54 protein-coding genes and 1 tRNA gene (1 of these 55 running past the window's edge) are annotated in these 56540 nt (G+C 67.2%); 32 read left to right on the top strand and 23 right to left on the bottom strand.

What is annotated here, in order from left to right:
- Both AC3WJI_RS03400 and AC3WJI_RS03395 read left to right on the top strand, forming a co-directional pair.
- Positions 1-159 carry the 3' end of a hypothetical protein gene (locus AC3WJI_RS03400; protein WP_492755835.1) on the top strand. 204 nt of this gene lie to the left of the window's left edge, so only the last 159 of its 363 coding nucleotides appear in the window; its start codon lies beyond the left edge, outside the window; the stop codon is at positions 157-159.
- Positions 156-1688, top strand: coding sequence for a methyl-accepting chemotaxis protein (locus AC3WJI_RS03395; protein WP_492755834.1), 1533 nt, complete (start codon positions 156-158; stop codon positions 1686-1688). Before AC3WJI_RS03400 ends, AC3WJI_RS03395 begins: the two co-directional genes overlap by 4 nt.
- A gap of 24 nt (positions 1689-1712) precedes the next feature.
- Here AC3WJI_RS03395 and AC3WJI_RS03390 read toward each other — a convergent pair whose 3' ends face one another.
- Both AC3WJI_RS03390 and pnuC read right to left on the bottom strand, forming a co-directional pair.
- A complete protein-coding gene (locus AC3WJI_RS03390; RefSeq protein ID WP_492755833.1) occupies positions 1713-2246 on the bottom strand; it encodes an AAA family ATPase in 534 nt (177 codons plus the stop codon).
- Entirely contained in the window at positions 2243-2797 is a 555-nt protein-coding gene (pnuC, locus tag AC3WJI_RS03385) for a nicotinamide riboside transporter PnuC (protein ID WP_492755832.1), read from the bottom strand. Before pnuC ends, AC3WJI_RS03390 begins: the two co-directional genes overlap by 4 nt.
- A 95-nt stretch (positions 2798-2892) precedes the next feature.
- On the opposite strand from pnuC, the gene AC3WJI_RS03380 reads away from it, so the two are divergent.
- On the top strand, positions 2893-4191 hold the full coding sequence (locus tag AC3WJI_RS03380; RefSeq protein WP_492755831.1) for an FAD-dependent oxidoreductase: 1299 nt from the start codon (positions 2893-2895) through the stop codon (positions 4189-4191).
- A 65-nt stretch (positions 4192-4256) separates the two neighbouring features.
- On the opposite strand, the gene AC3WJI_RS03375 is transcribed toward AC3WJI_RS03380, so the two are convergent.
- The 6 genes from AC3WJI_RS03375 to AC3WJI_RS03350 form a co-directional block, all read right to left on the bottom strand.
- A tRNA-Pro gene (locus tag AC3WJI_RS03375) sits at positions 4257-4333 on the bottom strand.
- Positions 4334-4517: 184 nt separating this feature from the next.
- Positions 4518-7028 (bottom strand): ABC transporter permease, encoded by a 2511-nt coding sequence (locus tag AC3WJI_RS03370; RefSeq protein ID WP_492755830.1) that lies wholly within the window; start codon positions 7026-7028, stop codon positions 4518-4520.
- Positions 7029-7038: 10 nt separating this feature from the next.
- Positions 7039-9537, bottom strand: coding sequence for an ABC transporter permease (locus AC3WJI_RS03365; RefSeq protein ID WP_492755829.1), 2499 nt, complete (start codon positions 9535-9537; stop codon positions 7039-7041).
- A 26-nt stretch (positions 9538-9563) separates the two neighbouring features.
- Positions 9564-10244 (bottom strand): ABC transporter ATP-binding protein, encoded by a 681-nt coding sequence (locus AC3WJI_RS03360; RefSeq protein WP_492755828.1) that lies wholly within the window; start codon positions 10242-10244, stop codon positions 9564-9566.
- Positions 10245-10264: 20 nt separating this feature from the next.
- Positions 10265-11578, bottom strand: a complete 1314-nt coding sequence (locus tag AC3WJI_RS03355; RefSeq protein WP_492755827.1) for an efflux RND transporter periplasmic adaptor subunit — start codon at positions 11576-11578, stop codon at positions 10265-10267.
- 40 nt (positions 11579-11618) lie between these two features.
- A complete protein-coding gene (locus AC3WJI_RS03350) occupies positions 11619-11807 on the bottom strand; it encodes a hypothetical protein (protein WP_492755826.1) in 189 nt (62 codons plus the stop codon).
- Positions 11808-12176: 369 nt separating this feature from the next.
- Between AC3WJI_RS03350 and AC3WJI_RS03345 the strand changes: the two genes are divergently transcribed.
- Together AC3WJI_RS03345 and AC3WJI_RS03340 are read left to right on the top strand one after the other, a co-directional pair.
- A complete protein-coding gene (locus AC3WJI_RS03345) occupies positions 12177-13571 on the top strand; it encodes a sigma-54-dependent transcriptional regulator (protein ID WP_492755825.1) in 1395 nt (464 codons plus the stop codon).
- Positions 13561-14886 carry a sensor histidine kinase gene (locus AC3WJI_RS03340; RefSeq protein ID WP_492755824.1) on the top strand — a complete coding sequence of 442 codons (1326 nt, stop codon included), beginning with the start codon at positions 13561-13563 and terminating at the stop codon, positions 14884-14886. The genes AC3WJI_RS03345 and AC3WJI_RS03340 overlap by 11 nt, the downstream gene beginning before the upstream one ends.
- Before the next feature lie 139 nt (positions 14887-15025).
- Here the strand turns inward: AC3WJI_RS03340 and AC3WJI_RS03335 are convergent, their stop codons facing one another.
- From AC3WJI_RS03335 to AC3WJI_RS03325, 3 genes are read right to left on the bottom strand one after another with little or no spacing between them, the layout of a single operon-like run.
- A complete protein-coding gene (locus tag AC3WJI_RS03335; protein WP_492755823.1) occupies positions 15026-15898 on the bottom strand; it encodes a type II secretion system minor pseudopilin in 873 nt (290 codons plus the stop codon).
- Positions 15895-16443 (bottom strand): PulJ/GspJ family protein, encoded by a 549-nt coding sequence (locus tag AC3WJI_RS03330; RefSeq protein WP_492755822.1) that lies wholly within the window; start codon positions 16441-16443, stop codon positions 15895-15897. The genes AC3WJI_RS03335 and AC3WJI_RS03330 overlap by 4 nt, the downstream gene beginning before the upstream one ends.
- The gene (locus AC3WJI_RS03325) at positions 16440-17483 is read right to left on the bottom strand and encodes an ABC transporter substrate-binding protein (protein ID WP_492755821.1); all 1044 of its coding nucleotides are present in this window, start codon (positions 17481-17483) and stop codon (positions 16440-16442) included. Before AC3WJI_RS03325 ends, AC3WJI_RS03330 begins: the two co-directional genes overlap by 4 nt.
- 23 nt (positions 17484-17506) lie before the next feature.
- On the opposite strand from AC3WJI_RS03325, the gene AC3WJI_RS03320 reads away from it, so the two are divergent.
- Positions 17507-18199: a hypothetical protein gene (locus AC3WJI_RS03320; protein WP_492755820.1), complete on the top strand. Its 693-nt coding sequence runs from the start codon at positions 17507-17509 to the stop codon at positions 18197-18199.
- Between the two features lie 156 nt (positions 18200-18355).
- Here AC3WJI_RS03320 and AC3WJI_RS03315 read toward each other — a convergent pair whose 3' ends face one another.
- The 4 genes from AC3WJI_RS03315 to gspL all read right to left on the bottom strand — a co-directional run bounded on the left by AC3WJI_RS03315 (position 18356) and on the right by gspL (position 22776).
- Entirely contained in the window at positions 18356-19582 is a 1227-nt protein-coding gene (locus AC3WJI_RS03315; RefSeq protein WP_492755819.1) for a type II secretion system F family protein, read from the bottom strand.
- Between the two features lie 103 nt (positions 19583-19685).
- Positions 19686-21173: a type II secretion system ATPase GspE gene (gene gspE / locus AC3WJI_RS03310; RefSeq protein ID WP_492755818.1), complete on the bottom strand. Its 1488-nt coding sequence runs from the start codon at positions 21171-21173 to the stop codon at positions 19686-19688.
- Entirely contained in the window at positions 21170-21646 is a 477-nt protein-coding gene (locus AC3WJI_RS03305; protein ID WP_492755817.1) for a type II secretion system protein M, read from the bottom strand. The genes gspE and AC3WJI_RS03305 overlap by 4 nt, the downstream gene beginning before the upstream one ends.
- Before the next feature lie 17 nt (positions 21647-21663).
- Positions 21664-22776, bottom strand: a complete 1113-nt coding sequence (gene gspL, locus AC3WJI_RS03300; protein WP_492755816.1) for a type II secretion system protein GspL — start codon at positions 22774-22776, stop codon at positions 21664-21666.
- 99 nt (positions 22777-22875) lie between these two features.
- Here gspL and gspG point away from each other — a divergent pair, with 99 nt between their 5' ends.
- From gspG to AC3WJI_RS03270, 6 genes are read left to right on the top strand one after another with little or no spacing between them, the layout of a single operon-like run.
- Positions 22876-23292 (top strand): type II secretion system major pseudopilin GspG, encoded by a 417-nt coding sequence (gene gspG / locus AC3WJI_RS03295; RefSeq protein ID WP_492755815.1) that lies wholly within the window; start codon positions 22876-22878, stop codon positions 23290-23292.
- Between the two features lie 5 nt (positions 23293-23297).
- Entirely contained in the window at positions 23298-23780 is a 483-nt protein-coding gene (locus AC3WJI_RS03290; RefSeq protein WP_492755814.1) for a prepilin-type N-terminal cleavage/methylation domain-containing protein, read from the top strand.
- A 59-nt stretch (positions 23781-23839) separates the two neighbouring features.
- On the top strand, positions 23840-24232 hold the full coding sequence (gspI, locus tag AC3WJI_RS03285) for a type II secretion system minor pseudopilin GspI (protein ID WP_492755813.1): 393 nt from the start codon (positions 23840-23842) through the stop codon (positions 24230-24232).
- Positions 24229-25038: a type II secretion system protein N gene (locus tag AC3WJI_RS03280; RefSeq protein WP_492755812.1), complete on the top strand. Its 810-nt coding sequence runs from the start codon at positions 24229-24231 to the stop codon at positions 25036-25038. Before gspI ends, AC3WJI_RS03280 begins: the two co-directional genes overlap by 4 nt.
- 10 nt (positions 25039-25048) lie before the next feature.
- Positions 25049-27121, top strand: coding sequence for a type II secretion system secretin GspD (gspD, locus tag AC3WJI_RS03275; protein ID WP_492755811.1), 2073 nt, complete (start codon positions 25049-25051; stop codon positions 27119-27121).
- Positions 27122-27124: 3 nt separating this feature from the next.
- Positions 27125-27577: a hypothetical protein gene (locus tag AC3WJI_RS03270; protein WP_492755810.1), complete on the top strand. Its 453-nt coding sequence runs from the start codon at positions 27125-27127 to the stop codon at positions 27575-27577.
- Between the two features lie 163 nt (positions 27578-27740).
- On the opposite strand, the gene AC3WJI_RS03265 is transcribed toward AC3WJI_RS03270, so the two are convergent.
- The 4 genes from AC3WJI_RS03265 to AC3WJI_RS03250 form a co-directional block, all read right to left on the bottom strand.
- Positions 27741-28349, bottom strand: a complete 609-nt coding sequence (locus tag AC3WJI_RS03265) for a hypothetical protein (protein WP_492755809.1) — start codon at positions 28347-28349, stop codon at positions 27741-27743.
- 152 nt (positions 28350-28501) lie between these two features.
- Positions 28502-28912 carry a hypothetical protein gene (locus AC3WJI_RS03260; protein WP_492755808.1) on the bottom strand — a complete coding sequence of 137 codons (411 nt, stop codon included), beginning with the start codon at positions 28910-28912 and terminating at the stop codon, positions 28502-28504.
- Complete coding sequence (locus tag AC3WJI_RS03255; RefSeq protein ID WP_492755807.1) at positions 28909-29367, bottom strand: hypothetical protein; 459 nt, start codon at positions 29365-29367, stop codon at positions 28909-28911. Before AC3WJI_RS03255 ends, AC3WJI_RS03260 begins: the two co-directional genes overlap by 4 nt.
- Positions 29364-29915 carry a hypothetical protein gene (locus tag AC3WJI_RS03250; RefSeq protein WP_492755806.1) on the bottom strand — a complete coding sequence of 184 codons (552 nt, stop codon included), beginning with the start codon at positions 29913-29915 and terminating at the stop codon, positions 29364-29366. Before AC3WJI_RS03250 ends, AC3WJI_RS03255 begins: the two co-directional genes overlap by 4 nt.
- A 163-nt stretch (positions 29916-30078) precedes the next feature.
- On the opposite strand from AC3WJI_RS03250, the gene AC3WJI_RS03245 reads away from it, so the two are divergent.
- Positions 30079-32553: a PhoX family protein gene (locus AC3WJI_RS03245; protein WP_492755805.1), complete on the top strand. Its 2475-nt coding sequence runs from the start codon at positions 30079-30081 to the stop codon at positions 32551-32553.
- 225 nt (positions 32554-32778) lie between these two features.
- Here AC3WJI_RS03245 and AC3WJI_RS03240 read toward each other — a convergent pair whose 3' ends face one another.
- From AC3WJI_RS03240 to AC3WJI_RS03230, 3 genes are read right to left on the bottom strand one after another with little or no spacing between them, the layout of a single operon-like run.
- Positions 32779-33132: a hypothetical protein gene (locus AC3WJI_RS03240; RefSeq protein WP_492755804.1), complete on the bottom strand. Its 354-nt coding sequence runs from the start codon at positions 33130-33132 to the stop codon at positions 32779-32781.
- Between the two features lie 52 nt (positions 33133-33184).
- On the bottom strand, positions 33185-34492 hold the full coding sequence (locus tag AC3WJI_RS03235) for an amidohydrolase family protein (protein WP_492755890.1): 1308 nt from the start codon (positions 34490-34492) through the stop codon (positions 33185-33187).
- Positions 34492-35880 carry an amidohydrolase gene (locus AC3WJI_RS03230; protein WP_492755889.1) on the bottom strand — a complete coding sequence of 463 codons (1389 nt, stop codon included), beginning with the start codon at positions 35878-35880 and terminating at the stop codon, positions 34492-34494. The genes AC3WJI_RS03235 and AC3WJI_RS03230 overlap by 1 nt, the downstream gene beginning before the upstream one ends.
- Before the next feature lie 290 nt (positions 35881-36170).
- On the opposite strand from AC3WJI_RS03230, the gene AC3WJI_RS03225 reads away from it, so the two are divergent.
- From AC3WJI_RS03225 to AC3WJI_RS03210, 4 genes are all read left to right on the top strand, one after another.
- Positions 36171-38828, top strand: coding sequence for a PAS domain-containing sensor histidine kinase (locus tag AC3WJI_RS03225; protein WP_492755803.1), 2658 nt, complete (start codon positions 36171-36173; stop codon positions 38826-38828).
- A 1-nt stretch (position 38829) separates the two neighbouring features.
- Positions 38830-39444 (top strand): response regulator transcription factor, encoded by a 615-nt coding sequence (locus AC3WJI_RS03220; protein WP_492755802.1) that lies wholly within the window; start codon positions 38830-38832, stop codon positions 39442-39444.
- Between the two features lie 201 nt (positions 39445-39645).
- Positions 39646-41508 (top strand): methyl-accepting chemotaxis protein, encoded by a 1863-nt coding sequence (locus AC3WJI_RS03215; RefSeq protein ID WP_492755801.1) that lies wholly within the window; start codon positions 39646-39648, stop codon positions 41506-41508.
- A gap of 276 nt (positions 41509-41784) precedes the next feature.
- Positions 41785-43149: a methyl-accepting chemotaxis protein gene (locus AC3WJI_RS03210; RefSeq protein ID WP_492755800.1), complete on the top strand. Its 1365-nt coding sequence runs from the start codon at positions 41785-41787 to the stop codon at positions 43147-43149.
- Positions 43150-43586: 437 nt separating this feature from the next.
- On the opposite strand, the gene flaF is transcribed toward AC3WJI_RS03210, so the two are convergent.
- Positions 43587-43946: a flagellar biosynthesis regulator FlaF gene (gene flaF, locus AC3WJI_RS03205; RefSeq protein ID WP_492755799.1), complete on the bottom strand. Its 360-nt coding sequence runs from the start codon at positions 43944-43946 to the stop codon at positions 43587-43589.
- A 115-nt stretch (positions 43947-44061) separates the two neighbouring features.
- Between flaF and AC3WJI_RS03200 the strand changes: the two genes are divergently transcribed.
- The 15 genes from AC3WJI_RS03200 (at position 44062) to AC3WJI_RS03130 (ending at position 56488) form a co-directional block, all read left to right on the top strand.
- Entirely contained in the window at positions 44062-46476 is a 2415-nt protein-coding gene (locus tag AC3WJI_RS03200; protein ID WP_492755798.1) for an HAD family hydrolase, read from the top strand.
- 81 nt (positions 46477-46557) lie between these two features.
- Positions 46558-47442, top strand: coding sequence for a flagellar motor stator protein MotA (gene motA, locus AC3WJI_RS03195; protein WP_492755797.1), 885 nt, complete (start codon positions 46558-46560; stop codon positions 47440-47442).
- Positions 47417-47734 (top strand): STAS domain-containing protein, encoded by a 318-nt coding sequence (locus AC3WJI_RS03190; protein ID WP_492755796.1) that lies wholly within the window; start codon positions 47417-47419, stop codon positions 47732-47734. The genes motA and AC3WJI_RS03190 overlap by 26 nt, the downstream gene beginning before the upstream one ends.
- Positions 47731-48096, top strand: a complete 366-nt coding sequence (locus tag AC3WJI_RS03185) for a response regulator (protein WP_492755795.1) — start codon at positions 47731-47733, stop codon at positions 48094-48096. Before AC3WJI_RS03190 ends, AC3WJI_RS03185 begins: the two co-directional genes overlap by 4 nt.
- On the top strand, positions 48093-50309 hold the full coding sequence (locus AC3WJI_RS03180; RefSeq protein WP_492755794.1) for a chemotaxis protein CheA: 2217 nt from the start codon (positions 48093-48095) through the stop codon (positions 50307-50309). The genes AC3WJI_RS03185 and AC3WJI_RS03180 overlap by 4 nt, the downstream gene beginning before the upstream one ends.
- Positions 50306-50800, top strand: a complete 495-nt coding sequence (locus AC3WJI_RS03175) for a chemotaxis protein CheW (protein ID WP_492755793.1) — start codon at positions 50306-50308, stop codon at positions 50798-50800. Before AC3WJI_RS03180 ends, AC3WJI_RS03175 begins: the two co-directional genes overlap by 4 nt.
- Positions 50797-51675, top strand: a complete 879-nt coding sequence (locus tag AC3WJI_RS03170) for a CheR family methyltransferase (RefSeq protein ID WP_492755792.1) — start codon at positions 50797-50799, stop codon at positions 51673-51675. Before AC3WJI_RS03175 ends, AC3WJI_RS03170 begins: the two co-directional genes overlap by 4 nt.
- Complete coding sequence (locus AC3WJI_RS03165; RefSeq protein ID WP_492755791.1) at positions 51672-52709, top strand: protein-glutamate methylesterase/protein-glutamine glutaminase; 1038 nt, start codon at positions 51672-51674, stop codon at positions 52707-52709. Before AC3WJI_RS03170 ends, AC3WJI_RS03165 begins: the two co-directional genes overlap by 4 nt.
- On the top strand, positions 52709-53098 hold the full coding sequence (locus AC3WJI_RS03160) for a response regulator (protein ID WP_492755790.1): 390 nt from the start codon (positions 52709-52711) through the stop codon (positions 53096-53098). Before AC3WJI_RS03165 ends, AC3WJI_RS03160 begins: the two co-directional genes overlap by 1 nt.
- 1 nt (position 53099) lies before the next feature.
- The gene (locus tag AC3WJI_RS03155) at positions 53100-53624 is read left to right on the top strand and encodes a chemotaxis protein CheD (protein ID WP_492755789.1); all 525 of its coding nucleotides are present in this window, start codon (positions 53100-53102) and stop codon (positions 53622-53624) included.
- Complete coding sequence (locus AC3WJI_RS03150) at positions 53624-53983, top strand: hypothetical protein (RefSeq protein ID WP_492755788.1); 360 nt, start codon at positions 53624-53626, stop codon at positions 53981-53983. Before AC3WJI_RS03155 ends, AC3WJI_RS03150 begins: the two co-directional genes overlap by 1 nt.
- Positions 53973-54818: a flagellar motor protein MotB gene (locus AC3WJI_RS03145; RefSeq protein WP_492755787.1), complete on the top strand. Its 846-nt coding sequence runs from the start codon at positions 53973-53975 to the stop codon at positions 54816-54818. Before AC3WJI_RS03150 ends, AC3WJI_RS03145 begins: the two co-directional genes overlap by 11 nt.
- Before the next feature lie 10 nt (positions 54819-54828).
- Complete coding sequence (locus AC3WJI_RS03140; RefSeq protein ID WP_492755786.1) at positions 54829-55266, top strand: hypothetical protein; 438 nt, start codon at positions 54829-54831, stop codon at positions 55264-55266.
- A gap of 91 nt (positions 55267-55357) precedes the next feature.
- Positions 55358-55981 carry a PilZ domain-containing protein gene (locus tag AC3WJI_RS03135; protein WP_492755785.1) on the top strand — a complete coding sequence of 208 codons (624 nt, stop codon included), beginning with the start codon at positions 55358-55360 and terminating at the stop codon, positions 55979-55981.
- Between the two features lie 90 nt (positions 55982-56071).
- A complete protein-coding gene (locus AC3WJI_RS03130; RefSeq protein WP_492755784.1) occupies positions 56072-56488 on the top strand; it encodes an endonuclease domain-containing protein in 417 nt (138 codons plus the stop codon).
- Positions 56489-56540 lie beyond the last annotated feature (52 nt).

The raw sequence follows: 56540 nt of genomic DNA, 5'->3' as shown, positions 1-56540 counted from the left end.
GCATGGGCGACCCGCGCGGGCGCGCGGATCGTCGGCGCCGGCCCGCTTCGCGGCTCGCTGGCGGTCGAGGCGCGCACCGCCCTACTTCTCAATGAAGCGCTGCATCACGCCACCCTGATCACCGCAGCGCCTCCCACCGCGTGCGGCGCCCGGCGATGAACCACGACGCACTCTTCGCGCCGTTCCGGATCGCCGGCGCGCGCGTGCTGCTCGGCCTGCTCTGGCTCAATTGGCTGGTGCTGGCGCCCGCCGGCTGGTTGCTGCGCAGCGACGCACTGCCGATGACGCTGATCGCAGGCATCGCAGTCCTGCTCGTCCCGACTCTCAGCTTCGCGCGCGGCCGCCACGATGCGGCGGCGCGATGCGCGCTCGGCATCGCCGCGTCGGTCTTCCCTGCCCTGTTCGTCGCGCTCTCCGCCGGACGACCGTGGCAGATGGATCTGCACATGTATTTCTTCGTCAGCATGTCGATGCTGCTGCTGTTGTGCGACTGGCGCCCGATCGTGGCCTTCGCCGCGCTCACTGCCGGGCACCATCTGCTCTTTTCCTACGCATTGCCCGAATGGGTCTTTCCGGGGTCAGGATCGCTTGCACGGGTGGCCCTGCATGGCGGGCTGGTGATCGGCGAGGCGGCGATCCTGATCTTCACGACCGACCGCATCCGCCGTCTCATTCTGCGCAGCCAGCGCGCCCGAGAAACCGCTGACACCGCGCGTCGCGAAGCCGAAGCGGCACGGCAGGAAGCGCAAGCCGCCTTACTCGATTTGCGGTCGGCACAGGCTCTCAGCGATCAACGGCTTGCGGAACGTCAGGCGGCCGAGCAAGCGCTTGCAGAGTCGCTCGACGGCCGACGCGCCGCCATATCGACCGATATCGAGAACCGCATCCGCACGCTGGGCTCCGAGCTTCGCGCCGCCGCCGCGACGCTGTCGGAGCATGAGGGAACGCTCGACGGGATCGCGCGCCGGCTCTCGGATGAATATGCGCAATTGCGCGCGGCGAGCGACACCTCGCTGACCAATGCATCGCTGGTCGCCGCCGGCGCGACCCAATTGAGCCAGGCGGCGCATGCCGCTGGCGACAATGCCGAGCGTGCAAACGCATTGGTCAACGAGACCAGCGAGACCGTCGGGGCGCTAGAGCCGCAGATGATCGAGCTCACGCGCCAGATCGACGGCGCGCGCAGCATTCTCGATCTCGTCTCGGAAATCGCCGCGCACAGCAATCTGCTCGCGCTCAACGCCACGATCGAGGCGGCGCGCAGCGGCGAGGCCGGCCGCGGCTTTGGCGTGGTCGCTCATGAAATGAAACAGATGGCGGCACGCACCGCCGCGGCGACCAATCAGATCGCCGAAAAGCTCGATCTCGTCGGTGTCGCCGCGCGCACCTTTGGCGACATCGTCTCGGGGACCACCTCGCGCATGAGCGCCGCGAGCGGATCTGCGCGTGCCGTTTCCGCGGCGGTCGACGAGCAGCGACTCGCGATCGAAGCGATCTCCGAGGCAATTGATGCAGTGATGGCGGATGTCAGCACCACCGACGCGCGCAGCCGGATCATCGGCGACGCAGTCGACCAGAATCGCGACCTCGCCTCGCGTGCATCCGAACTGGCCCGCCTGCTCGACGACCGCGCTCGCGCGCTCGGCGAGAATATGGAGCGGCTACTAGGCGACCTGCGCGCCGCCTAAGCGAATGCCAGCCAGGGAAGCGAGCTAGTGCTCGTCCCCGTTAACGTCCGACTCCGCGATCGCGGCGAGCGCCGCTTCGTAGCGCGCCTCGCCTTGTCCCGAGATCAAGGCCCAGCGCACGCCGCGCCGCTCGAGTTCGGCCTTGGAGAGATCGAAGAAGCGCTGGCGCATCGGCGGCGTGCCGAAGATGCGCGTGCCGTCGGCGACCCAGGGCAGGTCGATGTCGAACAACAGATAGAAGTCGGCGGTGCCCTGCCACGCGTCGAACCACGGATCGCGCTGGCCGAACAGCATGTCGGCCCATACCGCGGTCATCAGCGGGTCGGTATCGAGGATCAGCGGATCGGCGCCCTGGGCGAGCAGCATCCGCGCGCCGGCATCGTGATTCTGCGCGATCTCGACCAGGTCGCGCATCGTGAACATGATCCCATGAGTCTCGGCATAGTCGCGGCCATATTCGTCGAGCAGCTCGCCGCCGAAATGCTCGGCCAGCCGGCGCGCAATCGTGGTCTTGCCGACGCTCTCGGGACCATGAAGGCAGATGGTACGCGGAATCATGCTTTGACTTTGGTCCAGTGGATCAGGCCCCAGACGGACAGGGCAAGGAAGACGAGATAGAGCCCGGCGGTGAGCCAGAGCCCCTTGAGGGCGAATAACGGTACGGCGGCGATATCAATCGCGATCCACAGAAGCCAGCTTTCCCAATTGCGCCGCGACTGGATAATCTGCGCCGCAATGCTCGCCATTGCGATACTGCCGTCCCACCACGGGAAAGCGGCGTCGGTATGACGGTGCATCAGCGTGCCCCAAGCCGCCGCGGCGGCAAGGATCCCGACCAGCCAGCCGAGCCGCGCCGCCGTGCCAAGCTGCTCGACCCGCACTTCGCCGATGTCCGCCCGCGCGCGTGCCCAATTCCACCAGCCATATAGATTGACCGCGAAGAAGAAGAGTTGGAGCAGCGCGTCGCTGTAGAGCCGCTGGTGGTAGAAAATCCACGCGTAGAGCGACACCATGGCGAGCGCGAACGGGTAGTTCCACATGCTCCGCCGGACCACCAACGTCACGTTGATCAGCCCGAACAGGGTGGCGGCGGCTTCGATCGGGCTCACGCTTCGTTTCGTAGCAGCAACATTGCCGAAGGGTCGAGTGGGTTGCCCTGTCGAATTGTCACGCTACCCTGTCCCAAAACGCGAGAGGACAGCAGATGCGGCATATCGCGGTGATCGGTTCGGGACCTGCGGGCTATTATACCGCCGAGGCCTGCCAGAAGACCTTCGGCGACGCGGTGCGGGTCGATATCATCGATCGCCTGCCGGTGCCGTTCGGGCTGATCCGCTCCGGCGTCGCGCCCGACCACCAGTCGATCAAGGGCGTCTCGCGCCGCTACGAGGCAGTCGCGCTGACCGACAATGTCCGCTTCGTCGGCCATGTGACGATCGGTCAGGACGTGTCGATCGACGAACTTCGCACGCTTTACGACGCGGTCGTCCTCGCCACCGGCGCGCCGCATGATCGCGCTCTGGAAATCCCGGGCGCGGACCTGCCGGGCGTGGTCGGATCGGCGGCATTCGTCGGCTGGTATAACGGTCATCCCGATTATGTAGGACTCGCACCGCCGCTCGAGGGGCAGGCAGTGGTGATCGGAAACGGCAACGTCGCCCTGGACGTTGCGCGTATCCTCGCGAAATGCGCGGAAGAGTTCGCCGGCTCGGACATTGTCGACCACGCCTTGGCGGCGCTCACGGCCTCGCGCATCGACACGATCACGCTGCTGGGGCGTCGCGGACCGCACCAGATCGCTATGACTCCCAAGGAGCTCGGCGAGCTCGCCGACCTTGCCTGCGCGACACCGGTGATCGATCCCGACGACCTTCCGCCGATCGAAGCCGATGCGGCGCTCGACCCGGGCCAGCGCAAGTCGATCGGCCATCTGCGCAAGTTCGCCGCCGCCGAAAGCAGCGACAAGCCGATCCGCATCCTGTTCGACTTCTTCGCGATGCCGGTGGCGATCGAAGGCGATGGCAAGGTCGAGCGCGTCGTGGTCGAGCGCACCGCGCTGGGGATCGACGGCAACGCGCACGGGACCGGCGAGCGCTACACCATCCCAGCTAGGCTGGTGGTGAGTTGCATCGGTTACCGCACCCCGCCCATCCACGGCGTTCCCTATGACGAGCGTTCCGGCCGCTTCGCCAACGAGGACGGGCGTGTGCTCCCCGGTCTCTATGCGGTGGGCTGGGCTCGGCGCGGCCCGACGGGAACGATCGGGACCAATCGGCCCGACGGCTTCGCGATCGCCGAGAAGATCGCGGCCGACCTCGGCGAAGGATCGGGCAAGCAGGGCCGCGCGGGTCTAGACGCGCTGCTCGCCGGGCGCGGCGTCGACGTCGTCACGTTCCGCGACTGGCAGAAGATCGACACGGCGGAGATCGCCGCGGCGCGCGAAGGCTCCCCGCGCGAGAAGTTCACCAGCGTGGAGGCGATGCTCGACGCCCGCGAAGGCTGACCCGGCCGCTTGCGCGACTCGTCGGTTCCACCGGCGGGATCGTTCGAACTGAGGGATTTCTGCAATGGTCGGGAAGACAGGATTCGAACCTGCGACCCCTGGACCCCGAGACCAGTGCGCTACCAGACTGCGCCACTTCCCGCCGACACATTGCAGGGGGAGGCGCCTAGCCGCGTGGCCCGCCGCTTGCAATAGGGAAAGCGATAAAACAAGAACGGGCGAGAGGTTGAGCAGGTCGCCATGTGCCCCGCACATGGCTGAGATTGCCCGGGGCAATCTCACCTGCTCAACCCTCGCCCGCCCGGCCGTGCCCTGAACTGACGCGCCTACTCGTAGCGCAAGGCATGGACCGGATTGGTGCGCGCGACGCGGAAAGCGTGCGCGCCGATCGTCGCCACGGCGATCAGCAGCGCCAGCAATCCCGCCAGCACGAATGGAAACGGCGTCAGGGCGACGCGCAGGTCGAACTGGTTGAGCCAGTCGCGCATCACCCACCATGCCATCGGCCAGGCGATCAGGTTGGCGATCAGCACCGGCCGGCTGAACTGCCAGACGAGCAGGCGGACGATGTCGCGGGTGCGCGCGCCGAGCACCTTGCGGATGCCGATCTCCTTGGTCCGGCGCTCGGCGGTGAACGCGGCGAGGCCGAACAGCCCCAGGCAGCCGATCACCGCCGACAGGATCGCGAACATCCCGAACAGCTGCGCGCGGGTTTCGTCGCGGCTGTACAGCGTCTGGAGGATCTCGGTCACCGAGCGTGCCTCGAATGGGATTTCGGGAACGAGGCGCTTCCACACCGCCTCGACTCGGTCGCGTACCGGCTTCGCGGCGCCGGTGTGGCGCACGAGCAAGGTGAAGTAGCCGCGGGTCTGGTAGAAATAGATGATCGGCTGGAGCGGCTGGCGGACGCTGCGATAGCGCACGTCACTCACCACCCCGACGATGGTGGCGGGCACCCAATTGCCGGCCTCGGGAACGGTGAAGCCAACTTCGATCGACTTGCCGATCGCGGCTTGCGGGCTGGCGAAGCCGAGCCGCTTCACCGCCGTTTCGGAGAGAACCAAGTTGGTGCCGCGCGCGACGAGCGCGCGTTCCGCGGCGATATCGGTCGGCGAAGGCGTGGTCGAATCGTCCATCGCGATCGCTTCGGAGAAGTTGCGGCCGGCGAGCAGACGCATGCCGAGGGTATCCTTGACGTCGGGATCGATGCCGTAGACGCCGAGCTGCACCGACTGGGTCTGCCCGGGCAGGCGCGCGCTCGTCATCGAATTGTTGCCGGGATTGACCGCGATCCCGCTGCGCGCGACGCCGGTCACTCCGGGGATGCGGCGGATCTCCTCGACCAGTGTCTTGGCCACTGCCTCCGCCTGCGGCGCGTTGATCCCGGCGACCTGGAGCAGGCCCTCGCGCTGGTAGCCGGCGTCCATGGTCCGCGCGTAGATCGTCTGCGAATAGACGATGGCGGTGCAGATGATCAGCCCGATCGACACCGCGAATTGACCGACGACGAGCAGGTTGCGCAGCCGGCCATTGCCTTCGGCATCGGCGGCGGACTTGTTCGCCTTGAGCACGCGGGCCGGCTGGAAACGGGAGAGGTAGAGCGCCGGATAGACGCCCCCGGCCAGCCCGACCGCGATGGCGAGGGCGATCACCGGCAGCAGGATGCCCTTGCCGCCGAAATAGCGGATCTGCATCTCGGCATCGAGAAAGCCGTTGAGCGGCCGCAGCGCGAGCTCGGCGAGCGCGAGCGCGACCAAGGTTGCGATCGCGGCGACGAGGATCGATTCGCTGATGAACTGGATCACCAGCTGCCGGCGCGTCGCTCCGAGGACCTTGCGCAGCGCCACTTCGCGCGCGCGCTGCGAGGCGCGCGCGGTGGCGAGGTTGGTGAAGTTGATGCAGGCCATGCCGAGGATCATCACCGCGACCACCGCGAAGGTCAGGATCGTCTGCTTGTCGCTACCCACCGTCTGCCCGGCGTGCTGCGCGTCGCCGAGATGGACATCGCGGACGTTGGCGAGGCGGAAATCCTGGGCGTCGCCGGGGTTGGTGACGGGGCCGCCATCGGCCGGATCGTTGGGGATGTTGCGCTTCTCCCATGCCGGGAACTGCGCCATCATCGCCGCGACGTCGGTGCCGGGACGCAGCTTCACATAGACATAGCCGCCTTGCGAATTCCACGACGTGAGGAAGGTCGGGCTCTTGGCGAAATAGGTCTGCGGATTGAAGCGGGCGACCGCGCCGATGCTCAGATGGGTGTTCTTGGGCAGGTCGCGATAGACGCCGGTGACGCGATAGTCCTCGCGCAGGTCGCCGCTGATCAGGGTGATCGTCTTGCCCAGCGGATTGGCGGTGCCGAAATATTTGTTCGCCTCTGTCTCGCTCAGCACCAGGGCGTTCGGATCGTCGAGCGCATGCGCCGGATCGCCGAGCTTGAACGGTATCCGCAGCACGTCGAAGAGGTTGCCGTCGGCGAACACGGCATGCCGCGGACTATAGGCCTGGCCGTTGAGCAGGAAGGTAATGTCCTGCCCGGTGATGTAGACGCGCTTGTCGACCTGCGGGAAGTCCTTCGCCAGCGCGATCCCCGAGGCGTAGCTGGTCACCTGGAGCTTCATCTCCTCGCCGCCCTGCTCGGTCGAGGTGTAGAGGTCCTGCAGCTGATAGGCGTTCTCGGCTCCGGGCATCCAGCTGTCATAGCTGAATTCGTAGCGCACGAAGGTCAGGATCAGCAGACACGCGGCGATGCCGAGCGACAGCCCGAAGATGTTGATGAAGGCGTAGACCTTGTTCTTGGCGAGCGCCCGAAGGCCGACGGTCAGGTAATTGCGCCACATGTGCGGGGTCCTACTCGTAGCGAAGCGCGTGGATGGGATTGGTGCGGGCAACCCGCAGCGATTGCCCGGCAACGGTCGCGATCGCGATGCCGAGCGCGAGCAGCCCCGCGAGAACGAAGGGTCCGGGGGTCAGCGCGATGCGCACGTCGAAGGTGTTGAGCCATTCGCGCATTGCCCACCATGCCACAGGCCAGGCGATCAGATTGGCGAGCACCACCGGCTTGGAGAATTGCCAGGCGAGCAATCGGACGATGTCGCGGACCTTCGCACCGAGCACCTTGCGGATGCCGATCTCCTTGGTCCGCCGCTCGGTCGCGAACGAGGCGAGGCTGTAGAGACCGAGGCAGGCGATCAGCACCGCCAGCGCCGAAAAGCCGGCGAACAGCGTGCCGCGTGCGCGATCGGCGGCGTAGAGTTCGGCAATCACCTCCTCGGCGAAGCGCGCCTGGAACGGGATTTCGGGCTCGAAGCGGCGCCAGACCTTGCCCAAGCCCGCCATCACTTCGCCCGGGCGCGCCGCGGCATAGCGCACGATCACCTGGCTCGTGCGATCAGCGTCGTAGATGTAGACGAGCGGCTCGACCGCATCGCGCGCGGTGCGGATGCGCGTGTCTTCGACCACGCCGACGATCGTCGTCGGCGCCATCTCGCCGCCGTCGAGGCTGACCCTGATCGTCTTGCCGAGCGCCGCCTGCGGCGCGGCGAAACCGAGCAGCCTGGCTGCATTGCGATTGACCACGACGTTGAGTCCGCGCGCTACCATCTTCGCCCGCACCGCCGGCTCTTGCGCATCTTCGGCGGCATGGAGCATGCGATCATTGGCAAAGCGATCGCCGAGGAAGCGGCCGGCCAGCAAGCGCATCTCCATCGTACCGAAGAAATCGCCATCGACTCCGTAGACGCCCATCGACAGGTCTTCGGGGCCGCCGGGCAGGCGCACGGCCTGGGTGTTCTTGTTGCGCGCGGCGAGCCCGAGATTAGTGCGGCCGACCGCGACAACGCCGGGTACCGCGAGCAACTCGCGCCGCGACGCCTGGTAGCGGCTGTCGTCCCCGGCGAAGCGCCAGGCGGAATCGATCTGGACCAGCCCGTCGCGGCGATAACCGGGGTCGACGGTCTCGACATAGCGCGTCTGCGACCAGATCACCCATGTGCAGACGATCAGACCGATCGCGATGGCGAACTGGAGCACCACCAGTCCTGCACGCAGCCGGCCGCTGCCGGGCGTCTCCGCCGCGGACTTGTTGGCGCGCAGCACCGCCGCGGGCTGGAAGGCGCTCAGATAAAAGGCCGGATAGAGCCCGCCGAGCAGCCCGGTCGCCGCGAACAGCCCGAGCACGGGAAGCAGCATGCCGCCACGGCCGAAGTAATGCACGCTCAGATCGGCGCCGGCCCATCCGCCGATCCACGGCGTGGCGAGTTCGACCAAAGTGAGGGCGACCAGCGTAGCGACCCCCGCCATCACCAGCGACTCGCTGAGAAGCTGGACAATCAACTGGCCGCGCGTCGCGCCGAGCACCTTGCGCAAAGCGACTTCGCGAGCGCGCTGCGAGGCGCGCGCAGTGGAGAGGTTGACGAAGTTGATCACCGCCATGCCGAGCGTCAGCAATGCGACGACGATGAACGTGGTCAGCGCGCGCGGGTCGCCGCCCTGGGTCAGCGCGCCGTCCTGTGCCGGGCCGAGGTGGACGCCAGTGATGGGCACCAGCGCGAGATCCATGATGTCGGCCTGCGAAGAGGCCTTGCCGTCGATGAGCTGCGGCGCGACGACGCGCTTCTCCCAAGCGGGCAAGGCGGCGTTGATCGCGGCAGCGTCGGACCCGGCGCGTAGCCTGACATAATGCTGCTGGTTCATATTGCCCCAGCCCTTGAACTCGGGGAGCAATTCGTCGGCGCTGGCGGGATCGTAGCGAAACAGCAGGGCCAGCTTGAGGCTCGAGTTACGCGGCAGGTCCTTGAGCACGCCGCTGACCAGATAGTCGCGTTTGCCCGCGCCGGCCCCAAGAGTCATCGTCTTGCCCGCCGCGTCGGTGGTCCCGAACTGCTTAATTGCCTCGGTTTCGGTGAGGACGATCGAATTGGTGTTCGGAAGCGCGTCGGCCGCCGAGCTGCTGGCGAAGGGCAGCTTGAAGATATCAAAGAAAGCAGGGTCGACAGTCTGCGCGTCGACGAACAGCGGCTGCCCGTCGCGCATCACCACGGTCTTGCCGTCCTGAAGCATGGTGAGCGTCTCGATCTGCGGAAAGCCGCCGGAGAGCGTGGCGCGTACCGGGAACGGACTGCGCTGCGAGCGGGTGATCGGCTGGCCCGGCTCATGCCAGGTCGTCTGAACCTGATAGATGCGGTCGCTGCCCGGCAGCCATGCGTCGTAGCCGCGCTCATATTGGACATAATTCAGGATCAGCAGACACGCGGCGAGGCCGAGCGCCAGCCCGCCCACGTTGATCGCGGCATAGACGCGGTTGCGCGCGAGAAGCCGCAGCGCGATCGTCAAATAGTTACGCCACATGGCCGATCCTCCCCTGGCCCACCCCCTCACGCTGCCCGGCGCCGCTCCTGCAGGATCCGCCCGTCGAGCATGCTGACGATCCGCCCGGCATAGTCCGCGTGCGCAGGCGAGTGCGTGACCATCACGATCGTCGAGCCCTCGGCGTTCAAGGTCTGGAGCATCCGCATCACTTCCTCACCGTGATGCGTGTCGAGGTTGCCGGTCGGCTCGTCGGCCAGGATCAGCTTCGGATTGGCGACCAGCGCGCGGGCGACCGCGACGCGCTGCTGCTGGCCGCCCGACAGCTGGCTCGGCCGATGCCGGGCGCGATGCGCGATGCCGACCTTGTCCATCACTTCGTCCACCCGGTGCTTGCGCTCGGAGGCCGAGACATTGTGGTAGAGCAAGGCAAGCTCGACATTGTCGCGAACCGACAGCTCGTCGACCAGGTTGAAGCTCTGGAAGATGAAGCCGATGCTCTCCTTGCGGACGTCGGCGAGCCTGGCTTCCGAAAGCCCGGCGACTTCCTTGCCGTTGAACACATAGCTGCCGCTCGACGGGCTATCGAGCATGCCGATCATGTTGAGCAGCGTCGACTTGCCACACCCCGAGGGGCCCATGATCGCGACGAATTCGCCCTCGGCGATGTCGAGATCGATCGCATCGAGCGCGGTCGTCTGCACCGTGTCGGTACGGTAGACCTTCGAGAGTTCGCGCATCGTCAGCATGAAATTCCCTTTCCTTGGAATTATTTGGACAAGTCCAGGCGCGTCTTGTCGGTGTAGCCGGTGTAGGGCGAGGTCAGCACCTTCTCGCCCGCCTCGAGCCCGTCGAGGACTTCGATGAATTCGGCGTTGCGGCGGCCGAGGCGGACCTGGCGCTTGACCGCGCTGCCGCCGTCGGGAGTGACCACGAAGATCCAGTTACCGCCGGTCTCGTTGTAGAAGGCGCCGTTGGGGACGAGCAAAGCCGGCGCGGGATCGCCGAGCGTAAGGCGGGCCTGCATCGTCTGCCCGCGCTGGATATTGGCGGGCTCCGCGCCGACGAACTGCAGGTCGACCTGGAACTGGCCGTTCTGGACCTGCGGGTAGATCTTGGTGACCTTGGCCGCGTAGCGCTTGCCGCCGAAATCGAGGATCGCCTTCTGCTGGAGCTGGACGCGGCCGAGATAGAATTCGTCGACCCCGGCGATGAGCTTGTTGCGGCCCGGGCTGTCGATCTGCCCTACCCGCTCTCCGCGCTGGAGCGACTGGCCGACCTGGACCGAGAAGCCCGAAAGCTGCCCGGCGACGGGCGCGCGGAGCTGAAGCGCGTCGAGATTGGCACGGGCGATCGACAGGCCCGACTGCATCGATTGTGCCGCGGCCTGCTGCTGCGAGAGCTGGCTCGTCTGGAGCCGCGCGTCGGTCGACTGGCTGCGCTTGAGCGCGGCGAGGTTGCGCTGGCGATAGCGATAGTCGGCCTCGGTGTCGGAGAATTGCTTGGCGCTGACGAAGCCGCGCTGGGCGAGCGGCCGCTCGCGCTCATATTGGCGGCGGGTCTTGTCCAGGGCGAGATCGGCTTCCAGCACCGCACGCTCGTTGGCCAGGCGGGTCTGGGCGAGTGCCAGCTCCTGGCTGCGCATGTTGTTGATCTGCTGTTCGACTTCGGTCTGGCGCGCGAGGGTGGAGAGCTGGAGCTCGGCGTTGGAGAGCAAGGCGATCGGCTGGCCCTGCACGACAGTGGCGCCATCCTCGACGAGCATCTTCTCGACCCGCCCCCCTTCGACCGCGTCGATATAGACGGTGAGCAGCGGCGTGACCCGCGCGCGCAGCGGGATGAAGTCGTCGAAGGTACCGCGCGCCACCGTCGAAATGGTCACATGATCCGCGCCGACGGTCTGGCTCGATCCCGAGGGCGCGAACCACCAGAAGAACGCCGCCGCGAGCAGCGCCACGACGCCGCCGATCGCCGCCTTGACCCGCGTCGGCAGCTTCCGCGTCTCGACGGTCGCGTCCATCCCGCTTCCGGTGACCGGGCGCTCCCCCGCCTTTTTCTGCATCCGCACGACATCCATGGCCATCACTCAGCAATCCGCGTGCCAAGCCCCGCGCCGAGACGGATCACAGGATCGCGCCCGTACAGGCGTCCGATTTCGAACACCGGTGTCCGAAATCGAACGCTACCGTAACGGATGCGGCACCAAGCCGGAGCAAGGCGTGGCCGCCGGTCTCGCGGATCGCGACGTCGAGCGCCGCACACGGTTTCCCGCCGAATGCCAGCATTGCGCAGGCACCGGCGCCCAGCAGCATCGCATTTCGCACCAATCTTCCGCGTCCATTGCCAGACACCTGCGTGACCCTCGCTCCAATTCTCGGGAACATCTCAGCAGGAGCCATGCCAAATGTCGCCCATGCTCCCCTCCCTGCAAGGGAGGGATGATCGGTTCGGCCATGCTCCCAGCATGGCCTGAACAGCGCGGGGCGCTGTTCAACCGATCATGGGTGGGTGCGAGCCGAAGGCGAGCCCAACCAGCTGAGCGGAAAAGAGAAAAGACCGGGCATCGAGCCCGGACTTTTCTACCCGCCCCTAGCCCCTCCCTTGCAGGGAGGGGAACACTCGACGGTTGGCACGCAAATTGATTGTCCGGAACCGCACAGCCGCTGTACGGGAGTGGACGGATGGGGAGCGGGCCCGAATTCGATTATTGCGTCGTGATCGACGACGACGACGACATCCTGATGGCGTCGCGGTTGTTGTTGCGCCGGTTGTTCGCCGATGTCGCCACGGTGCGCAGTCCCGACGAAGCGTTCCCGCTGATCCAGGCGCGCACTCCCGACGTCGTGCTGCTCGACGCCAACTTCGCGCGCGGCGCGACCGACGCGGCCGAGGGGCTCGCCTGGCTCGAGAAGCTGCTCGGCACGGATCCGGAGATGGTCGTGGTGATGATCACCGCGCATGCCGGGGTGCAGGTCGCAGTGGCGGCGATGAAGCGCGGCGCGACCGACTTTGTCTCCAAGCCCTGGTCGAACGAGAAATTGCTCGCCACGGTGCGCACCGCGGCATCACTGCGGCGTTCGCGCAGCGCCGCGGTGGCGAAGGGCGTCGCCCCCGCCGCCCCGGCTTCGGCCATGGCAGGGTCGACGCTGCTCGGACGCTCGCCGGCGATGGCCCGCGTCCATTCGCTGATCGGCCGCGCGGCGCCGACCGACGCCAATGTCCTTGTGCTCGGCGAGAACGGTACGGGGAAGGAGCTCGTCGCGCGCGAGCTGCACCGCCAATCGCTGCGCGCCGATCGGGTGATGCTGACGGTCGATCTCGGCGCGATCTCTGAGGACCTGATCGATTCGGAGCTGTTCGGGCATGTGAAGGGCGCCTTCACTGATGCGCGCGCCGATCGCGTCGGGCGGATCCAGGCGGCCGATGGCGGCACGCTGTTCCTCGACGAGATCGGCAATCTGCCGCTCCGGCTGCAGCCAAAATTGCTCACCGTGCTCGAACAGCGCCAGGTCACCCCGGTCGGCGCCAACAAGCCGGTTCCGGTCAATATTCGCGTGATCGCCGCGACCAACCTCCCGCCCGAGAAGCTGCGCGACGAGAGCCATTTCCGCCAGGATCTGCTGTTCCGGCTCAATACCGTCGAGATCGACCTGCCGCCGCTGCGCGACCGCGTCGAGGACGTGCCGGAGCTGATCGAGCATTATCTCGACCATTATGCCCGGCGCTATGGCCGCGCGCTGCCCGAGCTGAGCCCCGCGGCGCAGCGGGCGCTGCTCGCCTATGAATGGCCAGGCAACGTGCGCGCGTTGCGCCATGCGCTCGAACGCGCGGTGATCCTCGCCCGCGAGGCACCGCTCGAGCCCGAGGATTTCGCCTTGGTCTCGGCAGCGCCGCGGATCGCGCCCTCGGCGGTGGTGCCGCCCAAGGCAGCGGACGACCTCAACCTCGAGCGTGTCGAGCGCCGGCTGGTCGAGGAGGCACTGCGCAAGCACGGCTATAACATCTCGCTCGCCGCGAACGAGCTCGGCCTCTCGCGCGCGGCGCTCTATCGGCGCATGGAGAAGCATGGCCTTTGACCAGCGCTTCACGATCGGGCTGATCGCCTGGATCGCCGCGCTGGTCGTCGCGATCCTGGCCTGCATCGCGGCGTTCGCGACGCCCGGCCTGGGTGCCGCCCGGATCGTTGCGCTGGCGGTCGCGGCGGCGATCTTCGCGGGACTGTGGCGCCACGTGACGCGGACCAACCGCACCGTCGCGCGATTCCTCGAAGCGCTCCGCTTTGGCGACACCGCGCTCCAGTTCGACGCCCAGGGCGGCGCCGGCTTCGGCGAACTCGGCCAGTCGCTCAACGAAGCACTCGCGCGCTTCAGGGTCGACCAGCAGCGCATCGCCGGGGAACTGCGATATCTCGACGCGCTGGTCGACGACATGCCGGTGGCGGTGCTGACGATCGGCGCCGAGGGGAATGTCACGCTCGCCAACAAGGCTGCGCGGCGTCTGTTTGCCGGCGACCACGGGACGTTGCCCGAGGATTTCGCCATTTACGGTGCGAGCTTTGCCCGGCGTCTTGCGAACGCTTCGCAAGGCGAAGAGCTATTGATTCTCAATATCGCAGGTCGTCCGCAACGGATGCTGGTGCGCGCCGCGACGCTGGAGCGGCTCGGCCAGCGCACGCGCGCGGTGAGCGTCCAGCCGATCCAGGGCACGCTGGACACCGTCGAGATGGCCGCGCAGACCGACCTCGTCCGCGTGCTCACGCATGAGATCCTCAATTCGCTGACGCCGGTGACGTCGCTGGCGGCGACCGCGGCCGATCTGCTCGGCGACTCCGATCTCGCGGCCGATGCGCGCATCGGCGACGCACGCAGCGCCGTCGACACGCTGGCGCGGCGCGCCCAGGGGCTTAGTAACTTCATCGAGGCGTATCGCGCCGTCGCGCAGACTCCCGAGATCAAGCGCCAGCGCTTCGCCGCGCGCCCTTGGGCCGACGAACTCGCGCGCATCTTCGCCGCCAAGGCCTCCGGCGTGCCGCTGTCGGTGACGGTCGCTCCCGAGGCGCTGGTGCTCGACGCCGATCCCGATCTGCTCGCGCAGGTGATGATCAACTTGATGCAGAATGCGGCGCAGGCGATGGCCGGCGCGGACCAGGCGCCGCAATTGGCGCTGCGCCTGCGCGAGGAAGGCCGCGCGACGATCCTAGAAGTCGAGGATAATGGCCCCGGCGTTCCCGAGAGTCTGCGCCCAGACATCTTCCTGCCCTTCTTCACCACGCGCGCGGCGGGGACCGGGGTGGGCCTCAATCTCGCCCGCCAGATCGTCGTCGCACATGGCGGCGCGATCGACGTCACCGACGCGCCCGGCGGCGGCGCGCTGTTCCGGATCGTGCTTTAGCTTCTTATCCTCCCCCGCCAGTGGGAGGTGGCGCCGAAGGCGACGGAGGGGGAGGAATCACTGAGTGCGGTGGTTCCTCCCCCTCCGTCAGCTGCGCTGACACCTCCCCCTGGCGGGGGAGGATTATGTACCTTGCGGCCTAGCTCTTCCCCGTCGGCAGCGGCGGCGCGCCCGGCGGGACTGCGGCGTTGCGCCAGCGTTCGACCGGGAAGACTTGGGTCTTGCCGTCCGGCCCCAGCCGGCGCTGGATCAATGTCGCCGCCTGCTGGCTGGTGCCGCCGATCGTCGCGCGGGTGCGCACCCAGAAGGTGTTCGAGCGGAAGCTCGCGCCCGAGGGCAGCGAGACATTCTGGTCGGCGAGATCCTTGGCAGTGAGATAGCCCTGCCGCGTGCGGATCGCGACGAGGCGCTGGGCGATCAGCGGATCGCGGAACAGCAGCGTCAGCATCGCTTCATCGGCGGCGTTGAGGTTCAGCGTGGTACGGCCAGGCAGCGCCGTCACCAACCGTTCGAGCCGGTCCGCGACCTTCGGATCGATCCCCGCCATGTGCAGCGGGCGCAGATCGGTGACGGGCCCCCGCAGCCGGACATATTCGATCGCCGCCACGATCTGCTCGCCGGTCATCCCTGCTTCGTTGCCGATCGCCTGGAACAGGATCGTCGAGGCCACTTCGCCGCTGCGCACCGAATTGACGTTGAAGCGCCCCTCGGCGTCGGCAATGGCGAGATCGAACGTTCCGCCCTCGATCGGCGCGCCGTTTTCGGAGAGCTTGGCCCAGGGCTCGCCGACATGATCGACTTCGGGCGACTGCTCGGCATCGCGGCGCAGCGCGACCAAAGCCGACAATTCGCCGCCGCGCACGATCGCCAGCGCGCGGGCCGCCTCGCGGGTGCGCAAGCCCCGATCGAGCGCCAACTCCTCGCGGTTGATCATCAGCAACACCAGCCCGGCGGCGATTGCGACGAACATCAGCACGTTGACGAGGATCATCCCCTCCTCGTCGCGCCTCATTGCTTGGGCTCCTCGGCGCGGACCGGCAGCGCGATCACTCGGCGCAGCGAGCCCGGCGTGCCGCCCGGGCCGGTTACCTGCATCTCGAGCGCCACGGCGCGCGGCCATTTGTCCTTGCCCGCCTCGTCGACCGGCCAGCGATCGAGCCAGGTGCCGTCCCAGAAGCGCCAGCGCACATTCGCCACGCCGCTGAGCACGAGCTGCGGCATCGGTCCGATCGTGCGGACCAGCGCGCCGTTCAGGGCGCCGTAGCGCATCGGCACCGCCGCGCCGCCCGTGCCCGGTGCGGCGCGGGTGAAGGACAGGTTGGCGCCGCCGCCCGACAAAGGTCCGTCGGCGATCTGCTCTACATCGCTCGACACCACGAACATCGTGCGCTGTAGGTCGGCGAGGCGATCGAGCCGCTTCTCGGTGCGCCCCTGGACATTGATGATCCCTTCGACCAGCGCTAGCCCCGCCACTGCGATCAGCGCGAACAGCCCCAGCGAGATCATCAGCTCGATCAGCGTGAAGCCGGTCTCGCCGGCCTCGGGGCCGCGCTTCACGAGCCCGAGCTCACCGCCACCGGTTCGTAGCCGTGCGGCCGGGCCACGAGAATCGCAAAGTCGCGCGCGACCGAGCCGTCGGTGCGGAAGCGCACCGGCCCGGTGACGCAGCGGAAGCCCTTGCCGTCGAGCAGCCCCCGGGCGTCGAGCGTATTCGCTGCGCGCAGAGTGTTGGCGATGCCCGCCGCGTCGTAAGCGAGCGCAGTGATCGTGCCGGCATCGCCGCCGTTGCGCGCCGCGAACTCGCTCGCAAAGGTGCCGAATGCCGCCGGATCGGGGCTGGCGATCCACGCCCCGTCGAGCGCTTCGAGCGCCTGCGGTCGATTGTCGATCCCCTGCAAGGTGCCGAGCAGCTGGATGCCGCTGTCCTTGAGATTGCGCGCCGCCGCAAGCACCGCCTCGCCGCTCCCCGGCAGCAGCAGCCCGTCCGGGGCGTCGCCGGCGGCAGGCAGCGGCTGGCCCGCCTTCACTTCGAGCACGCGCACGCTGACGCCGAGCTCGCCCTCGAGCTGGCCCGCCGCGAGCGAGGCGGCGGCGCTCCACGGGCTGCCGTCGTCGATCACCGCGACGGTCTTGATCCCGCGCGACCGGGCATAACGCAGGATCGCGCTGGTCACTTGCCGCGCGGTGATCCCGAAGATCCACGTACCCGGCGCGCGCAGCACCGAATCGTTGCTGAACGCGATGATCGGCACGCGGCCCGCGACGCTGCTGCTCACCGCCGGCACTTCGGCGGCGGACAGCGGCCCGAGGATCAGCGCCGGCTTCTGGCGCAGCGCCTGCCCCGCCGCCGCCGCCGCGCCCGCCGCGGTGCCGCCGGTGTCGAAACTCAGCACATATTGGCTGTTTTCCGCGAGCAACGCCGCTTGACGCATGCTAACGCCCAGCCGCGCTCGCGGTCCCGTGAGCGGCACCAGCAGGGCGATCGGGCGCTTGTCCTTCTTCTCGGCTGTGGCGAATGCATGCGAGGGAAGCACGACCGATGCCGCTGACGCGACCAGGCCTGATTGCAGCAAGCGGAGCAGCGAGCGCCGGTCCATTGCCGACTCCGGAAGTTGGGGGTGTGGCACGGCGGCGTATTATCGTCTTCGCGGGCCTCGGCATAGGGGCCTATCTGCTCGCATTGCTCGTCACCTTGCCGGCCAGCGTCGTGCTCAAGAACGGGCCTTGGCGGACCGGCGTCGCAGGCACGATCTGGAACGGCGAAGTCGGCGTGGCAGGCGGCGCCAAGTTCGAATGGCAGATGGCGCCGCTGCGTTCGCTGACCAGCCTGGCTTATGCCGCGGACTGGAAGGCGACGGGTCCCGATACCGACATGGGTGGGCGCGTCCTCGCGCATCTTGGCGGGCGGGTGGTGCTCGATCATGTGAGCGGCAGCGCCGACGGCAGTCTGCTCCAGGCGCTCCAGCCGAACCTGCCCTTCACCTGCGATCTGGTGATGCAGATCGAGATGGAGCGGATCGCGGTCGGCGGCGGCAGCCGGATGCTGAGCGGCACCGCGACCACCGACCCGGGCAGTTGCCGCGCCAAGAGCGGCGGCGCGGCGACCGCGGTTCCCGCGCTGATCCTCACTGCCGAGCATATCGGCAACCGCACGCTGATCCGCGTGGCGCCGATGGCGCAGCGGCGGCGGACGCTGGTCACGCTCGAGCTGGCGGAAAGCGGTGCGGTCGACATTTCGGTAACTCCCGACGGCGCGACGGTGCTGCCGTTCATCGGCTTGCCCGGAGGCGCGAGGCTTCAGGGCGAGATGTGACCGTCGCACCCCTCCCTCTTAGGGAGGGGTTAGGGGTGGGTAAGAGAAGGTCGGGCTCGATGCCCGGCCTTTTCTTTTCGTTCATGCGTTTGGAAGGGCTCGCTGCGCTCGCACCCACCCCCAACCCCTCCCTTGCAGGGAGGGGAGTCCGATTGGCTACAGCGTCACCAAATTGTTCAAATTAATGATCGGCAGCAGGATCGCGAGCACCATCAGCAGCACCAGCCCGCCCATCACCAGCAGCACCAGCGGTTCGACCAGAGCGACGAGGGTCGCTACCAGCGCATCGAGCTCGCGCTCGAGCTCGTGCGCGGCGCGGCCCAATGCCGGGGCGAGCCGCCCGCTGGTCTCGCCGCTCGCGACGATCGCGACGAGCATCGTCGGGAACACTCCGGCTTCCTGCATCGCCGCGCGCAGGCTGATGCCTTCACGGACACGCTGGGCGACGCCGAGCGCCTTTTCCTGCACCCAGCGATTGGGCGTCACCGCCGCCGCGGCGTGGAGCGCCTCGACCAAAGGCACCGCGCTGCCCACCAGCGTCGCGAGGCTGCCGGCGAAGCGCGCGGCATTGATCTGGCGGCTGAAGCGGCGGAACGGCCGGCGCTCGGTAAACATCCGGTGGAGCCGCAGGCGGTTGGCCGGCACCCGCATCCAGCGCACGCCGAACAATGCGCCCACTGCGATCCCCAGGATCAGATAGAGCCCGAAATTCTGCAGGAACCAGCTGATCGCAATCATCATCCGGGTGAGCAACGGCAGATCGGCGCCGCGCGAGACGAAGACGCGGACGATGTCGGGAACGACATAGACCATCAGCAGCACCATCATGCCCACCGAGACCAGAGCAAGCAGCGCCGGGTAGAGCAAGGCGAGTTGGAGCTTCTGGCCGTTGGCCTGTCGGTTCTCGACGAACTCGGCGAGATGGTTGAGCACGTCAGGCAGCCGCCCCGAGGCTTCGCCCGCGGCGACCGAGGCGCGGTAGAATTCGGGAAACGCCTTGGGGTGCTGCGCCAGCGCCGCGGCGAAGCTGCGCCCGTCGAGGATCGCGCCGCGCACATCGACCAGCAGCGAGCTCACCTGCGGCTGCTCGGACTGGGTGGCGACGAGGCGCAGCGCCTCCTCGATCGCGATGTCCGATCCGGCGAGCGTGGCGATCTGGCGGGTGACGGTGGCGAGCGCCTTGGAAGAAATGGCCGCGCGGCGCAGCTGCGGCAGCTGGATACTGCCGAGCGAGGCGCCCCGCGCGCTCGCGACTTCGACTGAAAGCGGCAGCAGCGCCTGCTCGCGCAGCAAGGCGCGCGCCGCGGCGGGGGAGGATGCTTCGATTATGCCCTTCTTGCTCGCGCCGGTGCGGTCGGCGGCGCGGTAGGAATAAGCGGGCATCAGCGCAGCGCTTTCTCTCGTTCCCCGGCGAAGGCCGGGGCCCAGTTGCACGCAGCTCGAAGCTGGGCCCCGGCCTTCGCCGGGGAACAAAGCGAAGCAGAAATCACGCCTCGTCCCTCACCACGCGGGCGACTTCATCGACGGTTGTGACGCCGCTGCGCACCTTGGCAATGCCGTCGTCGAGCAGGCTGGGGTTGTCGCGCCGCGCCTGCGCTTCCAGATCGGCCTCTGACAAGCCGTCATGGATCATCTTCTGCAGCCGGTCGTCGACCGCGACGACTTCGTAGAGCCCGGCGCGCCCACGATAGCCTTCCTCGTGGCAGTCGGCGCAGCCTTGCGCACGCCACAGCGTCTCGCCCGGGGCGATCGCCCCGCCGAGCAGCACCGAATCCGCCTCACTCGCCACGTCCTCGCGCCGGCAGCTCGGGCAGAGTTTCCGGACCAGCCGCTGCGCCGCCAGCCCGACCAGCATCGGCGCGAGCAGATAGCGCTCGACCCCCATGTCGATCAGCCGCGTCACCGATCCGATCGCGCTGTTGGTATGCAGGGTCGACAGCACGAAATGCCCGGTCATCGCCGAGCGCACCGCGACCTGCGCGGTCTCCTGGTCGCGGATCTCGCCGACCATGATCACATCGGGATCCTGCCGCAGGATCGCGCGGAGCCCGCGTGCAAACGTCATGTCGGTGCGCGGATTGACCTGGGTCTGGCCGATGCCCGGCAGCTCGTATTCGATCGGATCCTCGACCGTCATGATGTTGCGCTTGCGGTCGTTCAGGCGGCTGAGCGCCGAATAGAGCGTCGTGGTCTTGCCCGATCCGGTCGGCCCGGTGACCAGCAGCATGCCGTGCGGACGCTCAAGCAGCCGATTGAGCAGCTGGCGGTCGCGCGCGCTCATCCCGAGCGCTTCCATGTCGAGCCGCAGCGAGCCCTTTTCGAGCAGGCGCATCACCACGCGTTCGCCATGTTGGGTCGGAATCGTCGAGACGCGCGCGTCGACATCGTGCCCGCCGATGCGCAAGGTGACACGGCCGTCCTGCGGCACGCGCCGCTCGGCGATGTCGAGCTTGGCCATCACCTTGATGCGGCTGACCAGCAATGGCGCCAGCGCGCGCGGCGGCTCGATCATGTCGCGCAACACGCCATCGACCCGGAAGCGCACCACAAGACGCTTCTCCTGCGTCTCGATATGCATGTCCGAAGCGCCTTCCTTGACCGCTTCGAGCAGCAGCGCGTTGATCAGGCGGATCACCGGCGCGTCGTCACGCGTGTCGAGCAAATCGTCGACCGAGGCGGCACTGTCGGCGAGCGCGGCCAGGTCCATGTCGCCGAGGTCGAAATCCGCCGCGGCGCCCGCGCTGCCGCTATATTGCGCGCTCAGCGCAGCGTCGAACGCCTCGTCGCTCACCGCGACGAAGCTGGTGCCCGGCGCGATCCGCTGGACTTCGAGCAATGCGTCGAGGCCCGCGCCGGCGCGGTGCAGGCATTCCATGCCGGCCGGGCCTGCACGCAGCAGCACGCCATGCCGGCGCGCGAAGCTGTAGGGCACCGTCGCCGGCGCATCGTCGACGAGGATCAGCGTCTCACTCATCCGGCGAAATCCACACTCGCCGATACGCGGCCGGCGGTGGGACGGCGCTGGATCGACACCCGGCGGACGCGCAGGTCGCTCGACGCGCTGAGATCTGCGAGCCACGCCATCAGCGAATCGTAGCTCGCGTCGGCGACGGTCACGCGGATCCCGCCTGGAATGGCGGTGGGCGCCACGACGAGCCCGAACGCTGAAGCCGAGCTGGTCGCGACTTGCGCCGCGGGACCCTGGCGGCGTGGCGCACGCGCAGCGGTCAGCGTGCCCGCCGCGCGGATCCGGGCGCTCAAAGTCTCATAGGTGCGGATGTCGGCCAGCGCATCGGCACGCGCCGCCTGGAGCGGCTTGATCACCCCGAAGATCAGGATCACCGCGCCGATCAGTGTCGCCGCCCCGGCGACCAGGATTCGCTCGCGCCGGCTCAGCCCGCTCCACCAGCCGTCGAAACGAGCTAGGGCGGCATCCAGCGCCGGCATGCGGGAAATGACGATTCTCATGCGTTGCTCGCCGTAATGCGGATGCTGCCGTCGGGCGAGCGGGTAACGCGCGCGCCGACCCGCGATGCGCCGAGCGCCGCCTCGACGCGGCCGGCGAGCCCGGGATCGCTGCCGTCGAGATCGAGGGTCAGCGCATTCGCCTGATAGTCGATCGCGCGCACGGTGATCGCGCCGGCAAGCGGAGCAAGCGCGCCCGACACGCGCGTCAGCAACGGCAGGAAGGCATCGGGCGGCGGCGCGTTGCTGCCGGTGGGAAGCAGGTCGGCGACACTCGCGGCGAAGTCGCCCCCCAGATTGGCGCCGGGCGCCGAGGTAGCGACCAAAGCGCGCGTATCGGCCTCGCGGCGGTCGGCGATGCTTCGCAGCATCAGCGTGTCGGCAGTGGCGATCACGACATGCGCGGCGGCGCCGATCGCGACGATCCAGCCGAGCCGGCGCCACATATTGGGCAGCACGGCCCGGCGGCGCGCATATATGCCCTGGCGCAGATCGAGCGCGGGCGCCAGCAGCCGCTCGGACAATGCCAGCGGCTCGACGGTCGATCCGTCGGCGAGCATCTCCGCGGGCAGCGGCGCGCCGTAGGAGCGCGCGGCCGGACGCCCCGCCGCCTGCCACGCGGCCTGGAGCATCGCCGCGGGAATCGCGAAGCCGGTTCCGTCGCCGGCGCGGCCCAGGGCCCGCGCTCCGGCGAGCTCGACCGACCATTCGCCCTCCGCGGGTCGCGGCAAGGCCAGCGCGTCGGGCACCATCGCGGCGTGCCCGAGCCCGGCCGCTTCGGCCGACTCCACCCACGCCGCCATCAGATCGTGGCGCACCACGCCGACGAGATAGCGGCCGGGCGCCAGCTCCGCGCCGAGCGCGAGATGGACCGATTCGAGCGGCTCGGCGATCAGCTCCTCGATGGCGAAGGGCAGTGCCTGCAGCCGCTTGGCGCGACTCGGCAGCGGCAAATCGACCGCGAGCAGGCGCACCTGCTCGGTCGGCACGACGATGGTTGCAGGCCCTCCCCGCTCGGCTATGATCAGCCGATCGCCCGCCAGCGTCCACACCCCCGTGGCGAGCGATTCCGGCGCGTCGGGCGCTCCTATGGCGCGGCCGGAGGCTGTCACATTTGCTTCATGGGAAGGACGCATGGGGCGGGGATGCGCATAGTTTTGAAACAGTTTAGTGACATCGCACTGCTTAGGCAGAACAGCAAGCGCCGCACAATGGTCAACGGCGAAGCGGGCTTCACGCTTCTCGAAATGATGATCGTGCTGGTGATCATCGCCGTGATCGCGGGACTGATCACCGTCAACGTGATGGGACGGCCGGACGAGGCCAAGGCCACCACCACCAAGTCCAACATCAGCAGCATCGTGGCCGCGCTCAAGATGTATCGCCTCGACAGCGGCGCCTATCCGACATCGGAGCAGGGGCTCAAGGCACTGGTCGAGAAGCCCACCACCCCGCCGGTGCCCGGTAGCTGGGCGCAGGGCGGCTATCTCTCCGCGCCGCCGCTCGACGCCTGGCAGAAACCCTATGAATATCGTTCGGACGGCGCGAGCTTCACGATTCGCTCGCTCGGCCGCGACGGCAAGCTGGGCGGCGAAGGGGTCGACGCCGATATCGACGGCAAGGGCTGACCCCTATGCGGGGGGAGGCACGGACCGCGACGGATCGCGAAGCGGGCTTCACCCTGCTCGAGATGCTGATCGTCCTCGCCATCGTCGCGGTGATGGCGGGCGCGGTCACGCTTGGCATCGGCAGCGTCACCCGCGCCCCCAGCGTCGAGACCGAGGCGCGCCGCCTCGCGACGCGGCTCCAGGCCGCCGCCGACGATGCGATGCTCGGCGATCGGATGCTCGCCTTCACCGTCCAGAAGCACGGCTATGGCTTCGCGACGATCGGCACCGGCGGCCAGATGATCGCGCGCAGCGACGATGCGCTCGGCTATCACCAATTGCCGAGCGGGATGGTGGTGACGCTCGACGTGCGGCCGCCGGTGATCCTAGGCGTCGACGGCGCGGGACGGCCGATGTCGGCGGTAGTCGAAAGCGGGTCGCAGCGCTGGCTGGTCACCTATGACGGGCTGACCGCGCGCGCGGTGCCGGCCCCGGCGCCGAAGGCGTGATGCGTAACCTTCGCCTCCCTTCCGTGGTCCTGCGAAAGCAGGAGCCCAGGGCTGCAAGCGTGTCGCCCGTGACTCTGGGCTCCTGCTTTCGCAGGAGCACGGGATCGGAAGAGGGCTTTTCGCTGATCGAGGCGCTCGTCGCGCTCGCAGTACTCGCGATCGCCACCGTCGGGCTGATGCGCACGGTCGAATCGCACATCGACTCGACGCGCGGCGTCGAGCGGCGCACCGCGGCGATGTGGGTGGCCGAGAACCGGCTTGCCGAACTCGAGACCCGGGCGCCCACCAATGGCGATCAGGTCGAGATGCTCGGCGAGCAATGGCTAGTCGCGGTGACGCGTCGTGGCACCGACGATCCCGAGATTCAGCGCGTGCGGATCGACGTGTTTCCGCTGCAGGAGCGCACGCCGCTTGCATCGCTCGACGGCTTCGTGGACGGACGCAAGGGATGAGCCCCGCTTTCGCCCTCACGCCGCGCCAGACGCGCACCGCTCTCGACATCGTGACCGCCTTGGTCGTGCTCTCGACCGCGCTCGCGCTAGCCGGGCTCACCTGGCGCCTCGCCGGGCATGCCGGCACGGGCGCGATCACGGTGCCCTCGGGCAATAGCGGGCCGGCGATCGCGCCCGACATCGCTCCGGCGATCGCGCTCGCGCCGTTCGGCAAGGCATCGGCAAGCGAGGCGGCGCAGGCGACCAGCCTGCCGCTCGAGCTCAAGGGCATCATCGCCGCGAGCCCGGCCTCGCTCTCGACCGCGTTCATCTCGGTGAGCGGCGCCGCCGCATTGCCCTTCCATGCCGGCGAGGCGGTCAATGGTGCGACGATCCAGTCGATCCTGCGCGACCGGGTGATCCTAGCGGTCGGCGGGCGCAGCGAGTTCCTCGCTTTCCCCGATCCGACGCTGTCGCCCGAGCAGCGCCAGGCGGCGCAGAACCAGGCCGCGCAGACGCCGCAGCCCGGCTCGCCGGTGACCTCGGCACCCGGCGCGCCCCCGGCGCCCGCGGTGCCGCCGGCCGCGAGCACCGCAGGGCTTCTCCAGCGCTTCGACGCCACTCCCGTCAACGGCGGCTATCGCATCGGCGATAACGGCCCGCCGGGAATGGTTGCCGGCGACGTCATCCAGTCGGTCAACGGCACGTCGCTCAGCGATCCGAACGCCGCCAGCGCCGCCTTCGCCTCCGCCCAGGCCAGCGGCAACGCCCAGATCCAGATCCTTCGCGACGGGAAGCGGCTGACGCTTACCGTGCCGCTTCGTTAAAGAGAGCTCCGTGCACAAGATTCGCTCCACTTTCGCCGCTCTCGCGCTCGCCGGTATCGCGCTCGACAGCGTCGCCGCTGCGCAGACCGCCGCCGACCAGGGCCAGCCCGGCGACATCGTGATCAACATGCGCGGGGTCGAGATCGCCGACGTCGCCGACCAGATCTCGCGGATCACCGGGCGCACTTTGATTCTCGATCCCGCGGTCAAGGGCGTGGTGACGGTCACTTCGGCCACGCCCCTCTCGCCCGCGGGAGTGTGGGAGCTGTTCCAGTCGGTGCTGCGCGCCAACGGCTTCTCGGCGGTGCGCTCGGGCCGGGCATGGCGCGTCGTTCCCGCCGCCAATGCCGTGCGCGATGGCGGCGTGCCCGGCCGCGCGGCCGGCGGACAGGAACTCGTCACGCGGATGGTGCGCCTCGCTAACGTGCCCTCGGCCGACGTCGCGCGTGTGATCCGCCCGCTCGTCGCGACCTTCGGCAGCGTCGAGCCGCTGACCAGCCCCAATGCGGTGGTGATCACCGATTATGCCGACAATGTCCGCCGGGTCGAGACGATCGCCCGCCAATTGGACGGTGGCAGCGGCGCCACCTTCGCGACGATCACTTTGCGCAACGGCAACGCCGCCGACGTCGCGCAGTCGCTCCAGACGGTGCTGGGCGACCAGCAGAGCGGCACCGGCGCGCGCGTCGCCGCCGATACCCGCAGCAACACCGTGATCATCCGCGGCACCCCCGCCGCAGTCGCCGAGGCGCGGCGGATCGCGACCTCGCTCGACCAGCCCGGCGGCGCGACGCCGATCACGCGGATGTTCCGACTCAATTATGCCGATGCCGAGACCGTCACCGACGTGCTGCGCGGCGTGCTCGGCCAGGGCGAGAGCGCCGATAATCCGGTCGCCAAAAGCCTGTCGGGCAGCTCGGCCAGCAATCCGTTCGCGCGGCTGAGCGGCGGCAATGCCAACATCGCCGCGCTGTCGAACAGCGCCGCCGCGACGGGCAGCGGACTCGGCAATGCGATGCAGGCGGCGAATGCGGCGACCCAGCCGGTGATGCAGAACCAGCCTGCGCAGACGCCCCAGGGCTTCTCGACGCCCGAACTGACCGTCCAGCCCGCCCCCGAGCTCAACGCCGTGGTGGTGCGCGGCACCCCGACCGCGATCGCCTCGATCGAGCCGCTGATAACCGACCTCGACGTGCGCCGCCCCCAGGTGTTGATCGAGGCGGCAATCGCCGAGATCACCGGCGACGATGCCGAGGCGCTGGGCGTGCAGCTCGGTACCACCGGCGCCGCACTCCAGCCGACCGGCGTGGGAACTTCGTTCGATCAGGCGGGCACGTCGCTCGGCACGATCCTCAAGGCGCTCAACGTGCCCGCCGGCTCGCTGATCAGTACCGGCCTGACCGGCAATATCCGGATCGGCGACGATTTCTCGATCCTCGTCCAGGCGCTCGGCACCTCGACGCGGGCCAACCTGCTCTCGACTCCGCAGATCACGGTGCTCGACAATGTCGCGGGCGAGTTCGTCTCGGGCCAGAACGTGCCGTTCGTCACCGGATCGGTGCTGACCGATTCGACGTCGGTCGCGCCCTACACCACGATCGAGCGCAAGGACGTCGGCATCACCTTGCGCGTGCTGCCGCGGATCAATGCCGGCGACACGATCCGGCTCCAGGTCAACCAGGAAGCTTCGTCGATCGCGGCGGCGCAGACCGCGGCAGCGTCCGATCTCGTCACCAATCGCCGCGCGATCAACACCACCGTGCTCGCCGACAACGGCCAGACGATCGTGCTCGGCGGGCTGATCACCGACGACCGCCAGGATTCGCGCCAGCAGGTGCCGATCCTCGGCGACATCCCGATCGTCGGCGAATTGTTCAAGAGCCGTCGCGAGACGCATCAGAAGCGGACCCTATTCATCTTCCTCAAGCCGACGATCCTGCGCGATCCGGCCGATGCGGCAGCGGCGGCGAAGGACAAATATGCCCGGCTGCGCGCCGACGAGATCGCCAATAGCCGGCGATCGAGCCTTCTGCTCGCGCCACCGACGCCGCGGCTAACGGTGGAGATCGACGGAATCTACTGAGGGATGCGCAGGCACTACGAGATCTTCGCGGACTATTTCCAATTCTATTTGTGGGACGAAGGCGAGAAGCCCTCGCCGCCGACCGACTATGACCGCGACGACGTCGTCCGCCGGATCAAGGCGGCGGCGCATGTCGTGGTTATCCAGCCGGTCCGGAACATGGACGTGCCGGTCACGCTCGACATGGTCGAAACCGCGCCGCCGCTCGATCTGGATGCTTTCGATCATGTCGCCGAAGCGAGCCTCGATTTGCCTTCGGGCCGGCTCGAGATCCACGAATGCACCGGCGGATCGATCGATATCCTGACGGTCGCCCCCGGCACCTATCGTGTGCGCGCCTGCTTCAGCGGGCTAGAAACGCTGAGCGAAGACGGGCTCGACGGCCAGGATCGATATGACCTGACGCTATGGCCGGCGCCCGCGGCGGCGGTCGAGGTGCTCAAGCAGTTCAACTAGGTCGTGAACTCATAAACGTCCGCTCTCGGCACGGCCTGCACTTCCGAGATCTGGTCGGAAGCGGGAGGGCAGCTTTAGGAGCGGAAGCCGAGATAGCCGCCGTTCTTTAGGGCCTACGGAAACGACTGTTGAGCGGGTCGACCAAGGTCAGACAGTGCGTGCATCAGTGGCTCCGTTGAAAAGTTATGTGGGTTTTGTCAGCACGGAAGATGGCGACGACTCGACTACCGCCAACTCGGCGCGAGCGGGCGCCTAGTTGCGCAGTTCCGGCGAGCATTGGCACCACGCCCCCAGATCCATCGAACCCGGCCGCAGCCTGGTCGAGAATATCGCATGATGCCGCTGGTACATACCAGTCGCCATTATTGCTGAAGAGTGGCACATTATATATAAACTGACCACCGACCCGCTCCATCATATCTCGCTGAAACGACATGAAGCGGTCGGCAATCTCGACCCCCGGTCCGGTACATTGGCGCGCCTCGGTGTAGGAAAGCGTCCAATTGCTGAGCGCCTCCATGCCGGGGCATGGTAGCGCAAGCACTGTCGTCAGGCGGGGACGGCGAATTCTCACGAACTGGATGTCGACAGTTCCGATCCGAGCCGTTGCCACCTCCACGCCTTGCACGCTTTCTCGCTCCCAATCGAGCGAGTAGCGCCGCCACGACTGCAATGCTTGCCATCGCAATGACTGGGGCTGCTGCGCAGGCAACGGTGCTGGTTCCGAGGCGCCAAGGGGCCCAAGAAGCAAAAGCGCGGTCAGAATGGCCATAGCCGGGCTCCCGATGTGCAGTGATCTAAACTCCAATTGGATCACCAAGCAATGTCCGCTTACGGATGATGCTGATTGCCGGCAGAACGACGAGTGTTGGGACGTTTCCTGCCGTCCACTTTTATGAGTCTACGACCTAGCTTCGGAAACGCTCACTCCGTCGGCAGCGGCACGCGGACGCGCTGGGCGCCGCGGGTGAAGAAGGCGGCGTCGATCGCTAGGTTCGCAAGTTGCCAGCCGTCGATGCTCTGCCCCGGCTGGAGCGTGCGCGTGGTGCCGTCGGCGGTCTTCACCAGCGCCACGGCATCGGCACCGAGCCGGCCGACGATCCCGACCAGCGCCGGCGCATCGCCGGGTAGCGCTTCGTCGGCAGCGGCCGCGCGAAACAGTGGCCGCTCATAGGCGGCGGCAAGCGCAGGCGATGCGGCGGGCGCTGCCAGCGGCGGCGATGCGAATGTCGCCTCCCCCGCCCCCTTGGGCGCCGCGTACGGAACCAGCAGGACCAGCGGCATCAGCACAGCGAAACCGCCGGCTAGGCCGAGCGCGGTGCGGCGCGCGCTCATTGCGCCGCCACCGCTTCGGCGGTGAGCCGGACGCCCCCCGCCACCGGCTCGAGCGACCAGCGGCGGAAGCGGACGAGCGGCCGTTCGCGCTCGAAGGCGTCGGCCAGCGCCAGCACTGCCTTCTCCGCGCCCGACACGCGCAGGCGCAGCGCGACCAGCCCGGCGGGCGCCTCGACCCCGCTGGTCTCCTCGACCAGAACCCCGCCTGCCACGGAAAGCCGCCGCAGCCGCGCCATCATCGCCGCGCGTCCTGCCGCCGCGTCGGACGCGCCGAGCGCCACCCCGGCGGCAACGATCGGCGTGCGGCGCTCGGGTTGGGCCGCGGCCTGAGCGAGTTGCGAACGCGTGGCGCGCGCCGCGGCGAGATCGCCAAGCGCTTCGCCCGTCGCCGGCGCCAGCAACGCCAGCATGACCAGTCCGGCGCCGGCACCCAATAACAGCGGCAGGATCCTCACGATGTCGTCCCCACGAAGGTGACGATCATCTTGGTATCCGCCTGACGCTGCCCGGTATTGCGCAACCGCTGGAACGTCGGGACGCGGCGCAAGGCGGCGCGCAATTTGTCCGGATCGGGCACCTCGACTTCGAGCTCGAGCACGCCCTGCGCGGTCCGTCCGGCGCGGACCAGCGCCGCATCCGGAGGCAGCGCGCGCGCCAGCGCTTCGATCGTTGCGCCCAATGACGGGCGACGAAGCACCGCACCGAACTGGTCGCGCGCTTCGGTCGCGGCGCGCGCGGCTTCGATCCGCGGCGCCGCCGCAGCCTCTAGTGTGGCCGCGGCGCTGCGCTGCTGCGCGGCCAGCAATCTTGCCCCGCCGATCGTCAGCAGCGGCCCCGCCACGATCAGCGCTGCAATCAGGGCCGCGATGCTGCCGTCCGACCAATGCCCGGCACGCGCCGGACGCGCTTCACCCGCAATTCGCTGCTTCGCCAGCGTGGCGAGCCGCTGAGCCAGGCTCGGCGCCGGATCGGCACGTTCGGGATCGGGGCTGCCGGCTTTCATGACGCCGCTCGATTAGCCGCTGCGCGCCCCGCACGCAAAGCGTCACAATCACGACGCCAATATGTCATCGCGACGCAACTCCAATGGCATCACCCCGTAAAGCCATCCTTCCAAAGGCGGTCCCAGCCGGGTCGCAAGTGACTCGATGCCTGGGGGATTTTGCATGAACGACCTGACGCCCACGGCCTTCGGCTATACCGATGGCGACGTCGACACCAACAACAGCAGCAACGTCACGCTCAACGAGCTCGCGGCACAGCGCCTCTCGCGCCGCCAGACGCTGCGCGGCGGCTCGGCGATCGTCGCCGCGACGCTCGGCGCGTCGGTGCTCAGCGCCTGCGACGGCAATGCCGACGGCTTCAACCCGCCGGTCGTGACCGGTCCGGCAACCAGCCTCTCGACCAATTCGGGCCGCACCGTCACGCTGACCGGCACCGCCGATCCCAATGGCAACCAGAGCTGGGTCCAGGTTTCGGGTCCGGCCGTGACGCTGAACGGCGCCACCTCGGCCACCGCCACCTTCCTCGCTCCGACGGTGTCGACCGCGACGCAGTTCGTGTTTCGCTACGTAACCGGCAACGGCAAGCAGACCAACCAGGCCGACACCACGGTCACCGTGAACCCGGCGGCGTTGGGCTTCACCGCGGTCGCCAAGAATAAGCTCGACGTCGTCACCGTGCCTACCGGCTACAAGGTGCAGGTCGTCAACCGGACCGGCGACCCGATCGCCGCCTCCGTGCCGGCCTATAAGAACGACGGCACCGACACCAATTTCGCTCAGCGCATCGGCGATCATGGCGACGCGCTGTACTGGTACGGCCTCGCCGCGACCGGCAATGCGCGCGACGCGACGAGCTCGACCCGCGGGCTGCTCGTCCAGAACCATGAGAACATCAACATCCAGTATCTCCACCCGAACGGCCCGACCAACAACACCGTCGCCGGCCCGCGCCCCGAAGCCGAGGCGATCAAGGAGATCGAATGCCACGGCGTCAGCGTTACCGAAGTCTCCGAAGGCGCCGGCCGCACCTGGACCGTCGCCCAGGCCGGCGCGCTCAACCGCCGCATCACGCCGAACACCCCCGTCGTGTTCAGCGGCCCGGTCAAGGGCTCCGATCTGATCAAGACGCTCTACTCCACCGACGGCACCGCCGGCCGCGGCACGATCAACAATTGCGCCAACGGCACCACGCCCTGGGGCACTGCGATCACCTGCGAAGAGAATTGGGCGGGCTATTTCCGTCGCCCGACCGCCGATGTCGTGGGGCGCACCGCAAAGGAGCTCACTGCGCTCAACCGCTACGGCGTGACCGGCAACGGCAATTTCAGCTGGGCCACCGTCGTCCCGGCCGACGCGTCGAGCACGGTCTTCCGCCGCTGGAACGCCACCGCCTCGGGCGCATCGGCGACCGCCGACTTCCGCAACGAACCGAACCAGATGGGCTGGGTGGTCGAGATCGATCCGTATGACGCGACCAAGGCGCCGCGCAAGCGCACCGCGCTCGGCCGCCTCGGCCATGAAGGCTGCTGGCCCGGCGCGTTCGTCGTCGGCAAGAAGCCGGCCTGGTACATGGGCGACGATTCGCGCCGCGAATATCTTTACAAGTTCGTCTCGGCGACCGCCTGGGTAGCGGCGGACGCCAACGCCACCGACCGCCTCTCGATCGGCGACAAGTATATGGACAGCGGCACGCTCTACGTCGCCAAGTTCAACGCCGACGGCACCGGCACCTGGCTGCCGCTGGTTTTCGGCCAGAACGGCGTCGACGGCACCAATGCCGCCTATCCGTTCGCCGACCAGGCCGATGTGCTGGTCAATGCTCGCCTCGCCGCCGACAAGGTGGGCGCGACGCCGATGGATCGCCCCGAATGGACCGCGGTCAACCCGGTGACCGGCGAGGTCTACCTCACCCTCACCAACAACAACGCTGCCGGCCGTCCGCTGAACGGCACCGACGCCGCCAATCCGCGCCATTATAACGATCCGTTCGGCGCGGCGGCGACGCCGTCGTTCGGCAATCCCAACGGGCACATCATCCGCCTCAAGGAAACCGGCGACACCACCGAGGCGACCAGCTTCAACTGGGACATCTATCTGTTCGGTGCCGGCGCCGATCTCGATGCGGCCAACATCAACGTGTCGGGCCTCACCAACGACCAGGACTTCTCGAGCCCGGACGGCCTCTATTTCAGCCGGCCGACCAATTCCGCAGGGCAGGTCAAGCCGCTGCTTTGGATCGAGACCGATGACAGCGCTTATACCGACGTGACCAACTGCATGCTGCTCGCAGCGCAGCCGGGAACGGTCGGCGACGGCGGCGCGCGCACGATCACCAACACCGGGGCCGGCGGTGCAACCGCGACCCAGGCAACGCGCGTCGGCGCCGCGCCGACGGCCGCGACGCTCAAGCGCTTCCTGGTCGGCCCGGTCGAGTGCGAGATCACCGGCATCGACTCGACCCCGGACGGCCGCACGATCTTCGTGGGCATCCAGCATCCCGGCGAGAACGGCACCCCCGCCGCGCCGAGCAGCCACTGGCCCGACAGCCAGGCCACCGGCACCGCCGGCGCCACCGTGCGCCCGCGCTCGGCAGTGGTAGTGATCACCAAGAATGACGGCGGCGTCGTCGGGCTGTAAGAGCTCCGGCTGTGCTTCGATCGAAGGGAGGTGCCGCGAGGCGCCTCCCTTTTTCGTTGCCTTTTAGTTCCCCAGCGAAGGCCGGGGCACAGTATCGACGAACATGCGACGGCGCCGCGCCTTCGAGAAACCAGTGCGACTGGCCCCGGCCTTCGCCGGGGAAAGTACCGGCAGCCGCGCGAGCGCCCTAAAATCCTACGTTTGTCGTCGGGTCCGCGCGGTCCCTTACCGATCCGTGCGGCTGACGATATTCGCGGTCCCGTCCGGGGTGATCGTGATCATGTGCGCGGTCCCGTTCGTGCAATTGGCGCGCCAGAGCGGCTTGCCGTCGCGGTCTTCCAGGCGCTGAGACGACTTCACCGACTGACAGTCGATATCAGCGTCCAGCAGCGCGCGGATGAACACGACGTTGCGCTGGCGATCGTTCATCGCGATCACTGCGGCGGTAGCGTTCTGGCCGTCGGCCATGTTGCTCGCCACGTTCGCCTCGGCCGGCGCGTTCGCCGCTTGCTCCTCGCCCGCGCCGCATCCGGCGAGCGCCAGCGCCGCCAGCGCGGGCCATAGGTTGCGCTTCGTCATCGGCTTCTCTCCCATTCGCCCCTCCAATGCCGCGCGGGCGGCCGAGTTCCCCTCAGCGCTGATACGCCTTGGGCAGCGCGCCTTCCTTGGGGTCCCAGTAGCGCTCGCGCAGCCGGGTCTGGCGGCTGGTCATCGGCTGCTCCACGCCGTCGATGAATACGTTGACCGCCGAGCTGCCAATTTCGAGCGGATCGCCGTCCCAGATCACCAAGTCGCCGTGCCGGCCGGGCTTGAGCGAACCGAACTCGGCCCCCATCCCCAGCGCCTCGGCCGGTCGCGAGGTGATCGTTGCGAACGCCTCGCCCCAGCTCAGCCCGCTCGCGCCGGGCAATTTGCCGAGCGCGACGAGGTTGCCGGCATATTGCTTCTCCCAGCGCGCCTGGCGTGCCTCGTCCTGGTTGATCGTGCCGATCCCGACGAGCACGCCTGCCGCCTTCAACCGCCCGATGTTCGATTGGGTGGCGGCGAGTTGCTCGAAGCTTTCGGGAAGGTCGGCGACCGGCGAGGCGATCACCGGCACCGCCGCAGCGGCGATATCGCGCGCGACGGTCCAGCCCTCGGTCGCGCCGACCAACACCAGCCGCAATGCCGGCACTTCCTTCTTGAGCGCGAGCACCGTCAGGATATCCGACCCGCGCTCGACATGAACGAGCAGCGGCACCCGCCCTTGCACCACCGGCACCAGGGCCTCGGCATCGGCGCGGGTGAGCAACGCATCCTTGCCGCGATCGGCGAAGCTCGCCGGGCTGCGCACATAGTCGCGCACCTCGAACAGCGCGTTCTTGAGCATCGCATAGGCCGCCGGCCGGCTGCCCCCCGCGGCGCGCGCACCCGCCTCGCCATATTCCATGAACTGGAAGGCGCGCGGCTTGGCGACCGGATCCATGTCGGCGCCGAGATCGATCACCGCGCCCTGGCCTGCAAAGATCGAGCCCTTGCTGTTGTCGGGCGCGACGACGGCACGGGTGACTCCTTCCAGCCGGTTGATCGCCAGCGGACTGCTCTTGGGATTGACCGCGGGCGTGACGTCGAGCGCGGCGTTGAACGGCGAGCTTCCCGCCGAGGTGTCGTTGGTGCCCTCGACCGCGTCTACCTCGACGATGCCCATGCGGGTGAAGCCGGCGAAGATGCCGGGCGTGACCCAGCGCCCACCGGCGTCGATCACCCGCGCACCCGCAGGCGCCGCGACACCCGCACCGGCTGCGACGACGCGGCCGCCCTGGATCACCACGGTGCCGCCATCGACGGGACCGGCGCCGTCGCCGATCACAACCTTGGCGTTGGTGATGACGACCGTCTGTGCGGCGGCGGGGGCGGCGATGGCGAGCATCGCGCTCGCCGAGAGGAGCAGTTGCTTGATCACTTCACGTCCCCCTCGCCCGGCTGGCCGAGCTCGAAATCGGATACCGGCCGCAGCTTCGGATTGTTGGCGTCGTAGAGCAGAGCGCCGTCGACCCAGACCATCTGAGGCCGCGTGTAGACGCTGAACGGATTGCCGTTCCACAGCACGACATCGGCCATCTTGCCCGGCTTGAGGCTGCCGGTCTTGTCGGCGATGCCCAGCGCCTTGGCCGGGTTGATCGCCAGCCAGCGCCACGCCTGTGCTTCGGAGATATCGAAGCCCGCCTTGATGCCGGAGGCGCGCGCCTTGGCGACTTCCTGGTTGAGCCGCTGGATGCCGTTCTGGTCGTCCGAATGAATCATCGCGCAGGCGCCTTCCTTCTCGAGGATGGCGAGATTCTCTGGGACGGCGTCATAGGCTTCCATCTTGAAGCCGTACCAATCGGCCCAGACCGCGGCGCAGGTGCCGTTGGCCTTGAGCAGGTCGGCGATCTTGTATGCCTCTACCGCGTGGTGGAACGCGGTGACGTGATAGCCGAACTCCTTGGCCATATCGAGGACCACGGCCATCTCGTCGGCGCGATAGCAATGATTCTGGACGAGGATCTCACCGTCGAGCACGCCGCGCAGCGTGTCCATAGCGAGGTCGCGAGTGGGCGCTTCACCGCCCTTCTCCTCATATTTGTCCCAGCGGCGCTTATACTCGACCGCTTTGGCCCAGGTTGCGCGGTCGACGGCGATATTGCCCATCCGGGTCGAAGGCGCGCGGCCCTTGCCGCCATAGACGCGCTTGGGGTTCTCGCCGCACGCCATCTTGAGACCATAGGGCGCGCCGGGGAACTTCATCCCCTGCATCGTACGGGCATAGACGTTCTTGACGGTCACCGAGCGGCCGCCGAACAGGTTCGCGGAGCCCGGCAGGATCTGCAGCGTCGTCACGCCGCCATTGACCAGCGCCCGGCCGAAGCCCGGATCCTGCGGCCAGACGCTATGCTCGGCCCAGACCTCCGGCGTCACCGGCGAAGTGATTTCGTTGCCGTCTGACAATGCCTCGACGCCGGGCGAGGGATAGTCGCCGAGATGGCTGTGGATGTCGATCACGCCCGGGGTGACGTACTTGCCGGTACCGTCGATCACCGTCACGCCGGAGCCGGCGGCTAGGCCCTGCCCCACTTCGACGATCTTGCCGTCGCGGAACAGCACCGCGCCATTGTCGATCCGCCCGCCTTCGCCGTCGAGCACAGTGACGTTGGTCACCAGCGTCGGCGTGCCAGGATAAGCCCGATAGGTCGACGGAAAGGGATCGTGCGCATAGCCCTTGCCTTTGCCCGGTCCGGACGCGGCTGGATCGGAGGACGCACTGCGCGCATTGTTTCCGCTTTCCGCGCAGCCCGCCAGCGCAAGCATGCTGGCGAAGATCAAAACCGGTCGAAACAAGCGCGATTCCTTCCCTGTTCGCTGCGCCTCTGGCGCGACGCTTTGATCGTGGCAAATAGGAAATTAAGCAAGCGCCAGCTTGTGCATTGAAATCTCATAGAAAAATTAGAGGCCGACAATAAGTTCGCTTAGTGGATGTACGGAGCTTTCCACGACGATTCATTCGGTGTTAAGGCGAGGCGCTTCGCTTACCCTGTACAGGGGCAGGTATTTTGCGAGTGAGTAACAGTTCCGGTGCGCCGGTTGAGACCCGGCCACCCATGGCCAAGAACGTCGCGACAGGGCTTGTCGCGCTGGCGGGGTTTTGCAGCCTGCTCGCGCTCGCAGGTTGGGCATTCGACGTGCCGATGCTGCGCGGCTTCGGGCTCAACAAGACCCCCGTCTGGCCACTCACTGCGATCGGCTTCCTGTTCCTGTCGCTGGGCTTCATGACTTCGATCCTCGGCAGAGACAGAAATGCGCTGGCGCTGTGGCTGGTCCCGGTCGCAATCGGCTTGACCTCGCTTTCGCAGACGGCCTTCGGGATCGACTTTGGCGTCGATCACTTGCTGTTCGGCAAGCTGGTCGCGGCCCATGACGCGGTGCATCCCGGGCGGCCGGGCGTTAATTCGGCTGCTATCTTCCTGCTTCTGGCGACGGCTGGCTACGGCGCGCGCGCGCGTCACTGGTCGAGCGAGACGAACAGCCTTTTCGTGGCGCTGACGCTCGCGTTCATTGGAGTCGCCGGCGTCCTCACGGCATTTTCAGCGCCCAATAGCGTCGCCGTCCGCTGGTTCTCGGTATCGCTGCCGTCGACCGTGGCGACGGTCGCGCTGACCTTGGCCTATATCATCCTGCACAGCAGGCTGCGATCCGTTCAAATGCTGATGCGGCGAAGCGGTGATTGGAGCACGATCCGCATCGTCCTCCCCGCGGCAGTGATATTGCCGATCGGCCCGGCGCTCTTCGAGCAATATGCCGATCGCAACACGTCGTTCGCTCCGCTGGCGATCGACTCGCTGGTGACGCTCGCCAACATCCTGATCGTCGCCTTCATCGCTTATTGGGCGGTGATCCGCGTCGCGCGCGGCCAGGCGACGATGGTCGAGCTCAGCGAGGCGCTCGAACAGACCACCGTCGCTCTCACCAATGCCGAGGGCGAGATCCTGCATTGGTCGCGCGGTTGCGAACAGCTTTACGGCTGGAGCGTGAGCGAGGCGGTCGGGCAGAACAAATACATGCTGCTGCGCTCCCAGTGTCGCGTCGGCGACGGGGTCCATGGCCGTCACGAAACGGGTCAGGATCTGATCGAGGTAAGTCGCGATGGCCGGGAGATATCGATCCTCGAGCGCGCCCAATTGGTCGAAAGCCCCGGGCGGGCGCCGGTGATCGTGCTCCACGTCGCCGACATCACGCAGAGCATCGCCGCGGTCGAGGCGCTCAAGGTCAGCGAGGAGCGGCTTGCGGTCGCGGCTTCGGCGCACGAGCTTGGGATCTTCGAATGGGACGTCCGCACTGGCCGGCTCGAATGGTCGCCGGGCACCGAGCAGCGGCTCGGCCTCGCCGCGGGCACGATCACCAATTTCGAGGAGTGGCGGGGACAGGTCGAGCCCGAGGACGTGCAGCGCATCCTCGACACCATCGCCCGCACGGTGCGCGACCGCGCCGACAAGTTCAGCTACCGCTATCGCTTCGTCCAGCCGCAGGGCGGAATCCGCGCGGTCGAAGGTTCGGCGCGCGCCTTTTACGATGCCGAGGGCAATTTGATGCGCACCGTCGGGGTGATCCTCGACGTGACCGAGCGCGAGGAGCGCGAGGCCGCGCTGCGCCGGCGCGAGGCGCAGCTGCGCTCGGTGCTCGAGACGGTGCCCGATGCGATGGTCGTGATCGACCAGAATGCGACGATCCTTCAGTTCAGCGCGGCCGCCGAGGCATTGTGGGGCTATCGCGCCGCCGATGTGCTCGGCCGATCGGCGACGATGCTGGTCCCCGCCGAGCGACGGATCTTCCACATGGCGGCGCTCAACCAGTTCCTCGAGACAGGGGACGGGATCGTCGGCGAGGTCATGAAGGGCACCGCCGAGGCCGCCAATGGACGCAAGTTCCCGATCGAGATCCGCACCGGCGTCGCGCGCAGCGACGGGCAGACGCTGCTGACCTGCTTCATCCGCAACCTTTCCGAACAGCTTGCGACCGAGGAGCGGCTGAGCGAATTGAGCGCGGAGATCGCCCATGTCTCGCGCCAGAGCGCGATGAGCGAGCTCGCCGCCGACCTCGCGCATGAGCTCAACCAGCCGCTCAGTGCTACTTCCAACTTCCTCGCTGCCGCGCGGATGCTGATCGAGCGGGGCGAAGGCACCGAACGCATCGTCGAACTGCTTCGTATGGGTTCGGAACAGACGCAGCGCGCGGGCGAAATCATCCGGCGCATGCGGGCTTTCATGGCGCGCGGCGAAGTCGAGATGCGGACCGAGTCAGTCGAACGGACGGTGCGCGATGCCGTTGATCTTGTCCTCGTCGGCACCGGTCAGTTCCATATCCGCGTCAATTACGAACTCGACCCCGAAGCCCCCTTCATGTTCGCCGATCGCATTCAAGTTCAGCAAGTCATGGTTAACCTGCTTCGCAATTCCATGGAGGCCTTGCGGACTTCGGGAACGCAGGAGCGGATCATTACCATTTCCTCACACAAGTTGAGCGAGGAGATGATCGAAATGGTGCTCAGCGATTCTGGACCCGGAATTCCCCCTCATGTGTTGGAGCATCTGTTCTCGCGCTTCACCACCACCAAAGGGAACGGAGGCGGAATGGGTATTGGTCTTTCGATCAGCAAGCGTATCATCGAAGCGCATGGCGGGACATTGAGTGCCGAGAACCGGCCCGAGGGAGGAGCAAGCTTCCGCTTCACCCTGCCCGCCGTAGAGGAGGGTGTAGAATAGAATGAGTAGAACAATCTACATCGTGGACGACGACGACGCCGTCCGCGCATCGCTTCACAGCCTTTTGTCGGTTCGTCAGGACCTGATCGTCCGCGGCTTTCGGTCGGGCGACGCTTTCCTTCAGGATGTCGGCGAACTCGATCCCGGCGTGCTGCTGCTCGACTTCCATATGCCCGGCGCGACCGGGCTCGACGTGTTGATCGCGCTCGACGACAGTCCGCGCTTCGTGCCGATCGTGCTGACTGGCCAAGGTAATGTCGGGCTCGCCGTCCAGGCGATGAAGGCCGGTGCGCTCGACTTCGTCGAGAAGCCCTACGAGGCCGAGACCCTGCTCCAGCTGATCGACAACGCCTTTTCCCGATTGGAGGAGGACAATGCCGCCGCCTCGCGCGTCAACGCGGCCGAGGCCAAGATCGCCAAGCTCAGCCCACGTGAGACCGACGTTCTCAAGGGGCTGATCGAAGGCCGGTCGAACAAGATCATCGCCTATGAACTCGACATAAGCCCACGCACGGTGGAGATCTACCGTGCCAATCTGATGGAAAAGCTCGAGGTGCGCAGCCTGTCCGAGGCACTGCGCATTGCCTTTGCGGCGGGGCTCTTCCCGAAGAACTGATGCCACCGCCCTGCCGCCGAAGTCGGTGCGCAGGGCCAGCGGCCCCATAGGGCAGCTTCACCAGGCCACTCGCTCACTCCGGAAAATTACGGATGCTTTTTTGACGGTCTAAGTCCCGGTATTTACGCGAATTTACTATAATAGACCTGACTTCATCGTGTCGGCGACTGCTGGCGCGCGCCTGATAGAAAAGGGTTTATTATGGCGGACCTCCTTGCCCGCATCAAAATTCCCACCAAGATCCTGGGCCTGCTGCTCATGCTGGGCCTCATCACGCTGAGCGTGGCCATTTACGGCTCGCGTGCGCTGGTCGGCGCCGACGGTTCGTACGAACAACTGGTCGACAAGCGGCTCCCGATCACCACCAAGCTCGCGCGCGCCAACCGCTTCGTGACACAGATGCTGTATGCGAGCTATCGCGTCATGGCCTATCCCGGGGGATCGGACGGGGCCCGCGCCGCCGCCGAGCAGGAGCGCACTGCCTTCGACAATGCAGTGAAAGTGTACGAAGAGATCAAGCAGATCGATCCTGAAATGACTGCCGAGATCGACTCGTACCGCGGCAAGACCGAAGCGATCCACAAGAGCGCGCAGGAAGCGATCGCGCACGGTATGCGCGACGAGAATGAGGCTGCCCGCGCTATCCTTGCCGAAGTCGATACCGCGCTCGAACTGCTCTCGAAGGAGCTCGTCAAGGCGAACAACGACGACGTCGCGGATGCGCAGAAGCTTTCGAATGAACTGAGCGCAGACGCGCGCACCACCGCGACGACGATGCTCGCCGTCAGCCTGGTCGCGATCGCGATCGCGATCGGCATCGGCCTGCTCGTTTCGCGGCGCGGCATCACCGCGCCGATCGCCGAGCTGCAGGGCCGGATGAAGTCTCTCGCCGAAGGCGACAGCGCCGCCGAGGTGCCTGGCATTGGGCGCGGCGACGAAATCGGCGCGATGGCCCAGGCCGTGCTGGTGTTCCGCGAGGCCGCTGTCGAGAAGGACAAGGCAGAGGCGGCTAAGAAGATCGCCGATGCCGATCAGAAGCGCGTCGTCGATACGCTCGAGGCCAATCTCGGCAAGCTCGCCCAGGGCGACCTGACCATCGAGATCAACGAGGCATTTTCCCCGACCTACGAATCGGTGAAGACCAACTTCAATGCTGCGGTGCGCGAGCTGCGCAGCCTGATCGGCACCGTGATGGAGAGCGCCGCGACGATCCGCACAGGTTCGGGCGAAATCGCCCAGGCTTCGGAAGACCTCGCCCGCCGCACCGAAGCCAATGCCGCCAGCCTCGAGGAGACGTCGGCCGCAGTGACGCAGATGGATGGCCGTCTCAAGGCGACCGCCGAAGCCGCCGGCCGCACCGTCGATCGTGCCGATGGCGCGATGTCGACCGTGTCGGGCGGCCGCTCGATCGCCGATGAGGCCGTCCAGGCAATGAGCCGCGTCGCCGACGGCGCCAAGGGCATCGACAGCGTCATCGAAGGTCTCGACAAGATCGCCTTCCAGACCCGCGTCCTGGCGATGAACGCGGCGGTCGAGGCAGGCCGCGCGGGCGAAGCGGGCCGCGGCTTCGCGGTCGTCGCCGACCTCGTCTCGGCACTGGCGATGCGCTCGGAAGAGGAAGCCGCGCGTGCACGGGACCAGCTGACTGCCACGCAGACCGACATCGTCGCGGCAGTGGAGATGGTTCAGAAGGTCGATCTCGCTTTGGCAAACATCTCGGGCGACGTCGGCGAGGTCCATACGCTGCTCGGCCAGATGGCGAGCGACAACCAGGCCCAGTCGACTGCGATCACCGAAATCTCGATCGCGATCGGCACGATGGACCAGTCGACCCAGCAGAACGCCGCGATGGTCGAGCAGACCTCGGCTGCCGCACGCAATTTGTCGGGCGAAGTCGCCGCGCTCAGCGAGCAGGCGTCGAAGTTCAACGTCGGCGGCGTGCGTCCGGCCGCGGTCCGGGCGAGCGCCCCGGCTAAAATGGAAAAGGCCTCGGGCTATGTCTCGCCGGTACGGGCGCTCCCTGTCACCGCGATGGCCGGCGGTGACGATTGGGCCTCGTTCTAAAACATTGTAAAGACTTATAGAAAAGGGCGTCGTGGCATTGCCGCGGCGCCCTTTCCTCGTCGTCGGCGGCCAAATCATGTAGAATGCTGGGTAAATCTACGTAACTAAATTCCCGGTTCCGGCGGATGTGTCCGGCTCGTGTCCTATAACAGGGTTATCGAGCCGTCTGTGCCTGCACAGCTGGCGACCGGCACTTCGGGTCGCAAACGCCGACGAGCCGGCAATAGGAGACGTACCTTGCACTGGTTCCAGTCCGTTGCACCCATTCGCCAAAAGATGACCATCGCCTTCAACTCGCTGCTCGCGGTGATGGCGCTATCCACGATCATTGCGTTGTTCGCACCGACGATGATCGCCGTGCCGATCGTCGTGGTCCTGCTCGGCGGCGCCGCCGTCCAGTGCGCACGCTATCGCAGCGCCGTGGTCGACCCCTATGTTGCCACCGTGGTCCGCATGGAAGGCCTCGCCGCGGGGGATCTCACCTCGCCGATTCAGTTCGACGACTATAAGGATTGCGTCGGCCGCATGACCAAGGCGATGCTCAGCTTCCGCGACGCCGCAATCGAACAGCAGCGCCTCGCGCAGGAGCAGGACGAAGCGGTCCAGCGGCTCGGCAGCCAGCTCGAGCGGCTGAGCAAGGGCGACCTCACCGCCGAGATCGGCGAAGGCTTCCCCACGAGCTATGCGTTGGTCCGCACCAACTATAATTCGGCGCTCGCCGCGCTGCGCGAGCTGATCGGCTCGGTGACCGAAAGCGCCTCGACGATCCATACCGGTTCGAACGAGATCGCCACGGCGTCCGAGGATCTCGCCCGCCGCACCGAAGCCAATGCCGCAAGTCTCGAGCAGACCTCGGCGGCGGTGACCCAGATGGACGGCCGACTCAAGGCGACGGCGGCGGCCGCAGGCCGCACGGTCGAGCGTGCCGACGGCACGATCGGCACAGTCTCGGCCGGCCGCGCGATCGCCGACGAGGCCGTCCAGGCAATGGGCCGCGTCGCCGACGGCGCCAAGGGCATCGACAGCGTCATCGAGGGCCTCGACAAGATCGCCTTCCAGACCCGCGTCCTGGCGATGAACGCGGCGGTCGAAGCCGGCCGCGCCGGTGAGGCGGGCCGCGGCTTTGCGGTCGTCGCCGACCTCGTTTCCGCACTCGCGATGCGCTCGGAAGAAGAAGCCGCCCGTGCCCGCGACCAGCTGACTGCCACCCAGACCGACATTGTCGCGGCGGTGGAGATGGTCAACAAGGTCGATGGCGCGCTGGCCGACATCTCGGGCGACGTCGGCGAGGTCCATGCGCTGCTCGGCCAGATGGCGAGCGACAACCAAGCCCAGTCGACCGCGATCACCGAGATCTCGATCGCCATCGGCACGATGGACCAGTCGACCCAGCAGAACGCCGCGATGGTCGAGCAGACCTCGGCCGCGGCGCGCAATTTGTCGGGCGAAGTCGCCGCGCTCAGCGAGCAGGCGTCGCGGTTCAATATCGGCGGCGCGGGCGCATCCCTGCGGGCGACGCACACGCCGCGGCGGGCACCGGCTGCACCCGCGCCTGCACCCAAGCCCAAGGCGTATGTATCGCCGGTAAAGGCGCTTCCGGCCGCGACGGTCGACGCCGGCTCCGATTGGGCTTCGTTCTAAGCGCGACTTCGCGCGGTAAAAGGGGCGTCGCGGCATTGCCGCGGCGTCCCTTTTGCGTGGTCGGGCATACTTGGTACGGTAGTGATTTCCGCAGTCTCGAAGTCCCGTCGTTCGGTCCGTGCTCCTGCGAAAGCAGGAGCCAGTTTACTTCGGTATATCGCTCCCCTGGGCTCCTGCTTTCGCAGGAGCCCGACAGGTACGAGCGCACCTACGTCGCGAGCGGACGGTTCGCCGCCACGATCAAAGCTGGTTCAGGAACGACGGCCGGTCCGCGCTCTTGGCGCTGATCTCAGTGAGACGGCCGGGTCCCACCCCGCCCCCTCAGCGGAAAGGGAGAGGCTTCAGAGGGATGTCCGGCAGAAACCGGGCCAGGGAACCCCAAAAAAAATGGGCGCCGCGGTTTCCCGCGGCGCCCTTTGTGATCCGGAGAGTTGCGCTCAGGCGGCGAGGCGCTGGCCGCGCAGGCCTTCCATGATCGTGCGGTTGAGCGAGATCAGCTCGCCGATCGGCTCGCGCCCGGCGACCACGTCGCTGGTGAAGCGCTCGACCCACAGGCCCAGCGAGATGATCTGCGCGCGCAGCTCGTTGGGCAGGCCGTTGCCGGTCGCGCCGCAATCGGTGGCGAAGGCGGACCACATCTCGCGGTTGCGGTGCAGCGGTGCCATCAGCATCGCGCCCTTCAAACCGGCGGTCTCGGCGTCCATCATCTCGCCGGTGATCTGGCTCATCAACCGGAATTCGGCGGCACGCGGCGTTTCTGCCCGGCTCCGGGCATTCTGGTAGGCAGTGAGAGTCATGCGGGCTCCTTTGCAGTCCCCTCATTCTAGGAAGATTTTGCCGAGCTGGTCTTCGCGCTTCCTATAAGAATCATGCGTCCACCGATGCGGGGCGCATTTTTCCAGGGAAACTGCATTGGCCGACTTCATTCTTCCGCATGCCCTGCCGAGCGCCCTCGATGGGCGCGACGGCATCAAGATGCTCTCGCTCGATTGCTTCGACACGTTGCTGTGGCGCGACACGCATGCGCCCAAGGACCTGTTCGGTGCGCTGTCCGAAACCACGGTGACCCAGCGCCAATGGGCCGAGGAGCGCGCCCGGATGGGCGCCGATCTGCGCGAGCAACGCGGCGAAGTCACCATCGACGAAATTTACGGTGAGCTGCTGCCCAATGGCAGCGCCGACACGCGCGCACTCGGCATCCAGAACGAGCTCGATGCCGAAGCCGCGCATTGCTTCGCGTTCCGCCCGACCGTCGCGTTGATGCGCGCCGCCAAAGCCCGCGATCTTCAGATCATCATCGTCAGCGACACCTATCTCAACCCCGAACAGCTGCGCGGCCTGATCGCCGCCGCTGCTGGCAAGGACGTCGCCGACATGATCGACCGCGTCTTCTGCTCGGCCACCTACGGAAAGGCAAAGGCCCAGGGGCTGTACGAGCATGTGCTCAAGGCCCTGCCGGTCAAGCCGGAGCAGATCCTTCACATCGGCGACAATAAGAATGCGGACGTCGGCGGCGTTGCCCCGTTCGGCGTGCATACGCTGCACCTCAAGCAGTTCGCCGAGAGCACTGAGCAGCGCCTGCGCCTCGAAGCCGCGGTCGGCACGATGCTGCATCCGATGGCGCCCGAGATCGCCCTCTCCTATCAGCCGCATCGCGCCGCGCTCGCGGCGGACGAGCCGGTCATCACCGATCCCATCGAGGCGTTCGGTTTCGCGACGCTCGGGCCCGTGCTGCACGGCTTCGACCGCTGGCTGGCCGACGAGGCCACGGAACTCGCCGCCCGCAACGGCGGCAAGGTCCATCACGTGTTCCTCATGCGGGACGGCCACCTGCCGCAGCTGATGTACCAAGCGAGCAGCGGCCAGGCCGGCCATGCGCTGGAGATCAGCCGCTTCACCTCCGCAGCCGCGTCGTTCAGCGATGCGCAGGCGGTGCGGCGCTATGTCGAGGGCGAGGCTGAGACCGACCCGGCGGTGGTCGCGAAGCAGCTGCTTCTGCCGGCCCATGAAATCAAGTCGATCATCGCCAAGCTGCCTCGCACCGACTTGGCGACCCGCCAGGCCGCGTTCGCGCGCATGATCGCTACGCCGGCGCGTACCCGGCAGATCGTCAAGGCGTCGACGGCATTTGCCGAGCGGCTGGTGGCGCACGTCCGCCGCGTCGTCGATCCCGCTCCGGGCGACACGCTTATGCTCGTTGACCTCGGCTATAACGGCTCGGTCCAGAACGCCGTCGAAGCGCTGCTCGTGCGCAGTCTCGGCGTGCACGTCGCCGGCCGCTATCTGCTCCTTCGCGAGCAGTTCCGCGGCGGGTTCGACAAGAAGGGCTTTATCGGCCACGACCATTACGACGCCTACACGCTCGAAGCGCTCTGCACTAACGTGTCGGTGCTCGAGCAGCTCTGCACCGCGGCGCAGGGTTCGGTGGTCGACTATGCCGTCGACGGCACGTCGATCCGAAAGGGCAACAGCATCAAATCGCGCCAGTCGGCGATCCGCGAGCGGATCCAGGCCGGCGCGATCCGGTTCGGCCGGACGCAGGCGGATGTCGTCATCCGCAGCGCGTCGGCGAATGACGCGGCAATGTGGCGCCGCGGCGCCGCTGCGGTGCTCGGCCGGCTGATGTACATGCCGGTGGCGGAGGAGCTCGCGGTGCTCAGCCAGTTCGAGCATGACGTGAACCTCGGCGTGGACAACACGGTTGCGCTGTTCGACAGCGAGATCGCCCGCAAGGGCCTGCGCCAGCGCGGCCTGTTCTACATGAACGGGGCCAATCGCATGTATCTGCCCGCCGAGCTGCAGGGCGAAGGCCTAGCGCTCAAGCTCAGCCTGCTTGCGCATAAGCGCTTCGGGCTGGGGCTCAAATATGCCGACTTCATCGACCAGACCATCTCGCTGCCGCTGATCGTGGCGGACGGGCGCGAGGTCTCGACCGGCAACGTCACCGCGACTCCCACGCACGACGGCTATTACATGGCGCCGATCCCGGTGGGCGATTGCCGATACTCGGTCGGCGTCCAGTTCGGCCAGCTGTTCGACTACGTCCAGGTCGACAGCGTGAGCTTTATGCCGGTGGACAGCTTCCTGACCGACAAGATGCTCGGCGAGATCGAGGAGACGGAGGCGCTGCCTTCGCTCGAAGGGATGGAGCAGGCCGCACCGCATCTGTTCAAGTGCGCGGACGAGTTCGCGTTCATGATGGTGCCGCCGCCGCCGCGTCGCGACGATCGCCAGATGGTGCTCGCCGTGGTGTTCCGTCCGATCGCCAGGCGCGAGGCCGCACTCCAACCCGCCACCCCCGAAATGCGCGATCAGCAGGCGGCCTGAACAAATCGGACCGCGGCAACGCGACCGGCCAAATCCTTCCTATAATTCTGGAAATACCAGAGAAAGAAAAGTGGCAGTGCCATGCTGAACGGCGTCGGTTTCATCATCATCCTCGGCTGCGTCTTCGGTAGCTTCATCATCTCGGGCGGCAAGTTCGAGATCATCATGCATGCCTTGCCGCATGAAATGGTGGCTATCGTCGGTGCGGCGGTCGGCGCGTTCCTCGTCTCCAATTCGATGGCGACGACGAAGAAGGCCGGCGGCGGCATCATGCGCGCCTTCAAGGGCGGCAAGTGGAAGGCGCAGGATTACAAGGATCTGCTGACGCTGATGTTCGGCGTGCTGTCGACCTTCAAGAAGGGCGGCGCCACCGCGCTCGAACCGCATCTCGACACGCCGGCGGAAAGCTCGCTCTTCTCGCCTTATCCGCGCCTGCTCAAGGACCATCACCTGATCGAGTTCATCTGCGACTATCTGCGGATGATGACGGTCAGCTTCGAGGATCCGCACCAGATCGAAGCGGCCATGGACGCCGACATCGAGAAGCATCACCATGAGGAAGCCGGTCCGCAGCACGCGCTGCAGATCATGGCCGACGGTCTGCCCGCCATCGGCATCGTCGCCGCGGTGCTCGGCGTCATCAAGACGATGGGCTCGATCGACCAGCCGACCGAGATCCTCGGCGCGATGATCGGCGGCGCGCTCGTCGGCACCTTCCTCGGCGTGCTCCTTTCCTATTGCGTGGTGGGTCCGCTCGCCGCGAAGCTGATGGAGACGATCGAGGCGGACTCGAAGCCCTTCTTCATCGCGAAGACCGCGATCGTCGCTTACGCCCAGAACCAGCCGGTTCAGGTCGCGATCGAGATCGCGCGCCGCATGACGCCGTCGGCCTATGCGCCGACCTTCCAGCAACTCGAAACTGCACTCGACGAGGCGAAAAATGGACTCAACCCTGCAACTGCCTGAGGCGGATGACCGCGCGCTGCGCCTGCCGGCGCACGGCACCACCGTCACCGCGGAAGACCTGCGCGTCCGCTTCGTCCTCGCCGCCGATCTCGACGACACGATCGAAGTCGATGCGTCCGAGGTCGAGAGCGTCGGCCAGGCCGTGCTCCAGCTCCTCGTCGCCGCGCGCAACGAGGCGGTGGCCAACGGTCAGGGCTTCCGCATCGCCAATCCCAGCCAAGCCTTTGTCAATCGCGTCACCAGCTGCCGTCTGGCGGCCGCGATCGGCCTCGATACCGGAGACGTCCAGTGAGCAAGTTGATCCTTACCGTCGATGACTCGGCGAGCATGCGCATGCTGCTCAAGACGTCGCTTACCGCGCAGGGCTACAAGATCGAGAGCGCCAATGACGGCGAGCACGGTCTCGAGCGCATGCACGAAGTGCAGCCCGACCTGCTGATCACCGACATCAACATGCCCAAGATGGACGGCTTCGAGCTGATCGAGGCTGTCCGCGGCCTGCCGCAGTTCAAGGGCACCCCGATCCTCGTCCTCTCGACCGAATTCTCGGACGAGAAGAAGCAGCGCGCCCGCTCGGCCGGCGCCACCGGCTGGATCACCAAGCCCTTCGAGGCCACCAAGCTGGGGGCGGCGATCCGCCGCGTGTGCCCGTGAGCGACGAACTCGACGAAATCCAGGCAATCTTCTTCGAAGAATGCACTGAGGGTCTCACCACCGCCGAGCAGGGCCTGTCGGCCATGCAGGCCGGCGACGTCTCCGCCGAGACGATCGCCGGGGTGTTCCGCGCGGTCCATTCGATCAAGGGCGGCGCCGGCGCGTTCGGCCATGCCGATCTGACTGCGTTCGCGCACAAGTTCGAGAACGTGCTCGACGAAGTGCGCGCCGGCAAGATTGCCCCGACGCCGGGCGTCGTGAAGGTGATGCTGAGCTCGTTCGACATCCTGTCGGACCATGTCGAGGCGGCCAAGGGCTTCTCGCCGCGTCCCAACGACGCCGCCGCGCTCGCCGCGCTGGAGAAGGTGCTCGCCGACAAGGGCGTGTTCGAGGACGGCGCCGCACCTGCCCCGGCTGCCGCTGCCGCTGCCCCGGCTCCTGCTCCTGCTCCCGTAGCGGCCGCGCCGGCCGAGGACGAGTTCGGCTTCACTCCGGTGACCTTCTCGCTCGACGATTTCGACACGCCTGGCGCACCCGCGGCGAGCAGCGCGAGCTGGACGATCCGCTTCAAGCCGTCGCGTGCCGCGCTCTCCAACGCGGCCGAGCCGATGCTCCTCATCCGCGAGCTCGAAACGCTCGGTGCGACGATCGAATCGGTCGACGTGTCGGACGTGCCGCCGCTGCGCGAGCTCGATCCCGAGGACGCCTATTTCACCTGGACGCTCAGCATGCCGGGCGAAGTGCCGAAGAGCGACATCGACGACTGCTTCGACTTCGTCGCGCCGGACTCGCTGATCGAAGTGACCCGCAACGAAGTCGAGGCCCCTGCCCCGGCGTTCATCCCGGTTCCCGTGATCGAAGCCGCGCCCGCGGCCGAGGCGGCGTCCGAGGACCTGATCCCGTTCGTGCCGGTGACGGCCACGATCGAGGACCTCACCGCGCAGGTTCAGCAGGTGGTGGCGGATCTCGCCGCAACCCCGATGACGCCGGCACCCGCACCGGTGGTCACCGAGAGCGCGGCGCCCAAGCCCGCGAGCGAAGCCTCGCAGACGATCCGCGTCGACTTGTCGAAGCTCGATCTGCTGCTCAACCTCGTCGGCGAGCTGGTGATCCGCAACTCGATCCTCGCCGACCGGCTGTCGCCCGCCGACCGCCAGCGCGTCGAGCTGCCGGAACTGGCGCGCCTCACGCGCCAGATCCAGGACAACGTCATGTCGCTGCGCGCGCAGCCGATCAAGCAGGCCTTCAGCCGCGTGCCGCGCATGCTGCGCGACCTCTCGGCCGAGACCGGCAAGACGATCGAGCTCGAGACCGTCGGTGAGACGACCGAAGTCGACAAGGGCGTCATCGAGAAGATCGGCGATCCGCTGACCCACATGATCCGCAACGCCGCGGATCATGGCCTCGAAAGCACTGAAGAGCGCATCGCCGCGGGCAAGTCGCCCGCGGGCACGATCAAACTCTCGGCCGAGCAGAAGGGCGCACGGATCTTCGTCCGCGTCCAGGACAATGGCCGCGGCATCAACCGCGAGCGCGTCAAGGCCAAGGCCATCGAGAAGGGCATCATCTCGCCCGACGCGGTGCTGTCGAACGAAGAGATCGATCAGCTCATCTGCGCCCCGGGCTTCTCGACTGCCGAGACGATCTCGAACATTTCGGGTCGCGGCGTCGGCATGGACGTGGTCCGCTCGAACGTCGAGGCGCTCGGTGGGCGGGTCGAGATCCACTCGGTTCCCGGCGAAGGCACGACCTTCACGATGATCCTGCCGCTGACGCTCGCGATCCTCGACGGCATGATCGTCCGGCTCGCCAGCCAGCGCTTCGTCCTCCCGCTCGCGCACGTGCTCGAGACCGTCCAGCCCGAGCCGGGCCAGGTCAAGCGCACGTCGCCCGATACCGAAGTGATCGACATGCGCGGCGAATATGTGCCGGTGAAGCGCACGACCGAGATCTTCGGCCTCAACGACGATCGCAAGGTCGAGGACTCGCTGGTCGTGATCGTCGAGAGCGAGCACGGCAAGGTCGGCCTCGTCGTCGATACGATCGATGATCGCCGCGAAGTCGTGATCAAGAGCCTCGACCAGAACCTCCACCCGATCCGCGGCCTGGGCGGCGCCACCATCCTCGGTGACGGCTCGATCGCGCTCATCCTCGACATCGAGGCGCTCGTCGCCTCGGCCAACCGCTACACCGCCAAAGGAATGGCCGCATGACCAGCAAGACTGAAACCGCGAGCGACTGCAAGATCGTCACCTTCACGCTCGGCAAGCAGACCTTCGGGATCGACATGGGTGCGCTCATCGAGATCCGCGAATGGGACGAGCCCACCCCGCTGCCCAACGTCCCGACCTTCATCAAGGGCGTGAGCAACCTGCGCGGCAACGTCATCCCCGTCGTCGGCCTCGCCGAGCGGCTGGGCTGGGAACCGAGCGTGCTGCATGCGCGCTCGTGCATCCTGGTCGTCAGCATCGCGGGGAAGCAGGCAGGGTTCCTGGTCGACGAAGTCAACGACATCGTCGGGATCAGCCGCAGCGACATCCAGCCGGCCCCCGAGGTCGAGACGATCGAATCGAGCGTGATCGACGGCCTGGTGCGCATCAGCACGCGGGCCAAGGACGGCACCCGCGACGAGAACGGCACGATGGTGCTGCTGCTCGATCTCGAGGCGCTGAGCCTGACCAAGCATCTGGATCTCGCAGCGTGAGCCCCGCCGGGGGCGCCGCGGCGCTCGCCGGCGGCAACGCGATGACTGCAGCGAATGCGGAGCTCATGCCCCGCGACTTCGCCGCGATCGCCGCGATCATGCACAGCGACGCCCGGATCGAGCTGAGCGAAGCCAAGACCACGCTGGTCCAGTCCCGCCTCGCGCGGCGGTTGCGCGAGCATGGCCTCAGCCGGTTCTCGGAATATGTCGCGATGGTCCAGTCGGACGCGCAGGAACGGCATGCGATGGTGGTGGCGCTGACCACCAACCACACGCATTTCTTCCGCGAGCCGCACCATTTCGATCATTTCCGTCAGCACGTCCTGCCGGCGCTCAAGCGCAAGCAGGGCCCGGTGCGGATCTGGTCGGCGGGATGCTCGTCGGGCGAGGAGGTCTACACGATCGCGATGTGCCTGCTCGGGCCGGACCGCACGTCCGCGCAGTGGCTGCGCTCCGCCGATGTCCGCCTGCTCGCGACCGACATCGCGCCGCACGTCGTGGAGTCGGTTGCGCGCGGCTTCTATGCCGACAACGTCGCGTCTGGCGTACCCGAGCCGTATCGCAGCGCGTGGATGCGCCCGGCGCCGGGTGGCTTCACCGTCGCCGACGAGGCTCGCCAATTGGTCACCGCGCGGGTTTTGAACCTGTTCGAGAAGTGGCCGCTAAAGGCGCAGTATGACGTGATCTTCTGCCGCAACGTGATGATCTATTTCGGCGACCCCGCCAAGGAGGAGCTGGAAGAGCGCTTCGTCAACCAGCTCGCGCCCGGCGGTCACCTTTACATCGGCCATTCCGAGCGACTGATCGGGCCGGCTGCCAGCCGGATGAAGTCGTGCGGCCATACCATTTACGCCAAGCCGGAGACCCGGGGATGAGACCGGTACGTACCCTTATCGTCGACGACAGTGCCTCGATGCGCGCGACGCTGAAGCGCATGCTTTCGGCCGACCCCGAGATCGAAGTCGTCGGCATGGCGCCCGAGCCTTTCGCGGCGCGCGACATGATCAAGCAGCTCAACCCCGACGTGCTGACGCTCGACGTCGAGATGCCGGGGATGGACGGGCTGTCCTTCCTCGAGCGGATCATGCGCCTTCGGCCGATGCCGGTGGTGATGTGCTCGACGCTCACCGCGCGCGGCGCCGAAGTAACGATCGAGGCGCTGCGCCTCGGCGCGGTGGACTATGTCACCAAGCCGAGCGGCACGCCCGAGGATATCGAACGCGACGCCACGCTGCTCTGCGAAAAGGTCAAGACCGCCGCGCGCTCCGCCGTCCGCGCCGGACCGACCCGCCTGGCCCCGCAGCCGAGCGTCGCCGGCGGCGGCGCCACCGGCAAGCTGATCGCGATCGGTTCGTCGACCGGCGGCGTCGAGGCCCTGTTCTCGCTGCTGCCCGCTCTGCCCGCCGATTGTCCGCCGGTGCTCATCGTTCAGCACATGCCGGCGAGCTTCACCCGCAGCTTCGCACAGCGCCTCGACGCAGAATGTCGCGTCCGCGTGGTGGAAGCTACGGAAGGTGCGACGGTCCAGCCGGGAACCGTCTATATTGCACCTGGGGGCGAGACGCACATGGAGCTCTCCGGCGGGGTCGCCGGACGCATCAGACTGCGTCCCGGTGACCTGGTCACCGGACATCGGCCTTCGGTCGATGTGCTGTTTCGCTCGGTGGCGCCGCTCGGCGCCGCTGCAGTGGGGGCGATCCTGACCGGAATGGGTCAGGACGGCGCCCAAGGTTTGCTGGCGATGCGTCGGGCCGGTGCCCGCACGCTCAGCCAGAGCCGCGACACCTGCGTCGTGTGGGGCATGCCCCGCGCGGCGGTCGAGGTCGGCGCGGTCGAGAAGGAAGTTGGTCTGTCTGCCATGCCTGAGGCGATCCTCAAGGCATGCCGTGAGAAAGTTGGGAGCGTCTGATGCCTGCTGCTGCAGCAATCAAGGTTATGGTCGTGGACGACCAGACCAGTATGCGTGCGATGATCCGTCGCGCGCTGCAGGATCTGGGCTTCAAGGATGTCCGCGACAAGGCCGGCGCCCAGGAGGCTCTGGCCGCGATCAAGACCGATCGCGTTCATCTGGTGATCTCGGACTTCAACATGCCCGAGATGGACGGCCTTCAGTTCCTGGAAGCCGTGCGCACCGATCCCGTGATCGGCAAGACCGTGTTCATCATGCTCACGGGCTCGGCCGACAAGGAGATCGTCCAGAAGGCCGCGGCCCTCGGGGTGAACAACTATGTCGTGAAGCCTTTCGCGCCCGCGGCGCTGAAGGAAAAGATCGAGCGCGTCTTCGGCGAATTGACCTAGGATGCGCCGGGTCTCGATCGTCCAGGGCGAGAACGCGATCATGGCGGATCCGGACGTCGTCATCTCGACGCTGCTCGGCAGCTGCGTGGCCGCGTGCCTCTATGATCCGGTCGCCAAGGTGGGTGGGATGAACCACTTCCTCCTCGGCGAACCGAGCGCGGACCACCGCGTCTCGGCCGGTGACATGCAGCGCTACGGCGTGCACGCCATGGAGTTGCTGATCAACGGAATGATGGCGAAGGGCGCGATGCGCCACCGGCTGCGGGCCCATATCTATGGCGGCGGCAACATCGTTTCGGGCCTTGGCGGCATCGGGACCGCGAACGCGGCGTTCGCCCAGCGTTTCATGGCGGACGAAGGCATCGAGATCGCGCACAGCGATGTCGGCGGCACTTCGGCCCGCAAGGTCGAGTTCCTGCCGCACGAAGGCAAGAGCCGCTGCACCAAGGTATCCGATCGCGTCCCCGATCGTCCGCCCGTCCCCGTTGCCCTGCCGCCCGTCGGCGGAGACCTGGAGCTTTTCTGATGTCGTGCCTGCCCGTTTCTTCAGAGCCCGTGTCGGCCGAGCCGCTGCCCGGCTTCGACCCCTATTCGGGCGCGCTGCACAGCGTGATGGCGGGCGAGCTGCGCGAGATCCGCGACACGCTCGAGCGGCTGGCCGAAGTGCTCGTCGCCGACGAGGCGTTCGCACATGCGCATATCGAGCAGCTCCAGTCGTTCGATTATCTCATCCAGCATAGCGACGAGTGCGCCAACCTGCTCGAGCGGATCGCCGGCGGCGAGGATTCGCTGAGCGCGATCAGCCATGTCCGCCTCGCCGAGGTTCAGGAACGCCTGCGCGACGCGCTTGCGGGCAAGTGGATCGGTTTTACCGATGACGAATGAACGCCCGATCGTCATCAAGAAGGTCAAGAAGGTCGTCGGCGGACATCACGGCGGCGCCTGGAAGGTCGCCTATGCCGACTTCGTGACCGCGATGATGGCGTTCTTCATGCTGCTCTGGCTGATCTCCAACCCGGACAAGGAGCGGCTGAAGGGCCTCGCCCAATATTTCACGCCGACGCTCGGCGAGACCGCGCCGCAGACGCCGCTCCAGGGCAATGCCGCAGGTGCGGGCGGCCGTTCGCGCAAGAATGCGATGGACAATACCAGCGCCAACGGCACGCCGACCAGCGAAGCCGCGGTCGCGGGTGCGGCACGCGGCGGCACCGCCAGCGTGCCCGATGCCTCGATGCGCGTGCTCGCTTCGGAGCTGCAGATCGCGCTCGATCCGTCGCCGCAGGATTCGGGGCAGAAGAAGAATGTCCAGATCGATCCGAACCGCGACGGGATGCGGATCACGCTGATGGACACCGATCAGCAGTCGATGTTCCGTGCCAACACCGCGGAGCTCAATCCCTATGCCCGTGCGATGCTGGCGAAGATCGCCTCGAAGCTCGGTACCTCGGGCGCGCAGATCGCGATCGAGGGCCATACCGACGGCGCCGGAGGCATTCAGAGCGATGCCAATTGGCGCCTCTCGGGCGAGCGTGCGCTCGCCGCGCGCCAGGCGCTGATCGGATCGGGCATGACTCCCGATCGCTTCTCGGAAATCGTGGCGATGGGCGCGACCAAACCAGTCTATCCCGACCAGCCCGATCGCCCCGAGAACCGTCGGATCACCGTCGTCCTCAAGGCCGAAGCCTCGTCGCTGCCCAGCGACTCGAGCTTCAAGTTCTGAGGCAAAGACGATGAAGAAGATCCTGTTCCTGCTTACCATTCTCCTCGCCGGCCTCGGCCTGGGCGGCGGCGCGGCCTATGCGACGGTGATGCTGCTCGGCCCCAAGCCGGCTAGCGGCGCCGCGCAGGACGAAGCTGATCCAAGCTTCGTCGACGCAGGCAAGGTGCTCGCGCCCTTGGTCTTCGCCGATGGCCGCCTGTCGGGCTATGTCGAGTTCCAGGTCCAGCTCGAAGTGCCGGCCGACAAGGCCGAGTTCGTCAAGGCGCGGATGCCGCTGCTGCTCCACGCGATCAACATGCGCACCTATCGCACGCCGATGGCGGCCGGACCCGACGGCCTGATTCCCGACCTCGATACGTTCCGCAAGGTCGTCCTGCAGGCCGGACCCGAGGCGTTCGGCGCCGGCGTGCTGCGGAAAGTCGCGGTCACCCAGGCGAACCCGGCATGACCCGGAACGGAACTTTACGGACGTCACAGCCCTTCTCTCATCGTGCGATGATCGTGCGGCGAGGGGATCGCATCGACCAGGAGGGACAGCCATGCACCTGACCCAGATCCAGACCGCCGACGCCGACGTCACCGTCGATCGTGCCCCGCGCACCGTCACGACGCTGCTGGTCGGCAAGCTGACGAGCCGCGGCTCGGCCGAGCATCTCTGCCGGATCCGCAACATCTCGATGACGGGCATGATGCTCGAGACGCACCACACTCTCGGCTATGGCAGCTGGGTGTCGGTCGAGCTGCGCAACGGCGACCGGCTACAGGGCAGCGTCGCGTGGAGCAGCGAAGGCCGCGCCGGCGTCGAGTTCGCCCAGGCGATCGACGTCGATCACATCCTCGCCCAGGCCAAGGCCAGCCTCGAACGCTTTTGCGGCCCCGCCCCGCGCGCGCCGCGCTTCGACGTCGAATGCGATGCGCGGATCAGCTGCTTCGGCCGCTATATCGACGTGAAGCTCGAGAATATTTCGCAGAGCGGCGCCCGCATCTGCCTGCCCAAGCCCCCGCGCGAGGACACCGAGATCATCCTCACCGTCCCCGGCCTCCCCTCGCGCCGCTGCACGACGCGCTGGACGACCGAGGACAAGGCCGGACTGATCTTCCTCGAGCCGATCGCCTACAACGATCTCGGCCCCTGGCTCGAACACTGCACACTGGATAGCTGAGCGGGCGGGCGCAGCCCGACGAAGATGAATTCGATCCGTTGCGGATCAAAAGCCCTCTCCCGCTTGCGGGAGAGGGTTGGGTGAGGGTGTGTGCTGCGATACCCAGCACATGTGCCGCGAATTCGTCCCACCAATCCGCATGCGAGACGGCTCAGGCGTGAGGCGACCGATGTGGAGCGCAGCCTCTGGTCGGCGGTACGCAATCGACAGTTGGCGGGCTACAAGTTCCGTTTCCAGGCAAGCATCGGCCCTTACGTCGTCGATTTCCTTTGCGCGGAGAAACGGCTGATCGTCGAACTGGACGGCGGACAACATGGTCCGGAGATCGACCGGCGACGTTCTGCCTTCCTCGAAGAGCGAGGCTATGTTTTGCGGCGCTTCTGGAACAACGAAGTTAGCGAGAACCTCGAAGGCGTGCTGCGGGCCATCAGCGACCAATTGGCGGCTCTGCCTCGGGCACATGACTCACCCTCACCCAACCCTCTCCCGCAAGCGGGAGAGGGCTAAGAAAAGAAAAAGGCCCCGGCTTTCGCCGAGGCCCCTCCCCGTTCCCCATTCC

The organism is Sphingomonas sp. FW306-1B-B10E, assembly GCF_058782005.1.
The sequence above is the reverse complement of the archived record's forward strand: the minus strand, read 5'-3'. Positions and strand labels throughout refer to the sequence as shown.

Coding starts and splice junctions, on each gene's coding strand:
- AC3WJI_RS03395 (WP_492755834.1), top strand. CDS start 156: ATGAACCACGACGCACTCTTCGCGCCGTTCCGGATCGCCGGCGCGCGC.
- AC3WJI_RS03390 (WP_492755833.1), bottom strand. CDS start 2,246: ATGATTCCGCGTACCATCTGCCTTCATGGTCCCGAGAGCGTCGGCAAG.
- AC3WJI_RS03380 (WP_492755831.1), top strand. CDS start 2,893: ATGCGGCATATCGCGGTGATCGGTTCGGGACCTGCGGGCTATTATACC.
- AC3WJI_RS03370 (WP_492755830.1), bottom strand. CDS start 7,028: ATGTGGCGCAATTACCTGACCGTCGGCCTTCGGGCGCTCGCCAAGAAC.
- AC3WJI_RS03365 (WP_492755829.1), bottom strand. CDS start 9,537: ATGTGGCGTAACTATTTGACGATCGCGCTGCGGCTTCTCGCGCGCAAC.
- AC3WJI_RS03360 (WP_492755828.1), bottom strand. CDS start 10,244: ATGCTGACGATGCGCGAACTCTCGAAGGTCTACCGTACCGACACGGTG.
- AC3WJI_RS03355 (WP_492755827.1), bottom strand. CDS start 11,578: ATGGCCATGGATGTCGTGCGGATGCAGAAAAAGGCGGGGGAGCGCCCG.
- AC3WJI_RS03350 (WP_492755826.1), bottom strand. CDS start 11,807: ATGCTGCTGGGCGCCGGTGCCTGCGCAATGCTGGCATTCGGCGGGAAA.
- AC3WJI_RS03345 (WP_492755825.1), top strand. CDS start 12,177: ATGGGGAGCGGGCCCGAATTCGATTATTGCGTCGTGATCGACGACGAC.
- AC3WJI_RS03340 (WP_492755824.1), top strand. CDS start 13,561: ATGGCCTTTGACCAGCGCTTCACGATCGGGCTGATCGCCTGGATCGCC.
- AC3WJI_RS03335 (WP_492755823.1), bottom strand. CDS start 15,898: ATGAGGCGCGACGAGGAGGGGATGATCCTCGTCAACGTGCTGATGTTC.
- AC3WJI_RS03325 (WP_492755821.1), bottom strand. CDS start 17,483: ATGGACCGGCGCTCGCTGCTCCGCTTGCTGCAATCAGGCCTGGTCGCG.
- AC3WJI_RS03315 (WP_492755819.1), bottom strand. CDS start 19,582: ATGCCCGCTTATTCCTACCGCGCCGCCGACCGCACCGGCGCGAGCAAG.
- gspE (WP_492755818.1), bottom strand. CDS start 21,173: ATGAGTGAGACGCTGATCCTCGTCGACGATGCGCCGGCGACGGTGCCC.
- AC3WJI_RS03305 (WP_492755817.1), bottom strand. CDS start 21,646: ATGCCGGCGCTGGATGCCGCCCTAGCTCGTTTCGACGGCTGGTGGAGC.
- gspG (WP_492755815.1), top strand. CDS start 22,876: ATGGTCAACGGCGAAGCGGGCTTCACGCTTCTCGAAATGATGATCGTG.
- AC3WJI_RS03290 (WP_492755814.1), top strand. CDS start 23,298: ATGCGGGGGGAGGCACGGACCGCGACGGATCGCGAAGCGGGCTTCACC.
- AC3WJI_RS03280 (WP_492755812.1), top strand. CDS start 24,229: ATGAGCCCCGCTTTCGCCCTCACGCCGCGCCAGACGCGCACCGCTCTC.
- AC3WJI_RS03270 (WP_492755810.1), top strand. CDS start 27,125: ATGCGCAGGCACTACGAGATCTTCGCGGACTATTTCCAATTCTATTTG.
- AC3WJI_RS03265 (WP_492755809.1), bottom strand. CDS start 28,349: ATGGCCATTCTGACCGCGCTTTTGCTTCTTGGGCCCCTTGGCGCCTCG.
- AC3WJI_RS03260 (WP_492755808.1), bottom strand. CDS start 28,912: ATGAGCGCGCGCCGCACCGCGCTCGGCCTAGCCGGCGGTTTCGCTGTG.
- AC3WJI_RS03250 (WP_492755806.1), bottom strand. CDS start 29,915: ATGAAAGCCGGCAGCCCCGATCCCGAACGTGCCGATCCGGCGCCGAGC.
- AC3WJI_RS03245 (WP_492755805.1), top strand. CDS start 30,079: ATGAACGACCTGACGCCCACGGCCTTCGGCTATACCGATGGCGACGTC.
- AC3WJI_RS03240 (WP_492755804.1), bottom strand. CDS start 33,132: ATGACGAAGCGCAACCTATGGCCCGCGCTGGCGGCGCTGGCGCTCGCC.
- AC3WJI_RS03230 (WP_492755889.1), bottom strand. CDS start 35,880: ATGCTTGCGCTGGCGGGCTGCGCGGAAAGCGGAAACAATGCGCGCAGT.
- AC3WJI_RS03225 (WP_492755803.1), top strand. CDS start 36,171: ATGGCCAAGAACGTCGCGACAGGGCTTGTCGCGCTGGCGGGGTTTTGC.
- AC3WJI_RS03220 (WP_492755802.1), top strand. CDS start 38,830: ATGAGTAGAACAATCTACATCGTGGACGACGACGACGCCGTCCGCGCA.
- AC3WJI_RS03215 (WP_492755801.1), top strand. CDS start 39,646: ATGGCGGACCTCCTTGCCCGCATCAAAATTCCCACCAAGATCCTGGGC.
- AC3WJI_RS03210 (WP_492755800.1), top strand. CDS start 41,785: ATGACCATCGCCTTCAACTCGCTGCTCGCGGTGATGGCGCTATCCACG.
- flaF (WP_492755799.1), bottom strand. CDS start 43,946: ATGACTCTCACTGCCTACCAGAATGCCCGGAGCCGGGCAGAAACGCCG.
- motA (WP_492755797.1), top strand. CDS start 46,558: ATGCTGAACGGCGTCGGTTTCATCATCATCCTCGGCTGCGTCTTCGGT.
- AC3WJI_RS03190 (WP_492755796.1), top strand. CDS start 47,417: ATGGACTCAACCCTGCAACTGCCTGAGGCGGATGACCGCGCGCTGCGC.
- AC3WJI_RS03175 (WP_492755793.1), top strand. CDS start 50,306: ATGACCAGCAAGACTGAAACCGCGAGCGACTGCAAGATCGTCACCTTC.
- AC3WJI_RS03165 (WP_492755791.1), top strand. CDS start 51,672: ATGAGACCGGTACGTACCCTTATCGTCGACGACAGTGCCTCGATGCGC.
- AC3WJI_RS03160 (WP_492755790.1), top strand. CDS start 52,709: ATGCCTGCTGCTGCAGCAATCAAGGTTATGGTCGTGGACGACCAGACC.
- AC3WJI_RS03155 (WP_492755789.1), top strand. CDS start 53,100: ATGCGCCGGGTCTCGATCGTCCAGGGCGAGAACGCGATCATGGCGGAT.
- AC3WJI_RS03150 (WP_492755788.1), top strand. CDS start 53,624: ATGTCGTGCCTGCCCGTTTCTTCAGAGCCCGTGTCGGCCGAGCCGCTG.
- AC3WJI_RS03145 (WP_492755787.1), top strand. CDS start 53,973: ATGACGAATGAACGCCCGATCGTCATCAAGAAGGTCAAGAAGGTCGTC.
- AC3WJI_RS03140 (WP_492755786.1), top strand. CDS start 54,829: ATGAAGAAGATCCTGTTCCTGCTTACCATTCTCCTCGCCGGCCTCGGC.
- AC3WJI_RS03135 (WP_492755785.1), top strand. CDS start 55,358: ATGCACCTGACCCAGATCCAGACCGCCGACGCCGACGTCACCGTCGAT.